This window comes from Streptococcus mitis, assembly GCF_047459985.1.
Taxonomy (GTDB): Bacteria; Bacillota; Bacilli; order Lactobacillales; family Streptococcaceae; genus Streptococcus; species Streptococcus mitis_DZ.
On sequence record NZ_JASHHD010000013.1, the window covers coordinates 1 to 52,821 of the forward strand.

The following is a 52,821-nucleotide window of genomic DNA, read 5'->3' on the forward strand; positions in this document are numbered from 1 at the left end:
CCCATTCAAACGTCTCACACTAACTTCCACCATAGCGGAACTTAATCTGAAACGCTTTCAGATGAGAGGATTTTGTGCGCTCTTTTTTTCGATTCCTTTCGGCTACAAAAGCTATAAAACCAAGCATGATTAAAACCAGTGGAACTTACCTTGACACGGATTGCCACTGGTTTTTAGGGTTTTTATCAGACTAACTTCCACTTGAATTAGCGATGGAACTTAGTTTGGGAATTTAGCTTATTCAAAGAGTTGATAATAATCAGAGATTTTCATCTTAGCTTTTTCTTCATTATTGAGGTCTTGGATTATCCGTCCTTCTTTCATGACAATTAAACGATTACCATATTTGAGAGCATCTTCCATATGGTGGGTAATCATAAGCGCTGTCAGCTGGTCTTTCTTGACAAATTCATCTGTCAATTCCATCAAGGCCACACTGGTCTTTGGATCAAGGGCTGCAGTATGCTCATCTAACAGGAGTAATTCAGGTCGCTTCAAGGTTGCCATTAAGAGACTCAAAGCCTGTCTTTGCCCACCTGATAAGAACTCAATAGGCGTATTCAAGTGTTTCTCAAGACCATTTCCTACTTTCTCAATGGTCGCCTGAAACTCATCCTTATAACTTGTCAAGCGTCGTGGAAAGAGTCCACGCTTTTCACCACGAAACTTTGCAATCAGGAGATTTTCAGCAACCGTCATACGAGGAGCTGTTCCCATCTTTGGATCTTGGAAGACACGAGACAGATACTTTGCTCGCTTCTCTGGTGAAAATTTAGTAACATCTTCACCTAAAATACGGATAGTACCACTGGTTAGTGATAAGGTTCCTGCTATAGTGTTAAAGAGGGTTGATTTACCAGCACCATTTCCACCCAAAATCGTGATAAAGTCCTGTTCAAAAATTTCTAAGGAAACATCATTTAAAATAATCTTTTCTTCATCAAAGCCATTTTTAACGACTTTGGTTGCATTTTTTAATTCTACAATTGCTGTCATTTGCTTAATTTGGCTCCTTTCAAGATTGTTTGCTTAAATGTTGGAATCATGAGGCAGACTGCCAAAATCAAGGCACTGTATAAACGAAGGTAACTTGTATTAAAGCCAAGGGCGATAACTGCCCACACTAAGAATTGATAGGCGATAGAACCCACAACGATTGCAACCAGACGCTCTGCCAAACTCAAACTCTTGAAAATAACTTCCCCAATAATCAAACTTGCAAGACCCACAACGATAACCCCAATTCCTCGAGATACATCGGCATAACCTTCTTGCTGGGCAATAAGAGCTCCCGCAAGGGCAATCACACCATTTGACAAGACCAGACCCATAAGCTCCATACGTCCAGTATGAATTCCAAAACTTCTAGCCATATCAGGATTGTCACCTGTAGCAATATAAGCTTGTCCGAGTTTAGTGTCCAAGAAAAAGAGCATGAGAGCAATAACAATACTGACAAAGATGAGACCTGTAAAAAGTTGATTTAAATCCGAGTCAAAAGGCAAGGCATCCTGAATTTGCTTGGTTCCAAGCAAGCCTAAATTTGCACGTCCCATAATCAAGAGCATGATAGAGTGACAAGAAGTCATCACCAAAATCCCTGAGAGTAAGGTTGGAATCTTCCCTTTTGTATAAAGAAGTCCTGCTGCCATTCCAGCCAAACAACCAGATCCAACAGCAATCAGAGTTGCTAAAAATGGGTTCACACCTTTCGTTATCAAAGTGACAGCAACAGCACCCCCAAGAGGGAAGGAACCTTCTGTCGTCATATCTGGAAAGTTCAAAATCCTAAATGTCATAAAGATTCCCAGACCTAAAATCGCCCAGACAAATCCTTGAGAAATAATAGATAGTATCATCCGTTTCTTAACCTTTTCTATATGATGTTTATTGTAAAAAATTGGAGGAGATGTCCCCAACTCCTCCATTACAGATTATTCGATTACTTGCCCTGCTTCCTTTAGAACAGATTCAGGAATCGTAATACCTAGCTCTTGTGCCAATTTTTTGTTGATAACTGACTTTCCAGTTGAAAATACATTAACTGGGGTATCAGCTGGTTTTGCACCTTTCAAGACTTGCGCAATCATTTTACCAGTTGCCACACCAAGGTCATGTTGGTCAACTACAACTGATGCCAAACCACCTGCTTCTACCATGGCAGTTGCGCTTGGGTAGATTGGTTTTTTAGCTGTTTGGTTACTTGATACAACTGTTGAGAAGGCTGAAGCAATGGTGTTATCGATTGGAACCCAGATAGCATCAACCTTGCTAGTCATAACGTTAACTGTTGAAGCAATTTCATTTGTTGAAGGAACTGCAAATGTTTCGACTGTCAAACCTGCTTTTTCAGCATATGTCTTAAATTCTTCGACCTGTGTTTTGGAATTGTCTTCGCTACTTGAGTAAAGAGCACCGATTGTTTTCACATTTGGTGTCAGAGCCTTGATGAGTTCAACTTGTTGTTGAGCTGGATTGTGGTCAGATACCCCTGTAATGTTGCCACCTGGTTTTTTCAAATCTTTAACCAAGTTGGCACCAATTGGGTCTGTAATCGCAGCCATGATAACTGGTAGGTCTTTTGTGGCACTAGCCAATCCTTGAGCAGCTGGTGTTGCGATACCAACCACAAGGTCATTCCCATTTGCAACCAATTGTTTACTCATTGTCGCAACCTTACTTTGGTCACCTTCTGAGTTCATAAAGTCGATTTTAATTTGATCATCTTTATAGCCTTCTTCTGCAAGTCCATCTTGAATTCCTTTATAAATCAAGTCAAGAGATGGATGGCTCACAAACTGAAGAACACCAACTTTGGCAACTTTTTTCTCATTCTTAGCTTCTGGTTTATTCATTGAAGAGTAAATCAAGCTTCCTGCTACTAAGACTGCTAAGGCAGCGATAATTCCAATTAAACGTTTATTTTTCATTCTATTTCTCCTTTTTTATTCCTTTAAAATACTTCACTTATCTGTACAAGCGACGCCATCGTTTTCTTTCCATACAAACCTCCGATAAAAAAGTCCTCACACAAAAAACTTGTGTGAGGACGTCGATGCGCGGTACCACCTCAATTACAGGGAATTTCCCTATCGCTCAGTCTCGCAATAACGAGATGCACTGTAAGGTGTGCTCACCGAATTTTTATGATTTCAAATTCTAAATAACATTCAGCCCAATTTTCATCATCATTACTTATCTGTTTTCAGCTACCACAGACTCTCTAAAAAGTTTGTATGATTACTTTTCTGAATGGTTAAATTATATCATTTTTCAAGTACTTGTCAAGACTCTTTTAGTATTTTTTTGAACTATTCAAAAACTTCCCCTATAGAACAGAGGAAGTTTGAAAGGGATCAACCCGAATTACGCAATCCTGTCGCAATTCCGTTGATGGTTGTATGGATTAATTTTTCTTGATCGCTTGATAATTCTCCTCGACGTTGACGTTTAATCAGCTCCAACTGGATATAGTTGAGGATATTAAAGTAAGGCATACGGTAATCTAAACTTGCTTTTAGATATGGATTTTCAGCCAAGAGTTCGTCATAACCTTCGATAGCCAAGATAACTTCCTTGGTAACTTGCCACTCATTTAAAATAGTCTCATAGATTGCTTTTACTTGATCATCCTCACACAGTTTAGCATATTCAAAAGCAATGTTCATATTTGATTTTGACAAGACCATATCAACATTTGAAAGAAGAGATTGGAAGAAAGGCCAATTTTGGTACATATCTCGTAAGATAGCAATATTCTCTGGATTCTTATCAATAAATTCTTTGAAGCTTGAACCAACTCCATACCAGCCAGGGAACATGACACGACTTTGCGACCATGAGAATACCCAAGGGATAGCACGTAAACCACCGATTTCAGTAATAGTCTTACGAGCGGCTGGACGAGAACCAATGTTAAAGCTTGAAATAGCCTTGATTGGACTTGACTCGAAGAAATAATCATAGAAATAGTCATTACCAAAAACCAAATCACGGTAGATATCGTAACTACGGTCCACGACTTGATCCATAATAGCTTCATAACGATTTGAGGTATTGGTATCGCTCTTCTTCTGAGTAATCATACGGTTAATGGCTGCAGATACTAGCATTTCAAGGTTATAATAGGCTGCGTCTTTATTACCATATTTATTGCCAATTACTTCACCTTGCTCCGTCAAACGGATACGATCCTTGATAGACTTGAGCGGTTGAGATGTAATGGCTTCATAGGTTGGTCCACCACCACGACCGACAGTACCACCACGCCCATGGAAGAAAGTGACCTTAACGCCAAATTCATCTCCGATAGCAGTCAGTTGTTGTTGAGCCTTGTAGAGGGTCCAACATGATGATAAGTAACCACCATCTTTATTACTGTCAGAGTAACCTAGCATGATTTCTTGGTAGTTATTACGTGAAGCTATCCATTTCTTGGCAAGGGCAAGAGAAAGGTATTCTCTCATGGTTTCTTCTGAGTGGTCCAAGTCCTCAATTGTTTCAAAGAGAGGGACAATTTGGACACGGGCTCTCTCTTTATCAACTAAACCTACTTCTTTTAGCAAGATAGCCAATTCCAGCATGTCTGATACGCTAGTTGCATGTGAAATAATAGTCTGGCGAATGACATCATCACCCAACTTATCTTTCAACTTACGAGCAACTTTAAAGATGGCCAATTCTTTTTCAAGTAACTCTGATTTTTCAACGTGAGTGGCAGAAAGAATACGTGGATCTTCTTCTAATTCTCTCAAAAGAAGCTTGCATTTTTCTTCTTCACTTAGTTCGCTATAATGCGAATGAATGCCTGCTGATTTCAAGAGTTCGGCTACACAGGCCTCATGAACACTAGAATCTTGACGCATATCAATAGATGCCAAATAGAAACCAAAAATTTCAACTGCTTGAATCAACTCAACAAAATCACCAGAAATCAGTGCTTCACCCTTGTTTTCCAAGAGGGAATCGCGAATGGTAATTAAATCCTTATAAAAATCATTAGCTGTGTCATAGCGAGCTCCAACTTCCTTATCCTCAATCAGATAGGTTTTTGTGGCTTGGATTTTTGATTGAATATCAAATAAGGCACGACGATAAAGCTCTTTTTCACGGTAAATAGAATTATCCTTAGATTGACGAGCCATTTCTCTGACTTGCTTGCTCACATTAACAATACTAGTTGAGAGAGAGAATTCACGATAAAGTTGGTAAATCTTTTCATCATAGTAGTTCATGATGACTTCACACTGGGTCATAGCAGATTGTTTCAAGGTATCTGCTGTAACAAAAGGATTACCATCACGGTCTCCACCAATCCACATGCCCATGGTAATTGGTTTTGGATGTTTCAACTCCAAGCCGTGTTTTTTAGCCAGACGCTTGTACTCAGCAGTCAAATGAGGAACTGCCTTCAGGAATGAACTATTGTAGTATTCCATAACATTCGTGATTTCATTGGTTACTTTCAATTTCTTTTCACGAATCATATCTGTCTGCATGATAATCTCAATGTAACGACGGAGATCATTATGCCATTTTTCCTTATTAATCAAGCCTAATTTCACATCACGGTACTTACGTAAGAGGGTATGGATATGGTTAGTCAAATCCAGCATACTCTTACGTTGCACTTGTGTTGGATGGGCTGTCAAAACAGGGACAACATTCAAGTGTTCAAGAATTTCAACCGCATTTTCTTTTTCTGCAACCATTTTGATCGTTGCAGATAATTTTCCTAGATAATCTTGATCGATATTATTTTGGTGGTTGATTTCATAGGCCAAATCCACGTCTTCTGAAATATTAATCAAGAGAGGCAAGATAGAGAAATAGCGTGAAATATAAGCCATTTCATCATTTGTCAGACTAGTAACCAATTGATTCAAACCTTGATAATCTTCTTGAGTTGATAATTCTTTCAACTCCATGATTTTTACAAAAGTCTCTGGGGCAAGCATGTTTTTAGTAATATCTTCTAACAATTCTGTTAAAATCAATACTTCTTCTTGCACGACAGCTTTATTACTATAATTTTCTAATTTTTGAAGAGACATAGGTCATCCTTTCCACTATCAACTCTACATATAGTTTGATGAGTGAGCTTCTAACTCCTCATATAATTGAGCCCGTTTTTCACTTGCATCAATATTTAAGACAAAGGCGATGGCTACAGACAAGACTAGGAGACTATTTCCTCCTTGTGATAGGAAGGGGAAGGTTACTCCTGTCGAAGGAATAATACCAGAAATTCCACCGATATTGACAAAAACCTGTACCAACATCATTCCCCCAACCCCAATCGCCATCATGGAATTAAAGGGATTCTTAGCACGAATACCGACTAGGATAATTCGCAAAATCAGGAAAAAGACAAGTGCCAAAATCAAGCTGGCTCCCACAAATCCAAACTCTTCAATGACAATTGAAAATACAAAGTCTGTATGGGCCTCTGGTAAATAGCCACGTTTTTCAATTGAATTTCCTAAGCCTAGACCAAACCAACCACCATTTACCATGGCAAAGTAGGAATTTGCAAGTTGATGGCCTGCTCCTGCCAAATCAGCAAAGGGATTAAAGTAGGCGCTGAATCGCTTGGCAACGTAACCAAATACTGGAACTTTTGAAAACTTATCAACCCCGATCATAGAGATAGCTGATAAGGATAGGGCTGAAACTCCAAACAATACACCGATAAAGGCTATAAACCAACGATGAGCAATCCCACTAACTGTATACATAATCAAGGCGACCAGAGCTAGGATGGTAGCATTCCCCAAATCTGGGAAAATAGCCAAACTTCCTATCATGACTAGTAGGACAAAGCGCCAATCATTAAACGCACGAGGAATCCATTGGTTTTGGGTCAAGACTTGAAAATCGTAAATAGCGATTTCTTCTTGCTGTTTAGAAAAACGATGAGCCAAGTACCAAATAATAATAATTTTGAGATACTCTGCTGGTTGAATTGTTACAGGTCCTACAGAAATCCAACCGTAGGCACCATTAACTGGCGTACCAATTAAGCGAGCCAGAGCTAAGAGAATCAGCTCCACAAACATAACAATAAATAACAGTCGTTCTTTTCTTAAAAAATTCAGTTTCAGCTTATATATCAAGGCAATCAATATTAAACTAAAGCCCCAAAACATTCCCTGACTTCGAACCAATTGGAGGGCACTTTTACCTTCTTCGATAAGAATGGCACTAGTTGTAGAATAGACTACAATCAAGCCCAAAATAGATAAAAGTAAGTAAGGAACTAGGATAGAATAGTTTAATAGGTGTCTCTTACTAATCTTCATAGTATCACCAATCTAATGAGAACAAAAGAAATTATTCCCAAATTCCGTTTATTTTCTAGTTTTGATTGCTATTATACCATTTTTTCCGAAAGAAAAAAACTCTTACCCTTAAGATAATAGATTTTCTCATAAGAAAAAGAGCACTGGGCTCTTTTCTGTTTTATTCTTTTGAAGAACTGCTTGAGCTTGAATCTCCACCACCGATATATTGGGTAAAGATATTTTGGAAGGCTTGATCTTTAACCTTAATGTTGGCTGCTTGCAATTCTTTTCCGATAATGCTCTGCACAAATGATGCGTCGTTTTGTTTTTGAGTTAAGATAACAGTTTTTAATTTTTCTTTGTAGTCATCAATATTAGATGATTTTTCCGTTTTCTTAGTGAGTTTTACAATATAATATTGACTGCTGTAGGCTTGTGTGCCAGTAGCTGTAATGACATCAGAAATTCCGTTAACATCCAAGGCAAAAGCTGCTTTCTTAACTTGATCTGGTACTTCTGTTGAAGCTGAATCAAAGGTGATTTCTCCACCGTTCGCTTTCGTTTTCTCATCTGTTGAGTTATCTTTGGCTAATTGAGCAAAGTCTGCATCACTAGCTTTAGCTTTTTCAAGAATTTCTTTGGCTTTATCCTCATTATTAAGACGAATGATTTGAGCCGTTACATCTGGAGTGTATTCATCAAAGGCCTTCTTATAAGCATCATCTGTTAATTCAGCTTCTGCTGCCTTCTTAACTGCCAACTCAACCAATTTACTTGTTCGAATCTGAGCCTTACGTGATTCAAGAGTCATTCCTGCTTGTGACAAGACACGTTGGTAGTTCTCACCATATTGTTTTTCTTCTTCGGCAATAGTGTCATTGACTTCTTTGTCATCTACTTCAGAACCGTATTGCTTCTCAAATACTTTTTGGATAGTCATATTTAATAAGACTTGTTGAGCTGAAGGATTACTTTTCACTTGCTCATAAAATTGATGTTCAGTGATGACATCCCCTTTCATGCTGATAAGGTCTGCCCCTTCTGAACCTTTTGAACAAGCTGCTAAAGTTGCTACTGATAATAGTGTAATGGCACCTGCCAATAGTTTTTTCTTCATGTCTACTCCTTTGAGATAAGTGTTACCTTATCTATTTTACTATATTTTCTTAAATTATTCTGAAAATCATTCGCTGTCAGGCAATTGAACATCTGCTACATTTTTACGAAGCATAAGAATGCCGTCCCCTAAAGGTACTAATGTTGCAGTGAGCCCTGGATTGTCTAAGGTTGCATCAAATAGTCTTTGAAGGCCTCTGTATATAGTCCGTTGACCTCGACGGACTTCCATAATATCCTTGGCAACATCACCACCTTGGAAAATATCATCCAAGACAATCACACCACCAACTTCCAAATGTTTGAGGATTTCTGGCAGAAAGATGATGTATTTAGACTTAGCAGAATCCATAAAGACGAAATCATAGGACTCTGTCAGTGTAGATAAGACATCTACAGCATCTCCTTCTAAGAGTGTGATTTGTTTACGACTGTCAAACTGGGCAAAATTTTCCTTGGCAAAACCAATCATTTCTGGATTGCGGTCAATGGTTGTAATCTTAGCATTTGGCGCATGTTCTGCCATCAAGAGAGCTGAAAACCCGATAGCTGTCCCAATTTCTAGAATGTTTTTTGGTTGCATAGTTTCCATGAGAAAACGGAAATAAGCAACCGTTTCATGGGGAATGATGGGAATATTTTCCTTACGAGCAAAGTCTTCCAATTCTTTCAAAGAGCCTGTGACTTGTTTTTGACGCTGACGCATTAAGTCTACAATTTCTTCCTTGACGACAGGACGACGCATGTTATGGTTGGCATTCTTACTATATGATTCAACCATCTTATGCCAATCCTAATTTTTCAACAAGGGCTTCAAACTCATTCAAACGACGTTCAAAGACTGCAAAGGCATCGTTGAGATAGTCTTCCTTCTCCATATCAACACCAGCTTTTCTCATGACATTAAGTGGATAATCAGATTTACCTGCCTTGAGATAGTCGATATAGCGGTCACGATCTTCTTGACTACCGTGGACAATCTTCTCAGCCAAGGCTGAAGCTGCTGCAAAGCCAGTTGAATATTGATATACATAGTAGTTATAGTAGAAGTGTGGAATGCGAGCCCACTCGTATTGGATTTCAGGATTGTCTTCCTTACTCAAACCATAATACTCTTGGTTCAAGTCTGCGTAGAGTTTATTTAGGAAATCGCTTGTCAAAACTTCACCATTTTGGTCCGCTTGGTGGATAGCATGTTCAAACTCGGCAAATTGAGTTTGGCGGAAAACTGTTCCACGGAAACCATCTAGGAAGTTATTAAGAATAGCAAAGCGCGTTGCGTCATCTTCCACTTCTTCCAATAATTTCTCCGTCAAGATATTTTCATTGGTCGTTGAGGCAATCTCAGCCAAGAAGATAGAGTAATCTCCGTAAACATAAGGCTGAGTTTCACGAGTATAGCTTGAATGCATACTGTGACCTGTTTCATGGACGAGGGTAAAGAGATTGTCTAGATTGTCCTGCCAGTTAAGAAGCATAAAGGCATTGGTATCGTAAGAACCACCAGAATAGGCCCCTGAACGCTTACCTTGGTTTTCGTAAACATCAATCCAACGCTCTCTAAAGGCACGTTTAACACGGCTCAAGTAATCCTCACCCAAGACTGCCAAGGCTTCTTCGGCTTTTTTCAAGGCCTCTTGGTATGTAAAGCTATAATCTACCGACGAAAGCGGTGTGTAAATATCATACATCTTGAGGTCTGAAATTCCCAAGATTTTTGAACGAAGCTCAAGGTAACGATGTAAGAGCGGCAAATGCTTGCGAACTGCTGCTACCAGATTGTCATAAACACTTTCTGGAACAAAATTCGCCGCTAGGGCTGCATGACGAGCACTCTTGTAATTGCGAACTTTGGCACGATAGTTTTGGACCTTAACATTGGTTTGCAAGGTTTTGGCATAGGTATGTTGGAATTGTTCATAAGTCGCATAAAGAGCTTGATAAGCACCACGACGCACCTCACGGTTTTTAGACTCCATCAAGCGCATATAAACGCCATGTGATAATTGTACTTCGTTACCATCTTCATCTTTAACAAATGGAAAGACGATATCTGCATTATCTAAAATAGCGAAGGTTTCACTTGCAGAACCAAAGATTTCTCCAGCTCCAGCCAATAATTCTTCTTCACGTTGTGATAGAACGTGTTCCTTGCCTTGCAAAAGCTTGTCAAAATAGTGTTGATAAACCTGCAATTTTGGTTGATCTTCTAAAAAGTCAGCATACTGCTCTTCACTAATCTCCATAAATTCAGGCTCATAGAATGAAAAGGCTTGGTCTAGCTGGCTGTAGAGAGTCATGGCCTTGGCATAGTACTCTTGATACTTGGCTTCACGTGTGTCCTGATCATTCTTCATATGAGCATAAACGTAAAGCTTCTCCATTTGGCGTTCCATTTCAAGAGAAAATTCAGTGATTTCGAGTAGGTTATCCGCACTATCCAAGAGATGGCCTTCATACTGGGCTACTGTCTCCAATTGGTCTGTTAAATCTTTTAAGGCTTCTTCCCAAGCCTGGTCAGTTGGGTAGATCGTTGATAGATCCCATGTATCTTTTTCATTTATTTCATTTCTTTGTAATACCATTAGATTCCTCCATCCTTTCTATTCTACCATATTTTTCAAGAAATATTGCTGATAAAAGGCTGGTGGGTAAAGCTTTTGCCAATCATTTTGAGGATTTTTTTGGTAATAGGTTTGAAAATGCTGATAATAGCTGGTCAAATCTTGCTTTATTTGGCAAAAATCACCTACTAGTGGTCGAATTTGTGGATACCATTCTTTTAACCCATAAGTCAGAATATTTTCTCCCTTTTGATAGGCTTCTGCTTGTTCTTTCATCCAAATAGGATTTTGATAATACAGTTGTTGCCGAATATAGCGACAGATATCCTTGTCTTGAGAAACACTAAAACTAGAAATTTGTTGTTTCTTATAGGGGAAACGCAATATTTCCAATAAACTAGCTTGACCATAGGGAAATTCCTTGATTTGATAATGGAGTTTACCTCGGAGATCCTGGTGAATCAGGTATTTGAGTCTTAAAAGCTTTTTTTCCTTATCTACTTCCCAAACATAAAAGCCCATGTTTTGACTGAAATAAAGGAAACCTTGTTGCAAACGGGTCAACCGCTCCTTGAGCCAAAGCTTTTCGCCCAGCAACCACAGCACTTGGTAACCTTGACTACGATAGCCCTCGCTACGCTCTTTAAGAACTGTTTGAGGCATTGGACTACACTGAACTTCTAGAGCTAGATTCCCATTTACAAATACATCCGCAATCTGTTTAAGCTCTGGAAGCGGGTATTCTAATTTCACTTCTGAATCTTTTTTCAACCAGTGATAGAGGGATTCTTTATTTGCCAGGTGTTCCGGACTTTCATTTTCAGAGGAATAATCACAGTCTTTTAGGGATTTATGGGCAAAATGTCTCCGGACACTTAGACCTTGACGCAAACGGAGCTGACCTCCGCAAGCTGGGCAGGTGTAGGCTTGCTTCTCAAGCCTATCCTCTAACACATTTACCAACTGTCCGCTAGCATCTCTCGCAACAAACATGCTTTCCCTCCTTTTCTATATTATTCGTAAAAAAGAAAAAAGATCAGGAAATTTCCAGATCTTTATCATTCTATAATTTTAGAGTTGCAAGCGACTTTCAAGAGCTTGTGTCAACACTTCAGAATAGTTCACTTTCTCACGATCTGCAAGTCTGACTAACCACTCTGGAACTGTAACATTTTTTCGAATCGCCTTATTATTCTTTACGAAAGGTAAGGGATTGACCTGAATCAAAGTCACAAATCCATCAGGAGCTTTCAACTTAGCTATGTCACTAGGAGTAGGCAAAACTAGTCCTTCATCAATATAAGAAGCTAAAACACTCTCAAGCATTTCCCGAGCATTTTTCATTGCAAGTTCAATCGTTGCTCCTTCAGTCCCACCTCCAAACTCCGGAAATTCAATCCAGTATCCAGTACCTTCTTTATGAAAAATAGCAGGATAAGATTTTAGCATAATACACCTCCACAATTTCCAAACCAACTACAATCCCAAATCTTTTAATATTTTCCTCTCTAGACCTTTTCCTAGATCCTCATTACCGTGAACTGGAATCGTGACAAGATAGGGGACTCCTTCTTTTTTTAAATGATGATGACTTCCTCTCTTACGTACTTCAATCCATCCATTTGCAAGAGCTAATTTTACCATTTCCTTACCTGTTATTGGCATTTATGGTCACCTTTCTAGCTTAAATTATACTTATAATGCGTATTTTTGTCAATTCTTCTATCTTATCTATTCGTAAAAAAGAAAAAAGATCAGGAAATTTCCAGATCTTTATTCTTATTTACTTTATTTTCTTAGCTAACATGGTCGCAAAGCGCAGTTGAATACGATTGCCATTCTCATCGCGACGGTGGAGATGCCCTGGATTCTCATTGTACTTAACCAATTCCCAATCCTTGTAATAGTCTGCCAATTCTCCTTCTTTAAATGTGAATGGGAAGTTCACTGAACAAGGATAATCCTCCGTGTCCATGGCGCAGACGATAAGATTGTAGCCACCAACAGTGGTTTTCTCCTGCATATTTCGAATAATAGCAGGAATGTGGTCTGCTTGTAAAAACATGAGAACAACAGTCGATAGGATAAAATCGTAAGTTTGTCCGATGCTAGCTGAATTGATGTCGTAAAGACCAAGAGGTATTTCTAAATCTTCTTGCTCTACAATACTTTGTAAGATCTCAAGAGAAAGTTCATTTTGATCCACGGCTGTCACATCAAAACCTTGCTGGGCTAAGAAGAGAGAGTTACGGCCTTGACCACAACCTAAATCCAAGGCTTTCCCAGGTTTTACCGTCTGCATAGCTTCTAAAACTTCCGAATGAACTGGATTAGTATTGTATTTTTTAGGGAAATAATCCTCAGGTTTACAATAAAATTCCAAGTACCATTCCACATCATCTGTAGCAGCCTCTACTCGGTGCCAGGCTTGTGGTTGCGCCATGGGATTGTCAGCTCCTGCTTCAAAGAGGTGTTCAGCTATAACCTCACCATCCTCTGTCAATTCAATAAACTTGAGAGTTCCTTTTAAAATAGTAATCTTGCCCCAGGTTCCAACCTTAGTATTGTGTTTTCTTTGAACAGCTTCTGGCATGGTGTCTTTATTCCAGACCGGCATGCGTTTATAGGCAACTAGTTTTTCCATTTTATAACATCCTTCTATCGATGGTTAACAGCTTTCATGACACGCGCAATATCGCGATTCTGCTCACGTCGCTTGATTGACTCCCGTTTGTCATAGTCATGTTTCCCTTTGGCAAGTCCTAAAAGAAGCTTGGCATAGCCATCTTTGATATAGACTTTAAGGGGAACCAGGGTCATACCTGTTCCTTTGGTTTCTTGCTCTAATTTTTGAATTTGTTTCTTATGGAGCAGGAGTTTGCGCCGACGTTCTGGTTCTTGATTCCAGATATTGCCCTCTTCGTAAGGAGCGATATGAACATTGCTCAACCAAACCTCCCCATTTTTTACTTGGGCAAAGCCATCCTTGAGATTGATTCGAGCAGCTCGTACACTCTTGATTTCAGTTCCAGTCAGGACCATCCCTGCCTCTAGCGTATCTACGATTGTATAGTCGTGGCGCGCCTTTTTATTTTGTGCGACGACCTTTCCCTCGCCCTTTGCCATGCTTGGCTCCTTTCTTAGCTACTTCCTTATAAAAAGGTTTCTTTCCTTTTTTCTTCTTGTCTTTTTGTGAATGCTTGCGCTTATCATTTGAACGTCCTGATTTTCTCTTATCTTCCTTCTTATCTGAACGACGACTTGAACCACGCCCTCTGTCACTGCTATTAGACTGTTTTAAACCTTTTTCAATCACATCAAACTCACTTGGGATGTAAGAGAAGTCAATTTCACCCGTCATCTTGTCGGCTCTTTCAACTCGGATACGAATCTGTTGACCTACACGGAATGTTGTTCCTGATTTCTCCCCACGCAGAGTCAAATCACGTTCGTTGAAATGATAAAATTCAGGTAGATTTGTGATGTGAATCAAGCCTTCAACCGTGTTTGGCAATTCAACAAAGAGACCGAATTTAACGATGCTTGAAACAACTGCATCGTACTCTTCTCCGACATATTCTTCCATGTACTCAGCCTTTTTCATAGCTTCAACTTCACGTTCAGCCTCAATAGCACGGCGTTCACGGTTGGAAGACTGGGTCGCAATCTCTGGAATTACTTGCTCAAAATGCTCGGCTATTTCCTTAGAACGGCCGTAATCACGAATCATACGGTGAACAAGAAGGTCTGGATAACGTCGAATCGGACTGGTAAAGTGAGTATAATAGTCAGCCGCTAATCCATAGTGGCCGTGATTATGCTCCGAATAGCGAGCCTGCTGCATGGAGCGGAGAAGCATCATGGACAATACATCCGCATAAGGCTCTCCCTCAACAGCACGCATGATGTCTTGAAGAGCTTCCTGACTAATCTCACTAGCAGTCCCATAAATTCTCAAGCCAAAACTTGAAGCATAATCAATAAACTTTTGAACTTTCTCAGCTTTAGGTTCCTCATGAATACGATAGATAAAAGGTAGGTCCAGCTTGCTAAAGTGCTCGGCAACCGTTTCGTTAGCAATCAACATAAAGGACTCAATCATACGTTCAGCGACACCACGATGACGAAGAACAATATCAACTGGCTTGCCTTTTTTATCGACTAAAATCTTAGCTTCATTGGTATCAAAATTTAAAGCACCACGCTTGATTCGCATACTTTCCAAAGTCTCATGGAGCTTAGCCATTAACTCGATACTAGGAACAATTTTCTTATACTCTAGTCTCTTTTCCTCGTCACCTGCTAGGATGTCATTGACATCACTATAGGTCATACGGAAACTAGTCTTGATAACAGTCTGAGTAATAGTGTAATTACGAACACGACCATGTTTATCAATCTCCATAATAGCAGACTGCGTCAAGCGGTCAACTTGAGGATTGAGAGAGCAAATGCCGTTTGAAAGGCGTTCTGGAAGCATTGGGACCACACGGTCTGTCACATAAACAGAAGTCGCACGGTTAAGAGCTTCCTTGTCAAGGGCAGACCCCTCAGTTACATAGTAAGAAACATCTGCTATATGAACTCCGAGTTCCAGATTGCCATTTTTCAAGACCTTGATATGCACCGCATCGTCCAAGTCCTTGGCATCAGCACCGTCAATGGTAAAGGTAATCTCATCTCTCAAGTCCAAACGGCCTTCCATATCCTGTTGAGACGGAGCATCAGGCACACTTTCCGCTTCCTTGACGACAGCCTCTGGAAACTCTGAGACAATGTCCATAGACTCCAAAACCTCAAGAACATCAATTCCGACATCCGTTGAATGCCCCACCACATCGAGGACACTAGCGACAAAGAAATCATGTTTCTTGCTTGGATATTTATCGATAAAGACCTTAAGCACCTCTGTTCCCTCGAGTTTTAGGGCAGGTTTCTTAACATAAATCGGTTGACTGATTTTCTGATTTTTCGAACGGATGTAGCCGGCATACTTGGGCTTTTCCTGATCTAGAACGATTTGACCGACAACGGTTGTCAAACTGTGTTCTAGAATATCGATAATTTTGGCTTCTGCTGCTGTTCCCTTATTGCGGTCAGCGACTTTCTTGATCACGACCTCAACGGTATCACCATCAATAGCATAATTGACATCATTTTTCCCTACAAAAAGGTCGTCCTCCTCGCCTTCCAGACTGACAAAGCCAAAACCATTTTTATGAGCATGAAAAATCCCCTTGAGAGTAATCTCATGTTTTTTCTTGACTTCCAGGGTCAAACTGCCATCTTCTTCAAAGCGAATCTGGTGCTTTCTTTCCATTAGGGACAAGGTTTTAATCAACTCACGAAAATCCTTGGATCCATCTTTTCCCAAAGCCTGAGCCAAATCATTGACAGTCACCTTTCCCTTGTCTTGCAAATATTCTTTTATTCTATCTTTCATATTTTCTTTCTAGATTTTTTTAATTTTCTCTTACTGTAAAACCTTCTCAAACATCATTTAAAAATAAAAAGAGGCAAAGACCTAGTCCTGCCCATTATTTTCTTATCTACTTGATAATACCGTCAATGCTAAGGCAATGGCTAGCCAGAAAAAGACTAAAATCCCTGTCAAACGCTGCATTACAGCTTCAAAACCGCGTGCTTTACTGCGTTCAAACAAATCACCTGAGCTGGCATCAAATACATTGCTGGATTGGTTTTTAGTTGGTTGCATGAAAATCGCAATCACAATCACAACAGATAATACTAATAAAATGGTTAATAATAGGTTATACATATCAAACTCCTTAAAATCCCTATTATTTTACCATAAAATCTACTTAGATTCAAGATGTAGGGTTACTTTTCTTTCCTTGGGACAATACTTTAAAACCTCAATCTTGTCTGGATGGGTTTTAGAATTTTTACTGGTTAGGTAATTGATACTGCCACAAGAGGAGCATTTGAGATTAATTTTTACTCGCACTAGATTTCCTTTACTTTTAATAATGTTCGAAATTGAAGCAGGTTAAAGAGACAACTAAAGGCAACACAAAGACTTGTCGCATAGAAGACTGCATGGTAGCCCAAATATCCTGCAACTGCGGATCCCGCCATGGGGCCAATCACTCCACCGAGGTAAAAAAAGACTTGGTTGAAGGCAAAAATCCTTGAAATTCCGGATTTTGGAGTCATTTTGCTAAGAAGGGCATTAACCCCTGGTATCAAGGCACCGGTTCCCAAGCCAAAGAGGAATCGATATAGTCCTAGTTGAAGGGGACTAGAGGCATTGGCACAGAGGAGATAGATGATGACTGAATAAAGCTGGGCTACAACCAAGAGGCGATGATTGCCTACCTTGTCACCTAGCTTTCCCATAACTCCTGCACTCATCATACTGGAAAAGCCCATACTGGATACAATCAAACCAGAGACAAAAAGAAGATTCTCTGTTTGGCCTAAGTCGCGTACATACAGAGCTAGGATAGGGCCGATTGATTGGGCTGAAAATTGGATGACAAAACTGGTCAGAAAGAGGTTGACCAAAAGATAGGGATATTTAACTGATGTAAATAATTCCTTTGTTGGGATGGCCTTTTCCTTGGCTACTGGTTGAAAATCTTCCTTGATAAAGCAAATAGACAAAATAGCAGCTAAAAACAGAAAACTACCAACCATTAAGAAAACTGTACGAATACCAAATAATTCTGCGATAAGCCACCAATAAAAGGACCAGTTAGAGTACCTGCAACTACGCCTGTAGACAAAGTACCTAAGGCAGAGCCTGATTTCTCCTTGGGAACCTGACTGGCTATCAAGGCCGTTGCATTGGGAACAAAACCCGCAAATACACCATTCAGTAAACGAAGAAAGATTAACCAATAGATATTTGGCACAAAGGCCAAGCCTCCCATAGTGATAGTCATGGCCAGACCAGCACGAATCATCATGGGTTTTCGACCGTATTTATCAGCAAAAATACCCCAGATAGGAGAAAAGAGCGCCGCAGAAATAGCAGAGACAGAAATAGCTAAGCCTGCATAAAAAGCGACTTGCTCACTCCCTACACCTAGATTTTCCACAAAGATAGGCATAAAAGGCACAACCAAAGAAATACTGGCTCCTGTCAGAAAATTACCAAACCAGGCAATGCGCAGATTATCCTTCCAGTTAATCTCTGTCATCTTGCTTACCTCCCTCAAGCAGGGAGAACACCTGAGTAAGAAGCTGATCACGACTGCCATTGTTATCTAGAACATGGCTGGCCAAATCTTTCTTTTTCTCTAAAGGCCACTGGGCTGCCAGACGAAATTCAGCTTCATCTTTGGACAAGTGGTCCCTTTTCATTAAGCGTTCTACTTGGACATCTCGGTCCACATAGACCAACCAAGTCTCATCAAACCAAGAGACGTAGTCCTGCTCAAAAAGTAGGGGAATATCCATGAAGAAAATCTCTTCTGTCTGAGCCAATTGGTCTCTTAATGTAGCTAGTTCCTCACGGATAATCTCTCCTTGGATTTGCTTAGACCATTCTCGTTCTTCAGGATTTGAAAAGATAAGACTAGCTAGGAGAGGGCGATTGAGTTCTCCATTTTCACGGATGATTTCTTTCCCAAAGTGCTGTACTAGAGCTTCAAACAGACGACCACCAGGTTTCTGTAGTTGGTGGACGACTGCGTCGGCATCCACTACTTGAAAGCCTTGCTTTCTTAGAAAATTTGTCACGGTTGACTTACCAGAGGCAATTCCCCCAGTGATTCCAATGATTTTTCCCATCAATTCCTCCTTTGGCACTGAGGACAAAAATGGGTGCCTCGTCCACCTAGTTGGATTTTCTCAATGATGGTGCCACAACGTGAACATTCTTGACCAGCCTTGTCATAGACTTGGTGAAAATCCTGCATGGTTCCATCTTCTCCAAAGGCATTGGTATAAGTTCGGATGGTGGAACCACCTTTTTCAACAGCCTGTCCCAATACAGCAATGGTCTGGTCATGAATAGCTGTCGCTTCTACTGCTGTCAAAGTCTGGGAAGGTCTAGCCGGATGAACCTGAGCTCGCCAGAGAACCTCATCCACATAGATATTGCCAAGTCCAGCTACCAAGGTTTGGTCTAGGAGATGGGATTTGATAGGCTTTTTAGACTTAGCTAGAGCAACTTGAAAGACCGGCAAATCAAAGTCTTGTTCGCTTGGTTCAGGCCCTAGTTTTTTAGAAATAAAGTAGGCTTCCAAAAGGTCAGGAACCAAGAGTTCCATAGTACCAAACTTGCGAACATCCTCATAAACAAGCGTGCCACCATCTTCAAACTGAGAGAAAACATGGGCATGCTTGCGTTCAGGTACTTGGTCTGGATAGTAAAAATACTTTCCCTCCATCCGCAAATGGGAAATCAAGATCTTATCTGTCAGGTAGAAAAGTAAATATTTGCCACGACGTCCCATTGACTCAACAATCTGACCAGGCACCTCCTTTTGAAACTCGTCCAAATCTGTCTTAATCATCTTGGGATAGCGAATTTCTACACTCGAAATCTTCTTTCCCAAAATCAATTTTTCCAAGCCACGTCGAACGGTTTCAACCTCAGGTAATTCCGGCATAAGTCCTCCTTCTGTAAAAACAAGAAGCAGGCATGAGCCCACCTCTACTTAGTATTCTTTTTCATTATAGCCAAAGTCAGCCAAATCTAGCTTTTTATCGCGCCAGTTTTTCTTGACCTTGACCCAGGTTTCTAGGAAGACCTTATCTCCTAGCATAAGTTCAATATCACGACGGGCCATGCTACCAATTTTCTTAAGCATAGCGCCACCTTTACCGATGATAATCCCTTTTTGGCTGTCACGTTCGACCATAATAGTTGCTCGGATATGAACCTTGTCTGTATCCTCGTCTCTTTTCATAGAGTCCACCACTACTGCAACTGAGTGTGGAATTTCTTCACGAGTTAAGTGTAGGACCTTTTCACGAATCATCTCAGAAACCAAGAAACGCTCTGGATGGTCTGTGATTTGATCGGCTGGGAAATATTGGAAACCTTCTTCCAAATTTTCACTGAGAATATCGATTAGACGAGAAACATTATTTCCCTGAAGGGCTGAAATCGGAACAATTTCCTTGAAATCCATCTGATTACGGAAATCATCAATTTGAGCCAAGAGCTGGTCTGGATGAACCTTGTCAATCTTATTGACCACCAAAATTACAGGAACTTTAGCAGCTTTAAGACGCTCGATAATCATATCATCACCCTTACCTCGAGCCTCATCTGCTGGCACCATGAAAAGTACGGTGTCCACTTCACGAAGGGTGCTATAGGCAGACTCTACCATAAAATCTCCGAGCGCTGTCTTAGGCTTGTGAATCCCTGGAGTGTCGATAAAGACAATCTGCTCCTTATCGGTTGTATAAATTCCCATGATTTTATTGCGCGTTGTCTGCGCCTTATCACTCATAATGGCAATCTTTTGTCCCATTACGTGATTCAAAAAAGTTGACTTCCCAACATTGGGACGTCCTAAAATGGCTACAAAGCCTGATTTAAATGTCATAATTTCCTCTTATCTGTTTAAAATAGTAGATCCCAGATTCGTGGGAGAAAAATCAATGCGCCTGTTAAGGCCGCGAAAAGAGAGACCACTAATACCGCGCCAGCTGCCATATCCTTGGCATTTTTAGCCAGCATAGAAAAGTGATAGTGACTGGCCAAATCCACCACATTTTCGATAGCAGAGTTAATAATTTCAAAGGCTACTACCAAGAAAATGCTCAATAGGAGAAAGAGCCATTCGATTCGTGACACTTGAAAAACAAAACCTGCAAGGATGACTACTAGAGCCGTCACTGCATGTTTTCGCATATTGCGTTCTTCCTTGATGGCAGTAAAAATTCCTGTGAGAGCAAATTCTAAACTAGATATCAGGTCACGATTTTTCCATTTTCGTTTATTGTCTTGTGAGTCCATAGGCTGTCAAAATTTCTTCTTGTAAACCGAACATCTCCGCTTCTTCTTCTGGAGTGTAGTGATCATAGCCATTGATATGTAAAAAGCCGTGTACTGCCAAGAAGCCCATCTCACGCTCAAAGCTGTGGCCATATTCCTCGGCCTGCTCATGAGCCTTATCAATAGAAATGAACAGTTCCCCAATATAGGCATCAAACTCAGACATCATCTCTGCCAATTCTGGATTTTCAAGTAAATCTTCCTCGTCAAAGGCAATTTCCAACTCTGGCTTATATTCAAGGCTGATGACATCTGTCGGGCGGTCTGTATCACGGTACTCCAGATTGAGTTCATGGCTACGCTCATTGGTCACAAAGGTAACTGCCATCTCCTTGTCTTCTTTGCCTAATTTTTGGGCTGCAAATTCCAAAATTTCTTGGGTTTGTTGCAACATTTCTTTTGAAACTTGGCCAGTTTCATCTACCATTTCAATATACATGTGCTTCTCGTTTCTCTTTACTTGGCTTTATTATACCACATTTCCATGATTTTATTCTACCTTTTTGATATAATACTATGGAATACAATCACAAGGAGAGAACGATGTCATTTGACGGATTTTTTTTACACCACATGGTTGAGGAATTGCGAAGAGAGTTAGTGAATGGGCGCATTCAGAAAATCAATCAACCTTTTGAACAAGAATTGGTCTTGCAAATTCGCAGCAATCGCCAAAGCCATCGCCTGCTCCTTTCTGCCCATCCAGTTTTTGGACGCATTCAGCTGACCCAAACAACTTTTGAAAACCCAGCCCAGCCTTCTACCTTTATCATGGTTTTGAGAAAGTATTTGCAGGGGGCCCTGATTGAATCGATCGAGCAGATTGAAAATGACCGTATTGTGGAAATCACAGTTTCCAATAAAAACGAGATTGGGGATCATATTCAGGCTACCTTGATTATCGAAATCATGGGTAAACACAGCAATATTCTACTAGTCGATAAAAGTAGCCATAAAATCCTCGAAGTCATTAAACACGTCGGTTTTTCACAAAATAGTTACCGCACCTTGCTTCCTGGATCGACCTACATCGCTCCACCAAGTACGGAATCTCTCAATCCTTTTACTATCAAGGATGAAAAACTCTTTGAAATCCTACAAACACAAGAAACCACAGCTAAAAACCTTCAAAACCTTTTTCAAGGTCTGGGACGTGATACGGCAAATGAATTGGAAAACATTCTGGTTAGTGATAAACTATCCACTTTCCGTACCTTTTTCAATCAAGAAACCAATCCTTGCTTGACTGAGACTTCCTTCAGTCCAGTTCCTTTTGCAAATCAAGTGGGAGAGCCATTTGCCAGTCTTTCTGATTTGTTGGACACCTACTATAATGATAAGGCTGAACGTGACCGCGTCAAACAGCAAGCCAGTGAACTCATTCGCCGTGTTGAAAATGAACTTCAGAAAAACCGACATAAGCTGAAAAAACAAGAAAAAGAGTTACTAGCGACAGACAATGCTGAAGAATTTCGCCAAAAAGGAGAATTGCTGACAACCTTCCTCCATCAAGTGCCTAACGACCAAGACCAGGTTATCCTAGACAACTACTACACCAACCAACCTATCACCATTGCGCTTGATAAGGCCTTGACTCCCAACCAGAATGCCCAACGCTATTTTAAACGTTATCAGAAACTAAAAGAAGCTGTCAAATACTTGACTGATCTGATTGAAGAAACCAAGGCAACCATTCTCTATCTGGAAAGTGTGGAGACCGTCCTCAACCAAGCTGGACTAGAAGAAATCGCTGAAATCCGTGAAGAATTGATCCAAACAGGTTTTATCCGCAGAAGACAGCGAGAAAAAATCCAGAAACGTAAAAAACCAGAACAGTATCTAGCTAGTGATGGCAAAACCATCATCTATGTCGGACGCAATAACCTGCAAAATGAAGAACTAACCTTTAAAATGGCTCGCAAGGAAGAACTTTGGTTCCATGCCAAGGACATTCCTGGAAGCCATGTTGTCATCTCAGGCAATCTTGACCCATCTGATGAAGTCAAGACAGACGCAGCAGAGTTGGCCGCCTACTTCTCTCAAGGTCGCCTGTCAAATCTGGTTCAAGTAGATATGATTGAAGTCAAAAAACTCAACAAACCAACTGGTGGAAAGCCGGGTTTTGTGACCTATACAGGACAAAAGACCCTCCGTGTCACACCAGATCCAGAAAAAATCGCATCCATGAAAAAATCCTGATTTACTTGAAATCAGGATTTTTATAGTAGATTGCAATAAGATATAAACAAATCAATTAGGAAAGTCAAATTAATTTCTAGAAATGTTTTAGCAGTCACAGCGTACTATTCTAGATTCAATCAACTATAACTTACTTCCTTGACAACTTTGTTCATCAAGCACAGATTAATTGCAGTTTATCTCAGAGACTCTTTTACTTCCTTGCGTAGATTTTCTAGACTGCTGATGCCATATTTATCCATAACCTTTAGTAGATTTTCGATGATATCAGGACAGGCATATGGATTGGTAAAGTTGGCTGTTCCAACTCCAATAGCCGATGCTCCAGCCAGATACATTTCTAGGGCAGCTTCAGCCGAATCCACTCCTCCCATTCCAATGATAGGCAGATCTGTTGTTTGAGCTACTTGGCGGATGAGTTTGAGGGCTACTGGAAAGACTGCTGGACCAGACATTCCACCTGTTCCATTGGCCAAGATTGGTTTTCTAGTTTTGAGGTCAAAGCGCATTCCAACTAGAGTATTAATCATAGTCAAACCACTTGCTCCTGCATCCTCTGCTGCCTTTGCGACAGTAACGATATCGGTCACACTAGGAGTTAGTTTGACATAAACTGGTACATCAGAGGCTTCCACAGCTGCTTTCACCACATCATAAGCCAGATCAGGGTCTTGACCAATCAAGAGTCCATGATTACAGTGATCTACGTTAGGGCAAGAAATATTGAGCTCGATAGCCTTCACATTAGCTGCCTTGGAAATACCACTAGAAACAACTGCATACTCTTGTTTTGAAAAACCAGCTACATTGGCGATAATAGGAAGATTTGGATACTCTCTTTCCAACCAAGGTAGCTTTTCGGCCAAAACAACTTCCAAACCAGGATTTTGCAAACCGATTGCATTGAGCATGCCAGCAGGTGTTTCTGCCACCCTTGGAGTTGGATTGCCAAAGCGTGGTTCAAGGGTTGTCGCTTTGATCATAATAGAACCTAAAAGGTCTAAATCATAGTACTTGGCATACTCTTGACCAAAACCAAAACAGCCTGATGCTGGAATAATCGGATTTTTCAAATCCAAGCCAGGTATAGAAACTTGTAAACGATTTGTAGTCATGATTTTCTCCTTATAATACAACTGTTCCTGTGAGGAAAACAGGGCCATCTTCACAGACGCGTTGGCTGACCGTCTCGCTTTCTGGTACTTTTAGGACACAGGCATAGCAAGCCCCCATCCCACAAGCCATACGAGATTCCAGAGATAAATAGGCTCTTGGGTGGTCATAAAAGGTTTGATTGATATACTTCATCATTCCAGGCGCCCCACATGAGTAAACAGCATCAAATTGATTGTCTAAATCCTTGATAACAACGGAAACATTTCCCTTTATACCATAAGAACCATCATCTGTCGTTACAAAGACTTGACCATATTGAGCTAATTCCGTCTCTAAAATAACAGCATCCTTAGTCGCAAAACCGAGAACTATCACTACTTTCACACCACGCGCATGCAATTCCTTGGCTACTTCAAGCAAGGGCGGAACACCAATCCCCCCACCAACAAGGAGAACCTGGCTCTGCTCATCTAGGGCAGACAAGTCAAAACCATTTCCCTGAGGTCCCATCACATCAAGAGTATCTCCCTGACTTAATGTTGAAAAAATAGCGGTCCCAGCTCCCTCAATCCGATAAATGAGATGACACTGCTTGTTAACTTTATCAATCGATGAAATTGAAATAGGACGACGCAAAAGATGGGCGTCATCAGGCACACGCAAATGGAGAAATTGGCCTGCTCGCATAGCTTCAACCATTTCTCCTTCTAGGACTAATTCAAAAATTGCTGGTGCGATTTCCTCCTGTGCTACCACCTTCATGGTTTCCAATCGAATTGCACCCAAACGTTTCTTACATGTGGGATTCATGACTTTTCCTCCTTAAATTTTAAGGGGACCAGACAAAGAAAAGACCTTGCTAGTGCAAGGCCTCAGTTAAAATCGTACAACACAAGAGAGCACACTCAAAAAGTCTCCTCTAGAAAATTGCACTATTCTTTTATCTGACACCTTGTGAGTCTCTCTGGACTCCCCTTAAAGGTTAAATTTTTATTAGTATACTCTTTCAGCTAAAAAAAGTCAAGTAGAAAACGAACATTCTACTTGACTTCACGAGATTATTTTTCACGAATGACTTCGACCTTGTAGCCATCAGGGTCTTTGACAAAGTAATAGTTAGGTGCAGTTCCTGGTAGACCATTTGGCTCAGTCACTTCATAGCCTTTTGCACTGTGCTCTTGATGAAGCGCCTCAAGATCAGGTGTACTGAGGGCGATATGGGCAAACCCATCTCCAACCACATAAGGACCGTGATCGTAGTTATAAGTCAACTCCAACTCATAATCGTCACCTTCAAGTCCTAAATAGACAATCGTGAAGGCATGGTCTGGAAAATCTCTGCGACGCAATTCTTTAAATCCAAAAGCATCTTGATAAAATGCGATTGATTTTTCAAGATTTTCTACTCGCAAGCAAGTGTGTAGCATTTTTGAAGCCATTTTTTTCTCCTTTATTTTTAAAAAGACTGGGACAATCCTGTTCCAGTCTTATCTGTTATTATTTACCAAGTTTTGCTTTAGCTGCATCTGCAAGAGCTGTGAAAGCTGCTGCATCGTTAACAGCCAAGTCAGCAAGCATTTTACGGTTAACTTCGATCTCAGCCAATTTCAAACCATGCATCAATTGTGAGTATGAAAGTCCGTTCATACGAGCTGCCGCGTTGATACGAGTGATCCACAATTTGCGGAAGTCACGTTTTTTCTGACGACGGTCACGGTATGCATAGTAGTAAGAGTTCATTACTTGTTCTTTTGCAGTACGGAACAAGATGTGTTTAGCTCCATAGTAACCTTTTGCTAATTTAAGAATACGTTTACGACGTTTGCGTGATACAACGCCACCTTTAACACGTGCCATGTTTTATTTCCTCCAAATATTTCCTAGAATTGTTTACTTACAGTCAAGCTATTATTTTAAGCGAGTAAGCATTGCTTTGATACGTTTGTAATCTCCTGCATGCACCATAGATGCTTTACGAAGATGACGACGTTGTTTCTTAGTTTTTCCGTGGAAACGGTGAGAAGTGTAAGCACGGAAACGTTTAAGTCCACCAGAACCTGTACGTTTGAAACGTTTAGCTGATGCGCGGTGTGTTTTTTGTTTTGGCATGATTTTTTCTCCTTTATTTAACTTTCTGACAATTATTTTTTGTCAGTCGCTGGCGCCAATTGCATGAACATTTGACGTCCATCCATTTTAGCACGTTGTTCGATGATTGCAATATCTTGAGTTGCTTCAGCAAACTCGGCTAAAACTTTTGCACCAATCTCTTTATGGGTAATCATACGACCCTTAAAGCGAATAGATACCTTAACTTTATTTCCTTTTTCAAGGAATTTGCGTGCATTGCGAAGTTTTGTATCAAAGTCACCCTTGTCAATCGTTGGACTTAGACGAACTTCTTTCACAGTAACAACACTTTGTTTTTTTCGTTGTTCTTTTTGCTTCTTCTGGTACTCAAATTTGAACTTACCGTAGTCCATAATTTTTGCAACAGGCGGTTTGGCTTGGGGTTGAATCAATACTAGGTCAACATTAGCGTTATCAGCCAAAGCTTGCGCTTCACTGAGTGGCTTGATGCCTAGCTGTTCTCCTTCAAGACCAATCAAGCGAACTTCACGTACACGAATCTCATCATTGATGAATAAGTCTTGCTTTGCTATGGTTTTCACCTCTTTTGTTTTATTAGAGAAAAACAATAGCGGACTCGTAAATATACAAGCCCGCACGTTATGATAGCGTTTCTTAGAAACTTTTCATCCGTAGGGCCAGGCAACTTAATGTCACAAGGCGAGAAGCTCTCACTTCTGCTTTTCTCAACTTTTATATAATACCAAGTTTTCTAGCCCTTGTCAAGATAAAAAGTTATTTTTTGAAAAGTTTGTGTTTGTATTTTGTCTTGGTTTCCGCATCAAAAAGAGAGAACCAAGGTGATTCCCTCTCTATGTTAGTTTTTACTTATTTTCCCTATAGGAAAGCTAGGATCTATTAAAAACTTCTTTTTTCTGTGAACTTCCCCATCTTTCGATAAATAGAATCCCCACTAACAAAAGGATAATCAGGCAAGGAAGTAAGACCATTCCCATGCTCCAATTCAGATTGACATTATCAATCTGTTTAGGTAATCTTCCAGATAAAATCTCTACTGAACGCAAGTAAGTAAAGGGAATCAGATGTGCAATCCTTTGAAGAGGCTGAATCGTTTGGATACCAAACAACAAGCCAACAATTCCAATGAGTGAAAGAAAGAGGACAGGCATTTTTTGCTTGAAAAAGTAAGCAATCAAGTAGACGACTTCCACAATGACGATAAAGGATAAGAAAGCTAATAACAAGCCAGGAAATAATACATCTTGTATCTTTCCAATAGTTACCTCTTGATTCGTTAAGCTATATATCGGGTAGGGATAATCTAACTGTCCAAAACCACTTATCAGGCTTCCCACTAGGAAAGAAAAACCACAGATTCCAATAAACAGCACCGTTACATAGCTCACCCCAACTCCAAGAGAGGACATGGCAAATGTCACTTTTGAAAAAGGATATAACTGAGCTGTGTCCAGATGATTTTGATATCTTTCTGCAAAAAGTTGTGTTAGCATAAAAATAATAGCAACTACAAACAAGGTTGGGATGATAGCCTCTAAAATCCAGACAATCTGATCAATTCCGTGGGTCGGAAACTCCAAAGTATGTGCTTTTATGTTCAAGGGATACAGGGCTTGGTAAATCTTCCGTTCGCGGTCAACCCCCATTTTTAATTCAGAGTTAGAGTTCGGGTCATTTGATACAAATTCATAATTCTTCTCTTCATCTTGCCACTGCAAATAGTAGGCTTCTTTCCAGCGCCCTTCTTTTAACAAAGCCAGAATTTCTTTCTTTTGCGTCAAAAGATTTTTTTGCAATTCTAAATCATTTTTAGCAATCTGGTATTCCTCCGAGCTGGTGTCAGACATTTGGGAGAGCTTCTCTTCATTTTCATTGATAGCTCTCTCGTTGGCTGTAATAGGACTTTCCAACCTGCTCTCCAAGCTGTGTGAGTTTGCAGTCTGACTATTTAAATAAAAGGTGACACCGAGTACAGATACAAATAAAGCTAAGATAATCCAGTTTAAACGACTTTTGAAAACTTTCTTTAATAAAAATAGGCTAATATCTTTCATAACGGAACCTCATCTATCTGACCTTGATGAATGGTTACGATGCTATCGCAAATCTCCACTAACTCCTCTTTGTAGTGGGAACTCAAAAGAACCAGCTGTTCTTTTCTATCGATTTGTGCCAGCCTATCAAAAAACTTCTGTCGATAATACTCATCTAAGCCATTTGTTATCTCATCCATGAGCCAACATTTCGCCTGACTGAGAAAATACATGGCAATCACCAAGCGTTGCTTCATGCCTAAGGAATACTTGCGAATGGGAAGGCTGATATAATCAGACATTTCCCAGTAAGCTATTTCATCCCTTAGGTTCAGGTCTGATTTCCAGATGTTCTTTATGAGACGAAGGTAGTCCATCCCACTTAAGTTTCCATCCAGCCATTCAACACTTTCATAATAAAATAAAGAAGGAGGGGCTGCGATATGTCCACTACTTATGGGAATTAAGTTGCTAATAGCTCGGAACAGGGTCGTCTTTCCAGATCCATTGATAGCAAGAACTCCATAAATCCTGCCTTTTTTAAAGGTGAAATCTACATCTTGTAAGATGACTTGTCGCGTTTTTAAGGTAACATGAGTAAGCCTTAACATATCAAACTCTCCTTCTTCTAAATGTTTAACTATTAATATCCTCCAGTATAGTAGTTTATGACCTCATAACGATCGTAATTCCAGCCAGAACCAACTTTATATTCACTGTAGCTGTCATAACGAGACCATGACGGAATCCAAGCATATTGATGGTCGTGATAGTTGGTACTATATTCCCAAACAGTGTTCCAATCATACCGATAACTCTTAGTGACTGTCACAGCAGATACACTGGACTGAAAAAGACCAATAGATCATAAACTAACTAATTAAACGGTTTTTGCTAATTTTTAATGGTTTTATATTATCAATATCGAATACGCTTTCATTATATCGTTTTTATCATTATTATGCAACAGATTTTTAGTTTTTCTCACTAATATATGACACTTTTCTTCCTAACGAACACTTTCGATTTTCCAACTTTTCCAACCTTTAAATCGTATAGCTCCTTGCTGGTCAGTTCGATAAACTTTACTATTGATACTTTCCAGTCGTGTCAAGGTTTCCTGATGGGGGAGTTTCGTTCGATTGCTCTTTCCAACTGAGATGAGAGTGATCTCTGGTTTGAGCTGTTCTAGAAAGGATGAACTTGTTGAATTTTTAGAACCATGTTGGCCAGCTTTCAAAACATCCACCTCTAGATCTGGGTACCGCTTCAGCAAATCCTTCTCTCCTTTGTCCTCCATATTTCCTGTAAAAAGAAAGTTCTTATCCAGTAGTTTTCCATACAGAACTAGGGAGTCTTCATGATCTCCATCTCCAATTTTCCTTGGAAATAGGACTTCTAACTGACTTCCGAAAATTGGCAAGTTCTCTCCTACTGTCACACTACGCACCTTGGTTTGAGTCGCCTGTAGTTCTGCCACAAATTCCTTCTGTTTCAAACTGCCTTTTGATACTAAAATCTCTCCGACATGAAAAGCCTTGGTCACCTCCAACAAATCTCCAACATGTTCCTTGTCCGTATTGGTTAAAATCAGCTGATCAATCTTAGCTATTCCACGACTTTTTAGATAGGGGACCAAGGTTCGCTGGGCATTGCTGGTCGTCGACTTTTTTTGCCATTTTTCTATTTTCTTATCAGATTCTGCCTTGCCACCGACATCTATGAGAATGGTTTTACCAGTTACATCCCTTAGGAAAATACTTTCGCCTTGCCCCACATCCAGCATGGTAATTTCATTTTCCAGTGGATGCTTAGTCAGGAAAAAGAGACCTGTAATCAATAAGCTCAATACCATTAGCTTTTTAATGTTTTTCCTCAAATCATAGACTAAAGCCAAGGAAATTAACAATAAAATTAAAAACCACGCATTAGGTTGTCCAAAGACCAGAGGTCTACTTGCCAGCTGTGATACTAAGCGAATAATCCCTTCCAACCACTCAAAGAGAAAATTAAGCTGAATAACTGGATAGAGAAAGGAAAGGGCAAATAGGATAGACAAGAGCGGTAAGAAAACCAAGTCAAATAGAAAGGAAAAGACAAAGGTCAAAAGGATGGACCAAGGTTGAAATTCCGCAAAATAGAAGGATAGAATGGGCAATATTCCCAAGGAGATGACTAGACTTTCTCTGGCAACAGACTTGAGCCCCTCCCCTTCTTTGCTGGTCATGGTCAAGATAAAAGCATAAGCGCAGGACAAGACTCCTCCTGCAGTCAGGAAAAAGTTGGGCATGATGATAAAGAGTACAAGCACCGTCAAGGCAAAATTATCCAAGCCCTTAACCCCATGTTGAGTCAGTAACTTTTGCAAGAGACTGCGAATAACCGATGCTGAAAAACCTGTCAGACCTGCATAGATAAGGGAAAAGAGATAAGCTAGCCATTTCCACTTTTCTTGGGTCAAACCCAATCGTAAGAGAAGTTTCTTAAAGCCTTCCATGAAAAAGCCTACCTGCATACCCGACAAGGCAAAAAGGTGGATAATTCCTAGACTAGAATAAAGCTCATTCATCTCCTCAAAGTCAGTGTCCAGATGTCCTAGCAAGAGCCCTGTCATGTAATTGCGCATAGGGTCTGGAAAATGCGTCTTAATCCAAACCACAGCCTTTCGACGTAAACTGGACAGATTTTCTCCTATATCCCAACTGCTAACCTGTTTAAGTGACTGTATTCTTTTTATATTGAGAGTCTGGTAAATCCCCTGAGTCTTCAGATAAGCTTGATAGTCAAATCCACCAAAATTCCTCTGCCCTTCTGGCTCCGAAAGCTTCCCTTCTAGTTCCAAGTCATGAAGGTCTGTTAAGGCTTGAAAGGATTCTTTTTCCTCCTCGGACTGGAGTTTATAATAGACTTGAAAAATACGTCCATCAGACTTGCCACGAAAGGATAGACTATCACCATTGATCTTAATAGTGTCAGGCAAAATCCGTACCCTTTCGACAGAATCCACCAGATTTTGACTAGCTTGACTCTGTTGCAAATTTTGAAACAGAAACCAAAATCCAAAGATTCCACAAACTGCTAGAACTTTTCCAACAGATTTCCACGGAAATTGGATAAAGAGACAGACTAACAGAAAAACGAAGCCCAACAAAGCAAGATAAGATGCTGAGAAAATGGCGTAGTAAAGCCAGAGCAATAGAAAACTCAGATAGATTAGGGGAAAAGGGAACTTCTTAATCCACTGTAACATAGTCTTTTAACTTTTCTATTGTTTTGGCACCAATACCAGAGACCTTCTTGAGCTCGTCTACTGACTTGAACTTGCCATTTGTTTCACGATGGTCGATAATATCCTGAGCTCGTTTACCACCCAGTCCCTTGACTTGCTTGAGTTCTTCCAGACTAGCCTTGTTGAGATTGACCTTCTTTTCCTTGCTTGTTGAAGAAGCTGTTCCCGAACCAGTCTGTTGACTAGCTGACTCTTCTCCCTTAGTTGGAACGTAAACCAGAGCCTCATCACTGACTTTCTGAGCTAGATTGAGCGACTTGCTGTCTGCTTGCTCTGTCAAGCCACCAGCCTTCTGAACGGCATCATTGACCCGACTACCTACAGGCAAATCATAAATCCCTGGCGATTTAACTGCACCCTTCACATCTACTGTGATTAGGTCTTGTTCAAGGGGCTCTGCCTTTTCTTCCTTCTTCACTTCCTTTTCGGTTAATGAATCCTTGGAAACAGCTGCGACTTCTGCCTGCAAATTCGTTTCCTTGACAGGTGTTGATGGAGCTGGCTTTAGCAGGAAAAATCCGCCTAAGGCCAGACCCAAACTCGCACAGATGACAATGATTTTATACTCTTTGATTTTCTCGATAATTGCTTCCATATTTTCTCCTCTCTTATGTTATTCGTAAGAGGAAGAAAAAAACAGTCGAAAATTTCTTTTCAACTGCTTATTTATTTGCAAAATAGACTTCCTTAGTCAAGACATAATGAACTCTTGTCACGATTCGGCCTTCTTCATGCTGGTCCATACAAGCATATGGTTCTTCGTGGGAAAAACGCATTCCTGATTTCTCCATGACCTTTCCTGACGCGGGATTAGCCTTATCGTATAAAGCAACTAACTTATTCATTCCTATCTTCTCAAAAGCTAGCTCAATCACAGCACGATTGGCTTCTGTCGTCAAACCTTGATTCCAATATTTTTTATTGATAATGTAACCAATAGCTGCCTTCTTAAGAGCAGGAACAATCTTGTGCAAATCAATGGTTCCGATAAATTTGCCATTGCTTTTTAATTCTATTCCCCAGCGTCCCAAGGGATTGGCCAAGTAGAACTGGGCAATGTTATTCTTGGTTTCTTCCAAGCTTTGATTGGTTGGAAAAGTGTAGCGCGTATTTTCTCTGTCCGAGGCATACTCAAACATTGCTTCTGCATCATCAAGTGTTACTGGTCTAAGAACTAATCGTTCTGTTTCAATAATTGGATGTTTAGCTAGTTTGATAAATAGTGATTCCATCTTTTTACCTCCCAAAATAAGTTGCTAAAAGAATAACATAAAAGAAATAGGTTTACAAGTTTTTCTTGCAATTTAAAACGGTTTCATATACAATAAAATCATCACAAAAAAACACTAAAGAATTATGTGATACAACAATTGAAACAGCTTAATAGAAAGTGAGTCATCCTATGTTAATTGGAATTCCAAAAGAAATTAAGAATAATGAAAACCGTGTCGCCGTCACACCTGCTGGTGTCCACAGCTTAGTCGGTCGTGGTCATCGCGTCCTTATCGAAACAAATGCTGGTCTCGGTTCTGGCTTTACTGATGCTGACTATCAAAAGCAAGGAGCTGAGATTGTCGCTACTGCTAGTGAAGCTTGGGCTGCAGAGTTAGTCGTGAAAGTAAAAGAACCATTAGCTTCTGAATATGGGTACTTGCGTGACGACCTGCTTCTCTTTACCTACTTACACATGGCCGCTGCTCCTGAATTAGCAGATGCTATGCTAGCAGCAAAAACAACAGGGATTGCCTATGAAACTGTTCATGATTCCCAAGGTCAGTTACCACTCCTCGTACCTATGAGTGAGGTTGCAGGCCGTATGGCAGTCCAAATCGGTGCTCATTTCCTAACTAAGCAAGCAGGAGGTTCTGGCGTTCTACTGGCTGGTGTACCGGGTGTACCTAAAGGGAAAGTAACCATCATCGGTGGCGGTGTCGTAGGGACCCATGCTGCCCGCATCGCTCTTGGTTTAGGAGCTCAAGTCACTATTCTTGATATCAGCGCTAAGCGCCTCTCTGTACTTGAAGATGTCTTTGGTCACCAAATCCAAACACTCATGTCTAACCCATTTAATATCGAAGCAAGTGTGAGAGATGCAGATGTGGTGATTGGAGCGGTTCTCATCCCTGGTGCCAAAGCACCGAAATTGGTGACAGATGAGATGGTCAAACAAATGCGTCCAGGTTCTGTCATCGTTGACGTTGCTGTTGACCAAGGCGGCGTTATCGAAACAGCTGACCGTGTGACAACGCACGATGAGCCAGTTTATGAAAAACACGGTGTTCTCCACTATGCCGTTGCCAATATCCCAGGTGCGGTTGCTCGTACCTCTACCATTGCCCTAACAAACGTTACACTTCCTTATATCGAAGCTTTGGCTGGCAAAGGATTCGCACAAGCAATCTCTGAAGATGAGGGCTTGCGTCAAGGTGTGACAACTTATCAAGGTTGTCTAACTAGCCTCCCAGTTGCAGAAGGCCTCGATATAAAACATACTCCAATTGATGAACTAGTCTAAGAAATCTAATTATCAGATAAAAGAAAGAGCAAGTCCACCTGACCTGCTCTTTTTTGCTATTCTGTTTCTTCTTGGTTTTCTTCACTCTCTTCTTTTTTAACTGGTGCTGGTTCATAAGCTCGAATAATCTGAGCGACAACTGGATGGCGAACCACATCCTTAGCTGAAAAGTGAACAAAGTCAATCTGATGAATATTCTTGAGCTTTTCTTGGGCATCAATCAAGCCTGACTTGACATTACTTGGCAGATCAATCTGACTGATATCTCCATTAACAATCATCTTAGAATTAAAACCTAAACGCGTTAAGAACATCTTCATCTGCATGATGGTCGTATTTTGCGCCTCATCGAGAATGACAAAGGCATCATCCAAAGTCCGTCCACGCATGTAGGCAAGGGGCGCAATCTCGATAATTTCACGCTCCATGAGACGAGTTGTTTGGTCTTTCCCCAGAATCTGATACAAGGCATCGTAAACAGGTCGAAGGTAAGGATCCACCTTCTCTTTAAGATCACCCGGAAGAAATCCAAGACTCTCTCCTGCCTCAACTGCTGGACGAGTTAGAATAATCCGCTTGACCTGACCACGTTTAAGAGCCGTCACAGCTAAGGTCACAGCGAGAAATGTCTTCCCTGTCCCTGCAGGTCCAATCCCAAAAGTCACATCATGCTGTTTGACACTATCCACATAAAGCTTTTGACCCAAGGTTTTAACACGGATGGGCTTACCAGTATTATCCTTGATAATCTCTTCTTCATAGAGGGCGACAAACTTATCGATTTCATTATTCTTAACCATGGTAATGGCTGTCACCACATCCGGAGTTCCAACAGTCATTCCACGATTAACCAAGACCATTAAGGCTTGGATAACTTGGCGGGCTTCCTCACAGGCAGTCTCTTCGCCCAAAACCTGTACAATCTCCGTACGGGCATGAATCACCACATCAAGCTCTTCTTCCATCAAACGAAGATGGCGTTCATTGGAACCAAAAAGATGAAACAGGTCATCTGGATGACTCAGTTGAATGTCAATTGAATGTTCCTTCAAATAAAGAACCTCTCTAATCCTTTTATTTCTTTTTATTATAGCAAAGGGATGGAGAAATTACTAGCCCAAACCCAGTGAATAAATGCTAGTGTTCTAAGTATTCTTGCCAGATAGCGTCAAAGTCTCCTAGGTTGAAAGAGAAACTGGCATGTTCCTCCAAAAAGCGACTCACCTCATCAAAATCATCTGTGTGTTTTGGAAAGGCTGATTCTTCAAAAGCGAGGTCTGCCAAGATGGCCTTGGGACTGTTACTTTTAGGATTGCGCTCAGTCATGAGCCAAGTGTAAAATGATTTTCTCATATGCCACCCTATATCAACTCTGTCCCAAACTGGTCTTGCTTGATTTTACCAGCCTTCATCAAACCACCGAGGGCTTTCTTGAACTGACCTTTAGAAATGCCAAAAGTTGCCTTGATATCGTCTGGGGATGACTTATCATTTAAGGCCATGAAACCACCATTGCTTTCCAAGTAGGTCAAAATCATCTGAGCATCATTTTCCAACATCTCAAAAGAACGTGGTTTGAGGGATAGGTTCAACGTACGGTCCACTTCGCGGAAACCAATGACACGCGCATCCAACACTTGCCCCAAACGTGGCTCTGCATAGCGCTCACTAGGATGGATAAAGCCAAGCATGTTATTTTCTGGCAGGTAAACAAAAGTTCCTGACAGCTTGAGACGGTATACAATGGCTGGCCAGTTTTGGTTCTGCATGTTGTTATATGCAGGTCGAGCCAGACGTTGGAAGTCTTCCTGATAAGCCAAGAGGCCCCAGATACGATCTTTCTTGTCTACTTCAAGACGGATGTAGAGTTGGTCACCCTTCTTAGGCCAGAGTTCCTTAAGTTCAGGGAGAATATCGAGTGACACAACGATTTCCTTGTCAGGAAGACCTGTATCCACAAAGACACCCAAGTCCTTACGAACCTCTGTGACACGGCCCCAACCAAACTGGTCCTGAGTGGCAGTCACTTCTAGAGTGGTCAAGCGAAGTTTTTGCTTCATATCTGTATAGGCAAAACCTTTGACCGTATCACCTACCGTATGCTGACCTTCTTCCTTAGCAAGAGCATAGGTTTGGCCATCCTTTTGCACAAAGTAGAAACGGTCATTTTCATCGATGATGAGTCCAACGATAAAACTTGCAAGATTTGTATTCATATTTCCTTCTTTCGAATAAAACTCAGCCAGCAATGCCAACTGAGTTTTTCTGTTTATTTTTAGACTTCCAAAAGTTCTTTCTCTTTGTTGGCAGTCATGTCGTCGATGTGTTTGACAGCATCGTCTGTTACTTTTTGAATGTCTTTTTCAAGAGTCTTCAATTCGTCTTCAGTGATTTCTTTTGCTTTTTCTTGTTTCTTGGCTTCATCCATAGCATCACGACGGATATTACGAACAGCCACTTTCGCATTCTCACCGACCTTCTTCACTTCTTTAGCAAGATCACGACGAGTTTCTTCTGTTAGAGCTGGGATAACCAAACGAATAACAGAACCGTCGTTAGCTGGTGTGATACCAAGATCAGAAGCGTTCAAGGCGCGTTCGATGTCTTTCAATGAAGACTTGTCAAATGGTGTGACCAACAAAACACGCGCTTCTGGAATCGTAATTGAAGCGATTTGGTTAAGAGGAGTTTCAACTCCATAGTATTCTACATATACACGGTCAAGCAAGCTTGCATTGGCACGACCAGCACGGATACCACCAAATTCACGAGCAAGTGATTGATGAGACTGGGTCATTCTCTCTTTAGCTTTTTCAATAATTGCGTTAGCCATAATCTTTCTTATTCCTTTTCTTCGATATTATTTGAAACAGTTGTTCCGATATTTTCACCAAATACGACACGTTTGATGTTGCCTGGTTGGTTCATGTTGAAGACAACCAAGTCAATGTCGTTATCCATTGAGAGGGTTGAAGCTGTTGAGTCCATGATACGAAGACCTTTGTTAATCACATCACGGTGGGTCAATTCTTCAAACTTAACGGCTGTCTTGTCTTTCTTAGGATCGGCATTGTAAACACCATCTACACCATTTTTAGCCATAAGGATAGCATCTGCTTCGATTTCAGCTGCACGAAGGGCTGCTGTTGTATCTGTTGAGAAGTAAGGTGAACCAATTCCAGCACCAAAGATAACGATACGGCCTTTTTCAAGATGACGAAGAGCACGTCCACGGACATAAGGCTCTGCCACTTGTTGCATGGCAATAGCTGTTTGCACACGTGTATCAACCCCTACTTGTTGCAATGAATCTGCCATCACAAGAGCATTCATGACTGTCCCAAGCATTCCAGTGTAATCTGCCTGAACGCGGTCCATTCCTGCTTCTGCAGCAGGTTCTCCACGCCAGAGATTTCCTCCACCAATAACAAGGGCAATTTCGATACCTAAGCTATGAACTTCTTGAATCTCTTTTGCGATTGTTTGAACTGTTTGGATATCAATCCCTACGCCACGTTCACCGGCAAGGGCTTCACCTGATAACTTGATTAAAATACGTTTATACTTGGGATTCGCCATTTTCACTCTCCTTCTTTTATCCTACCTATTTTATCACAATTTCTAAGATTTTTATAGTATCATGAGCAATTCTTTCAAAAAAAATAGACAGTTAAAAATTCTTCTAAGTCGGCAAGGGCACGCTCTGCAATTTTTTCATAACGAGCCTTCTTATCACGAATGCGTTCACCTTCCAACTCCTTGATAATGCCGAAATTGACATTCATTGGTTGGAAATGCTTGCTATCAGCATGGGTGATGTAATGTGCTAAGCTTCCAATCGCTGTTGTTTCTGGGAAGATAGCCTCACTTTCTCCCTTGAAAAGACGAGCCGCGTTAATTCCCGCAACTAATCCTGACGCTGCTGATTCAACATAACCTTCAACACCCGTCATCTGACCAGCAAAGAAAAGATTAGGTTGTTTCTTAGAACGGTAAGTCTGCTCAAGAAGATTTGGCGAATCCATATACGAATTACGATGCATGACACCATAACGGACAAACTCAGCATTTTCTAGTCCTGGAATCATCTGAAAGACACGTTTTTGTTCTCCCCATTTGAGATGAGTTTGGAAACCAACGATGTTATAGAGACTACCTGCAGCATTATCCTGACGAAGCTGCACAACCGCATAAGGTGTTTTAAATTCTCCATCACGAGGGCCTGTGTAGTCGTCTGGATACTCAAGTCCAACTGGCTTCATAGGACCGTAAAGCATGGTTTTAATGCCACGTTTTGCCATGACTTCGATCGGCATACAACCTTCAAAGTACTTTTCTTTTTCAAAAGAATTGAGCGGTGCTTCTTCTGCATTGACCAAAGCTTCATGGAAATCCATAAACTCTTGTTTTGTCATAGGGGCATTGAGGTAGGCCGCTTCTCCCTTATCATAACGTGATTTGAGATAGACCTTGTTCATATCAATGGTATTGACATCGATAATAGGAGCAGCCGCATCGTAGAAATAAAAGCCATCACCGTCATTGAGGGCATGAATCTTTTCAGCAAGGGCATCACTGGTCAAAGGACCAGTCGCCACAACTGTAATAACATCTGTTGGCAATTCTGTAATTTCATCACGTACTACTTCGACTAAGGGATGATTTGCTACTTTTTCGGTCACCATTTGGGAGAAACCATCGCGGTCCACCGCAAGCGCCCCACCTGCAGGAACACGTGTAGCCTCAGCAGATTCCAAAATAACAGAACCCAAGCGACGCATTTCTTCCTTGAGGAGCCCAACAGCATTAGTCAGGGCGTCTCCACGCAAGGAATTAGAACAAACTAATTCAGCAAAATTGTCTGTTTTGTGCTGGGGTGTTGACTTGACACCACGCATTTCATAAAGTTTAACTGGAATACCACGCTCAGCGATTTGGTAGGCTGCTTCTGACCCTGCCAAACCAGCACCGATAACATTGATATAAGATTGAGACATGACACTAATACCTCTTTGGGTGTAACCTAGGTCCATATCAAAAAACACTGAACATTTTGACACCCACAAATCTTTCTATTTTTTTCTTCCTCTAGTATAACAAAAAAAGGGAAGAAGGCAAACTTCCCTGTTTAGTCATTTTCTTCCCAGTCGTGGTAGGCAGCATAGAGCTGGCTTTTATTCCACTGGTAAATCTTAGCCACTTCCTTGATAGCTTGATTTTTCTTCATTCCTTGCTGAATTCGGGCTTGAATTTCCAAGAACAAGTCTTCCTCGTCTTTTTCTTCAATATCCTGACTAGCACCTTCAACAATGAGTAGGCATTCTCCCTTGAGAGGAGTTTCAGCGATGCTTTCCAGCAATTCAGAGATGTTCCCTCTTTGGTATTCTTCATAGATTTTGGTCAATTCCCTGACCAAGACGACCGAGCGGTCACCATAGACTTCTAGCATATTTTCCAACGTATCTGCCACACGGTGAGGCGATTCGTAGAAAATCTGGGTTTCTGGATAGTCTTTTTTCGAGTCGAAAAATTGCTTTTGTTGGCCTGATTTTCTGGGTAAAAAGCCATAAAAGATATGTGGCTGTGGCGCTAAACCACTGGCAATCAAGGCAGAAATCCCTGCAGAGGCTCCTGGAACTGTAACAACAGCAATATCTTCCTCAATGGCTGCCTTAACCAAATCATGACCAGGGTCCGAGATACTGGGCAGACCCGCATCGGATACCTGAGCAATACTTTGCCCTGCTTTCAGAAAGCCAATCAAATCAGGAATTTTTTCCTTGGCATTGTGCTCATGAAAACTGATCTGCTTGGTGGAAATATCAAAATGCTTGAGCAGAAGCCCTGTATTGCGCGTGTCCTCAGCCGCAATCCAGTCCACTTCTTTCAAAGTCTGGATAGCTCGAAAGGTCATATCATCTAAATTACCAATCGGTGTTGCCACTAGATAAAGCTTGCCATAGGGAGACTGCCCCTTAAAACTTTTTTGAATCTGCATGCCTACTCCCTATACAACAACTCGTCACAGAACATACATTCCTCATCCTGCTCTCGACGTTGTCCATAAAAATCATTACAAACGTGAAATCCATCACGGTAAATCCGACGGACACTTTCTCGTACATGCTTAGCCTTGACGGGAGCATCTGCTTCTACCTCACCCAAGCGTTCGCGTAACTTACTATTTTCCAAGCGAAGAGCTGTATTTTCTTCTACTAGGCTCTTGAGATTTTTCTTGATGGCTTCCACATCGGCCAAGGTTACCAATAACTGTTGGGAAAAATCATCCAGCGCGTCAAATAATTCTTTTTTGTCCATAAAACAGCCCTTTCCTTTCTTTATCGTTCATTTTTAATACTCAATGAAAATCAAAGAGCAAACTAGGAAACTAGCCGCAGGTTGCTCAAAGCACTGCTTTGAGGTTGTAGATAAGACTGACGAAGTCAGTTACATATATCTACGGCAAGGCGACGTTGACGTGGTTTGAATTTGATTTTCGAAGAGTATGAGTTCATATTTCTTTCAAGACCATATATTCCATGGCATTTTGAAAGCTGACATTAGCCTGCCACATTTTTCTAGCTTCTAGCAAATCTTGTAAAATCACCCGTACTCTTGCTTGTAGGATATCTTGTCCACAAAGAACTTCAAGAATCCGTAAAACCTGATCTTGTTTTTCCTTGTCATCTGCCAAGCTAACTAGTTTGGCAACTTGCAAATAACTTTCTTTTTTCTTAGCCACTAACCAAGCCAGCAGGCGTTCACTTTCATCGACCAAGATCCAAAAACTTGCCTGATTTGCCAACTTTTCTGCTTCAGCTCGCGATTGACTAAACTGAGCTAAAAGAATCGACTTTTTCTTAACCAGTCCCATTTGTTCTAAGAGCAAGATGAGTTTTTCTTCTTGCTTTTTAAAGTGGAAAATCTGGGTTCGACTGCGTATTGTCGGTAAAATTTTTTCTTCATCGCTGGTCAAGAAGAAAATATAAACCTCACTCTGGGGTTCTTCGATGACCTTGAGCAGAGAATTAGCTGCATTGGGATGCATTTTCTCAGCTTGCTCAATAATAAAGACCTGTTGCTGGCTTTCAATCCCTGCTTGGGAAAACTGACCCACCAATTCTCGAATGCGCTCTGTCTTGATGACCTGATTGACTGGTTTAATCAAAGTGACATCGGGAAATTCTCCCTGTTCAATCAATTTACAATTTCGGCATTTCTCACATGGCAACACGCCTACCTTATCCGTACAAAAGAGGCTCTTTGCTAAAAATTGCGCCATTTCCAAACTTCCAAAGAAACCTGAAAAGAGATAGGCGTGATTGAGTTGATCTTGTTCTAGGATACGGACAAAGCGGTCAAACTGGGCTGGTTGCCAAGCCTTTAGTTGATCTTGTTTCATTTGGCCAAGCCCATTCTGTCAAACAAGACAGCCTTGGTAGTTTCCACAACCTGCTCCAAAGGGAGACTAGCATCAATCTTGACAATGCGATTTCCTTCTTTATCCAGAAGAGAAAGATAGCCTTGACGAACTTTTTTGTGCAAGTCCAAACCTTCCAAGTCCAAACGATTGACCTCGCGATTGCTATTTGCAGCAATGCGAGCCAGTCCTTCTTCCACCTCGATGTCAAAATAGAGTGTCAAATCGGGTTTAAGGCCATCTGTCGCAAACTGATTAAGCCAGTCAATGGCATCAATATCTAAGCCACGACCAAATCCCTGATATGCAACAGAACTATCGATGAAGCGGTCCATCATGACCAACTTACCAGCTTCAAGGGCTGGAAGAACTTTTTCCACCAAGTGCTGCCTGCGACTGGCAATATAGAGAAGGAGCTCTGTTTTAGAATCCATCTGAGTATGACTTGGATCCAAAATCACTTGACGAATCTTCTCCCCAATCAAGACACCGCCAGGTTCACGGGTCGTCAGCACCTCTACCCCTTTTTCCTCTAAAATTGGGAGCAGAGCCTCTAAAACACTGGTCTTTCCTGCTCCCTCTGGTCCCTCAAGAGAGACTAAAAATCCTTTTGACATGTCTAACTCATTTCTTTTTTACTACTTCTATTCTATCAAAAAAATAGGGGTTTGTGACAATCTTTTTGTGTCTTCTCATTTCATACTCAATGAAAATCAAAGAGCAAACTAGGAAACTAGCCGCAGGTTGTTCAAAGAACTGCTTTGAGGTTGTAGATAAGACTGACGAAGTCAGCTCAAAACACTGTTTTGAGGTTGCAGATAGAACTGACGAAGTCAGTATCATATATCTACGGCAAGGCGACGTTGACGTGGTTTGAAGAGATTTTCGAAGAGTATCAGCCACCATAAAAGAGGCAGTCAAAGCCACCTCTTATTTACCTAGTTCTTGTGTTCGCTTGTAGGCTTGATGAACTGCATCCATGACCGTTCCTCGAAAAGCATGCGCTTCTAGGCTTGCTACACCAGCGATGGTAGAACCTCCTGGGCTACAAACTTGGTCTTTCAAGACTCCAGGATGTTGCTGACTTTCAATAACCATTTGTCCAGCTCCTACCACAGTTTGAGCTGCCATTTTCAATGCTGTTTCTCGTGGCAATCCCGTCTGAACACCTGCATCTGCCAAGGCCTCAATAAAGAGATAGACAAAGGCCGGCCCACAACCTGCAAGACCTGTCGCTGCATCTATTAAGCTTTCCCCAAGTTCAACCAAGAGACCAGCCTTGGCTAAAAGCTGACAAAAGAGCTCACTGTCCTCAACACGACAGTTTGCTGATAGGGCATAACTAATTACTCCTTGACCGATAGAAGCTGGAGTGTTGGGCATGATGCGAATAATCCTGTGGTGACTTGGAAGAAGACTAGCAAGTTTTTCCAAGGTCAATCCAGCTGCCATCGAAATCAAAAGAAGACTTTCTCTTTTTTCAATGATAGTCTGGTATTGAAAAAGCAAGTCTGAAAACTGTGCTGGCTTAACTCCTAGAAAAATCACATCTGCTTCTGCGAATATTTCTTCATTACTAGAAGCCTGACCGCCGAAGTTGGCAATGAAAGCATCTACCTTGGCTTGACTACGATTGGCAAGGAGAAGGTCATCACCCGTCTTAGTCTTCAAAACAGCCTTGGCCAAACTAGCACCCATATTCCCCAAACCAATAAATCCAATCTTCATCTCTTACTCCCTTATTTGACCATCACCAGTAACTACGTACTTATAGCTGGTCAATTCCTTCAAGCCCATGGGACCACGCGCATGCAATTTCTGAGTAGAAATCCCCATTTCGCATCCAAGCCCAAATTGACCACCATCGGTGAAACGAGTCGAAGCATTGACATAAACCGCTGCCGAATCCACTTGATCTGTAAAGTAAGCTGCAGCCTCAGCATTTTCAGTCACAATAGCATCCGAATGATGGGTACTATGAGTTTCAATATGCGCAACTGCTTCTTCTAAACTGCTCACAACCTTAACAGCTAGGACATAATCTAAAAATTCGGTGTCAAAGTCTTGATCCTCAGCTGCTTGACCTGAAACAAACTGACTTGCTTTGCTATCTAAGCGGAATTGAATCGGTTCCAACCCAGCTTCTTTTCTATTTTCAACCAGAACTTGCTCCAAGCGAGGAAGGAAATCCGCTGCCTTGTCTTCATGAACCAGCAAAACCTCCATGGCATTGCAGACAGAAGGACGACTGGTCTTAGCATTGTTGATGATAGACAATGCCTTGTCTTCATCGGCATCCTTGTCCACATAGACATGGACAATCCCAGTTCCTGTCTCGATAACTGGCACAATAGCATTTTCAACCACGGCATTAATCAAACCAGCCCCTCCACGAGGAATGAGAAGGTCTAGATAGCCCTTGGCCTTCATCATAGCATAGCTACTTTCACGGCTGGTATCTTCCACCAGTTGAATCACATCCGGGTGAATAGTAGTCGTCTCCAAACCCTTCTTCAAGGCTGTGACAATGGCATGGGCTGTTTGATAGGCGTCCTTACCACTACGAAGAACAACCGCATTTCCACTCTTGAGAGCCAGAGCAGCCGCATCAGACGTCACATTTGGACGGCTTTCGTAGATAATACCAATAACCCCCATAGCTACACGTTTTTTGGTGATAACCAAGCCATTTCCAAGATGAGTGGTTTCTAAAACTTCACCGATTGGATCTGGTAAAGCAACCACTTCACGAATACCAGTTGCCATTGCTTCTATACGACCTGCATCCAAATAAAGACGATCCAGCATGACATCTGAGATTTTATCCTTTGCTGCCTCCATATCGAGGGAATTTGCCGCTAAAATCACCTCAGTAGCTGCTAATAAGTGATCAGCCATGGCTAACAAGGCTTGGTTTTTTACCTCTTCACTAGCTGTATTGATCGATTTTTTAACAGCTTGTACCTGTTCAAACTGTTCTTGTGTACTTACCATAGTTTACCTCTAAAATTCTGTAAAGAGTAGTTGGATTTCAGGAGTAATGGAAATCCAATCGTCACGATGAATCAAAACACCCTTGGCTTTTTGAGAACGCAACATGTCCTCCAAAGCAGAGGCACCAAATTGAACGCGTCCCTTTCCGAGTGATTTTCCACTTTCCTTGTCAAATACTGTCACGATATCTCCGTAAGAAAAGGCTCCTTCTGCGTCAACAACACCTGATAAAAGTAGACTTTTACCATGTTGAGAGAGAGCTTCTGCAGCACCTTTATCAACCCAAATAGCCCCCTGACTTTTTGCATAAAAAGCCAACCATTGTTTCTGGGTACGAAGTCCCTTCTCTTGAGCAACAAAGTAGGAACCATCCTTGGTCTCCTCAGCCGCCTCAATCATGGCATCCGCCTTCAAGGATGAGCAGATATAAACCGGCACTCCTGACTCCGTTGCAATTGTGGCTGCTTTGATTTTTGTCAGCATACCACCAGTTCCGTTTGAAGATCCTGCTCCACCTGCCATATCGATAATTTCACGATTGATGTTCTCAATTCTCTCCAGACGTTTAGCACTTGGATCCGAGTTAGGATTTCCAGTATAAAGACCGTCTACATCCGTTAAGAGGACCAAAAGATCTGCCTGTACCATTGCTGCAACCTGGGCACTGAGTGTATCATTATCTCCGACCTTAAGTTCGTCAATTACGACACTGTCATTCTCATTGATGATAGGAATTGCACCACGATTGAGAAGAACTGACAAAGCTTGATGGGCATTTTTATAGCGTCTCTTATCCACAAAATCATCCTGAGTTAACAAGATTTGCGCTGAAACAATCTGTCTTAAGAGCAAATTGGTTGTGTATTCTTCTAAGAGTAAACCTTGCCCAACCGCCGCTGAAGCCTGCTTATCTGCAATTTTTGTCGGTCGTTTCTTAAATCCCAATGCTCCAAAACCTGCTGCAACAGCCCCCGAAGATACTAAAATTAGCTCATGACCAGCTTCATGTAGCATTGCAAGCTGCTGTGTGATTGCTTTTACTTTACTGCGAGACAAACTCCCATCCTCATTCGTCAGAGAAGAAGTCCCCACCTTAAAGACAATCCGTTTGTATTTCATAGTCTCACTCCGATTCTTCATATTTATCCATTATAACATGAATAACAGGAAATAGAAAAGAGTTGATAGGAAAAAGAAGGCTCTAAACCTTCTTTTTTACTACTATTCTGATTCCGATTTATTTGCACTCGTTTCAGAGCTTGGTGAAGTTGATGAAGTCAAATCTTGACTAGTTGAAGAATTTGTAACACTTTCATGTTGACTCGTTTCTTTATTTTCAAGATCCTTTTTCACTACTTCTTTGGATTCTTTTATTTCTGAATTACTTGTAGCTCTAGTTGTAGCAGATTTCTCGATCGGAACATCCACTAACCAGGCACCACTTGAATCAACAGTATAACCTTCTGGTGTCTTACTATTCACAAGTAATTGACCATTTTCTTTCAAGAAGTACCATTTATCCTTGTCTTTGATCCAACCCACAGCTCGTGAACCGTCTGCCTTGTAGAAGTACCAATCATTTGCCTTTTTATGCCAACCTTGCTTCATAGCTCCTGATTCTTCTAAATAGTAATGATGACCAGCAATTTCTATCTCACCTGTCTTCATGATACCAGTAGAATCCATATAGTACCAGGTTTCTTTATCTTTTACCCAACCCGTTTTCATTTCCCCTGATTGAGCAAAGTAATACCATTGACCATCAATCTTACGCCATCCTGTTACCATATTCCCATCATTTGATAGATAATAGGTCTGTCCTCCAGTACTAAGCCAACCAATCTCCATCTGATTTTCTTTGTTGAAATAATACCAGATTCCAGCGATTTTCTTCCAATTTTTAGCAGAAGCACCAGAGTCTGTTAAATAGAACCAACGATTGTTCCATTTTTTCCATTGATTCTGTAACAAGATACCCGTTTGGTTAAAGTAATACCAGTCACCCTTAATTTCATTCCAACCGACAGCATACTCTCCTGTAGAATCAGGCGCTTGATACCACCAATTCCCATATGAACTCTTATGCCAACCAGCTTGAAAACTTGGAATCGGCTTGTAGGAAGTTGAAATGTTTACTAAACCGTCTTGTCGAATATCAAAAACTGTCGCATCATAGTCTTTGCTGGCTGCGTTGATTCTCTCAATTCCTCGTTCTTTGAGCCAATTGACATACTCACTATCAACACCATTTTTCCAAGGTAAACTATCCGAAGTTTGAACAATCAAACTCGGACTCAAATTCCTGATAAAATCCTTGGTATTTGATTTGTTGGTATCATGGTGATGATTAAACTTCATCAAATCAACTTTTCCAATGAGAGGACCATACTTGTCTTCTGCTCCATGAACATTATCTAAGTCGCCCCCAAGGTAAATTTTCTTGCCATTGACTTTCACTACACTAATCAAAGAATTGGAATTATCATCCCAAATTTTCTTTAATTCACCCGATGAGTCTGTTTCATTTTCATAATTATAGAGCTGAATATCCATGTCTCCAAACTGAAAATGAGCATCTCCTTGTGTGATGTTTTGAATAACTGAAACACCTTTTTCGGCGGCAGTCTGTAAAACCTTATCATAGCCATACAGATTATCCCATAAACGTTCAGAATTAGTAATACGATTATCACTATATTTTTTAAGATAGACTCGGTCAACTGGATAGGTGGACAGTATTTCATCAACATTTCCAATATGATCACTGTGGGTATGGGTCACTAAAATAAAATCAAGTTTTTGGACACCCAATTCCTTCAAATGACGCAAAACACGGTCTGTCAGAATATGCTTATAAGACGTTTCAGTTCCTTCTCTCCATGGATAACGAGAATCACTTCCATCTGGGAAATCATAATCTTCTCCTGTATCCACCATAGCAAAATGTCCATTACTTTCAAGAATAATCGCATCACTGCCACCTTCTTGAACATTTATAAAGTGGATTTTATTTCCTGAACTTTCTTGAGCTTGAACATTCCCATACCATGACAAACCGAAAAAAACGCCTGCAAGTGCTAAACTAATCAATTTCTTTTTCATTATTGCTTTCTCAATCTCTCTAAGGTTTCCTTAAAAATATCTGGGATATCTGCTGTGAATTCCAAGGTCTCACCTGTTCTCGGATGGGTAAAACCTAGCGTCTTGGCATGGAGAAATTGTCCATGTCCTTTCAGAGTCTTACGTGGACCATAGACTTCATCACCAGCAACTGGATGGCCGATATAAGCCATGTGAACACGAATCTGATGGGTACGCCCTGTCTCCAGTTGCAGCTCCACTAAGCTATAATCACCAAAGCGTTCCAAAACGTGAAAACGGGTCACCGCAGGCTTACCTTTAGCAGTCACCGCCTGTTTCTTACGGTCTTTTTCACTACGGCCAATAGGTGCTTCAATCACACCCCGATCATTGGGAAGATTTCCATGAACAATCGCCCAATATTTGCGGAGAGACTTTTTATCCTTGAGTTCTTGGGCAAGTGCTAGATGAGCCTCATCATTTTTAGCAATCATGAGAAGACCTGATGTATCCTTATCAATACGGTGAACAATTCCTGGACGCAGAACCCCATTGATACCCGACAAATCCTTGATATGGTACATAAGGGCATTGACTAGGGTTCCACTGGTATGACCAGCACTTGGGTGGACAACCATTCCCTGAGGCTTGTTAACGACGGCCACATCCTCATCTTGATAGATAATTTCAAGAGGAATTTCCTCTGCTACATACTCCAAAACCTCTGGCTCTGGTACATGGTAGGTGACGATGTCACCTTCTTGGACAGTGTATTTAGCTTTCTTGACTTGGCCATTGACCAAGACCTGCCCTGATTTGATTTGTTCATTCGCGAGACTGCGTGATAATTCTGTCAAATCTGACAAAGCCTTATCTAAACGCAGGCCACCAGTTTCAATTTTAATTTCCATTTGTTTCCTCTTTTAACATTGCAATCAATAAAATAATCACTCCAACCGTCAGATAGCTATCTGCCACATTGAAAATTGCAAAATTGATAAAGTCAAGGTGGAACATATCCACAACAAAGCCCTGACTGATCCTGTCAATAAAGTTTCCAAGACCACCTGCAATAATCAAGGTCAAACCCATGACCATCCAAAGTGAGTCCTCCATGTGTTTATGTAGATACCAAATGGCACCCACCATAACGACCAGTGTAATGATAGCAAATAACCACTGCTGGTCTTGTAGCATCGAAAAGGCAGCCCCTCTATTTTGCAGGTAGGTCAAGCTAACAAAATTGGGAATCCAAGAGCGAACTTCACCCAGTGGAATCTGCTGGACGATATAGGATTTGACTAACTGGTCCAGCGCAATCAAAAGCAGTACAATGACTACCACTATTCCTCTTTTTTTCATGATTTCCTCTTCTGATCAAAATATTCTTGCATGACTTCTACGAAAAGAGTCCCAGCTTGACTAAGCTCCACTTCCTCACGTTTGACATAAACCATGCGGTTATCTAAATTATCCTTGAGACGAATAACGGTAATGCCATTAACACTGTCACTATCTAAAAATCCAGAACCTGTCGCATAGGCGTCCGTCCGCTCCAAAATACCATTCAAGGTAGCACGGTCTGTCACATTAAACATCTGTGAGCTCGCACTGGTATCGACAAAATTCTCCGAATAATAAAGGTACTCGTCTTTCTCTTGAGTGAAACGAACCGTTGGTAGATCCGCTAAATCCTCCATGACCAGTTCCTCTTTCTGAGCCAAAGGATGCCCTTCACGGAGATAAATGTGGGTATGGAAGGGAATTAATTCAATGACCTCTAGCCCTAGCTTTTCAACCCGCTGCATGATACCTTTTTTATTTTGATTATTGAGGTAGATAATCCCAATCTCACTATGCCCTTGGGCCACTTCGTCTAAAATTTGAACAGTAGTTGATTCAAAAATACGAAAGTTCTTATAATCAGGATAGCGCTCTGAAAAGGCCGTAATAGTTGGTGGCAAGAAGTCATAGTGCTGACTAGCAATGGAAAATTCATCCTTTTCTTCCTCAGGATTGGCATACTGATTTTGAAAAATATCAAATCCTTTAACCAATTCTTGCGCTTTTTCATAGAATTCCATACCACGACGAGTCAAGAAAGTCCCTGAGCTGGTCCGACGGAAAATCTTAAAGCCCAACTCTTTTTCCAAATCACGAACAGAAATGGACAAACTCGGCTGACTGACATACATCTTTTCAGCAGCTTCACGGAAAGTACCACTATTGGCAATGGCAACAACATAGCGTAATTGTTGAATGTTCATCTTCTACCCCCAACTTCTTTATCTTTTCATTATACCATATTTTGGAAGTTTTCCAAAAAGGAAAAAAGTCAGGAAACTTTCAAATCTAAACGCGTAACTTCTCAAAGTAACTTCCATCTCTCTCCCAAAACTGGAAGTTTGTCTCAGACGAATTTCCACTGATTTCACGCGTTTTTCTCATACTAAAAGCTAGGTTCTGAGAAACTGGAAGTTAGTTTTAGAAGTTACCCAAGGAAATCGCTATATCAAACAGGCTTTGACCATGTCGGGATTAATTGCAGCACATTCTAAGGATCCAGCTTTTTCTTCTTTTTACAATCGAATTTCCCAAAGAGGAAGCAAGATGAAGGCGGTTATTGCTTGTGCTCATAAGATTCTCAGAATCATTTACAAACTACTCTCCACCAAGCAGACTTATCAAAAAGAAAAGGCGCTAGGACTGAGGAAACAGTTCTAACGCCAAAACTAAAAAAATTTCAATTGCAGTATAGCACAGGAAGCGATTTTTTGCGATTTTTTACTGTTTTTTCAAATATAGTCATTTAGTTTTAAAAAAGCACTCTAAACATTCAAAAATATTTGGAACTTCCCTTAATAAATCCATCACTTTCTTTTTCAAAACAGCCCAAGCTTTCTCAATAGGATTCAAATCTGGTGAATAAGGTGGTAGAGGTAAGAAAAAGTGCTTATCTTGAATGCAAAGTTCATCTAAAACGTTCTTGGGATGAAAACTAGCATTGTCCATGATAATAACATGAGGTGTCTTCAAAGCAGGAAGGAGTTGCGTTTTGAACCACTCCACAAAGAAGTTACTCGTCATGCTTTCCTTGTAAATCATGGGAGCTATAAACTCTCCATCTACTTGTCCTGCAACAATTGAAGTCCTCTCAAAACGCCGTCCGCTAATCTTTTCATAGACTTTCTCACCTATATGAGCCCGTGCATAAGGACGATAGAGGTAGCGGTCTATTCCCGAGTTTCCTCACTACTATGGGCTCGGCTGACTTCTCATGATTCGTTGTTACTACGCTTTCAGCGCTCATGAGACCTCACGGGATAAGCCGTACATCTTTCCTCTTTTATACAAGATATGAGGACGTTAAAAGGTTACAGTGAAAAAGATAAATCTTAGTCCCAATTCAATTACTCTCGTGATTTACGCATATAGGTTACGACTACCTTTTTGGACTTTAGAGTTTCAGGCCCCTTTATCCGCTATATACGCCTTAGTATCACGTTTCTGTTCGTAGAGTCACGATTTCGCTATTCCTTCCTCTGCCGATTCTTATTTCCAGCGTCAGACTTAAAACGGTCTATCCCCAGATCGTTTTAATCCGCTACCTCACGATAGTCGGGCTTGGGAATCGCTATTGAGTTCACCTGTAGCAGGTGCCCACGGAGGACTTATACTCAATGAAAATCAAAGAGCAAACTAGGAAGCTAGTCGAAGGCTGTACTTGAGTACGGTAAGGCGACGCTGACATGGTTTGAATTTGTTTTTCGAAGAGTATTACACCTCAGATGCACGACATGCCTGTCGTACCTAAAAAGAAAGGACGAAATTTGTCCTTTCTAGATCTTAGCTTTTTTTCAACCCACTACAGTTGACAAAGAGACCAAAAAGAGAGGTCTAAACCTCTCTTTTGGGGATTTCACTTATTTCTAAATGTACTACCTTTTTGGAATATCCATAGGTTAGATATCCTTAAGATAAACCATTATTCTATTAAGATTCATCTTCTTTTTTACGTTTTGCAACCAAACCTAGACCTACTAGACCGAGTACAGCACCAAGAGCAGCAACTCCAGATTTAGAATGTTCACCAGTATTTGGCAACTCACGACCTTTAGGTTTTTCTAGTGTTGATGTTGGCGGTGTTGACGGTGCTGGTGGTGTTGACGGTGCTGGTGGTGTCGGTGGTGTCGGTGGTGTCGGTGGTGTCGGTGGTGTCGGTGGTGTCGGTGGTGTCGGTGGTGTCGGTGGTGTCGGTGGTGTCGGTGGTGTCGGTGGTGTCGGTGGTGTCGGTGGTGTCGGTGGTGTCGGTGGTGTTGGTGGTGTTGGTGGTGTTGGCGGTGTCGGTGGTGTTGGCGGTGTCGGTGGTGTTGGTGGTGTTGGTGGTGTTGGTGGTGTCGGTGGTGTTGGTGGTGTTGGCGGAATAACAGTGTTATTAAACTCTGTATCTTCTGGCAACTGAGTAGTAGCCACTAATACCTTACCATCTTTCTTCACCACGATACCAACGGTCGCAACCATCTTATCGTAAACAACGCTAGAATCTGTACCACGAATTTCTTCTACATGGTAGATGTGAGTTCCTTCTTCACCACGTTTGAATTCAAGTGTAGAGAATTGGATCTTACCAGTCGCATCATTGGTTACGGTTTCGATCACATTTCCTTTTTCGTCCTTAAGAACGAAGCTGAATTCGTTAGCTTTAAGCTCACGACCTTCCAAGCGTTTAGTGAAGTTGAACTCTACTTGTACTGGTACGCTGTTGACACGTTTTTCAGTTGGTTTGCTTGGTTTTTCAACTTTCTTAGTAGTTGGGTTGTAGTAGTTAACTACTTGAGCCGCAGTATTTTCGATATCTACTCCGCCAGGTACATCAGCTTTCACTGTTGTTGGGATGTCGAACTTGTAGTAACGTCCGAAGGCGAACTTAGTTGTATCGATCACTTGAGTGTTTTCTGCATCGCCAAGTGACTTCGTGAAGCCATCTTTAAGGGTTGCAGTAATCACACCGTTGTTCACAGCGATATCGAATTTAGCTGTTACATCATCACCTGTTACTGAATCGTAAGCTTTGATCTTAGTAGAATCAAGGTCCAACTTAGTTTCATCGTAGTCATCTG

The 52,821-nt window shown here is 41.1% G+C and carries 53 protein-coding genes, 3 pseudogenes and 2 other annotated features; of the genes and pseudogenes, 3 read left to right on the plus strand and 53 right to left on the minus strand.

The window, feature by feature from the left end; translation table 11 throughout:
• Positions 1–237: 237 nt before the first annotated feature.
• From QM959_RS07390 to ybeY, 22 genes and pseudogenes are all read right to left on the minus strand, one after another.
• A complete protein-coding gene (locus QM959_RS07390; protein ID WP_247934391.1) occupies positions 238–996 on the minus strand; it encodes an ABC transporter ATP-binding protein in 759 nt (252 codons plus the stop codon).
• Complete coding sequence (locus QM959_RS07395) at positions 993–1,859, minus strand: ABC transporter permease (protein WP_414372427.1); 867 nt, start codon at positions 1,857–1,859, stop codon at positions 993–995. The genes QM959_RS07390 and QM959_RS07395 overlap by 4 nt, the downstream gene beginning before the upstream one ends.
• A 75-nt stretch (positions 1,860–1,934) precedes the next feature.
• A complete protein-coding gene (gene trpX, locus QM959_RS07400; RefSeq protein ID WP_247934393.1) occupies positions 1,935–2,930 on the minus strand; it encodes a tryptophan ABC transporter substrate-binding protein in 996 nt (331 codons plus the stop codon).
• 112 nt (positions 2,931–3,042) lie between these two features.
• Positions 3,043–3,260, minus strand: a binding site (T-box leader).
• A gap of 96 nt (positions 3,261–3,356) precedes the next feature.
• Complete coding sequence (gene ppc, locus QM959_RS07405) at positions 3,357–6,053, minus strand: phosphoenolpyruvate carboxylase (RefSeq protein WP_414372429.1); 2,697 nt, start codon at positions 6,051–6,053, stop codon at positions 3,357–3,359.
• 24 nt (positions 6,054–6,077) lie between these two features.
• Positions 6,078–7,301, minus strand: coding sequence for a cell division peptidoglycan polymerase FtsW (gene ftsW / locus QM959_RS07410; protein ID WP_414372430.1), 1,224 nt, complete (start codon positions 7,299–7,301; stop codon positions 6,078–6,080).
• A gap of 160 nt (positions 7,302–7,461) precedes the next feature.
• The gene (prsA, locus tag QM959_RS07415; protein WP_414372431.1) at positions 7,462–8,400 is read right to left on the minus strand and encodes a peptidylprolyl isomerase PrsA; all 939 of its coding nucleotides are present in this window, start codon (positions 8,398–8,400) and stop codon (positions 7,462–7,464) included.
• A 66-nt stretch (positions 8,401–8,466) separates the two neighbouring features.
• The gene (locus QM959_RS07420; protein WP_414372432.1) at positions 8,467–9,180 is read right to left on the minus strand and encodes an O-methyltransferase; all 714 of its coding nucleotides are present in this window, start codon (positions 9,178–9,180) and stop codon (positions 8,467–8,469) included.
• A gap of 1 nt (position 9,181) precedes the next feature.
• Complete coding sequence (gene pepF, locus QM959_RS07425) at positions 9,182–10,984, minus strand: oligoendopeptidase F (RefSeq protein ID WP_414372434.1); 1,803 nt, start codon at positions 10,982–10,984, stop codon at positions 9,182–9,184.
• An 18-nt stretch (positions 10,985–11,002) separates the two neighbouring features.
• Positions 11,003–11,956: a competence protein CoiA gene (locus QM959_RS07430; RefSeq protein ID WP_414372436.1), complete on the minus strand. Its 954-nt coding sequence runs from the start codon at positions 11,954–11,956 to the stop codon at positions 11,003–11,005.
• A 78-nt stretch (positions 11,957–12,034) separates the two neighbouring features.
• Positions 12,035–12,412 (minus strand): type II toxin-antitoxin system HicB family antitoxin, encoded by a 378-nt coding sequence (locus QM959_RS07435; protein ID WP_414372438.1) that lies wholly within the window; start codon positions 12,410–12,412, stop codon positions 12,035–12,037.
• Positions 12,413–12,439: 27 nt separating this feature from the next.
• Positions 12,440–12,628, minus strand: coding sequence for a type II toxin-antitoxin system HicA family toxin (locus tag QM959_RS07440; RefSeq protein WP_414372440.1), 189 nt, complete (start codon positions 12,626–12,628; stop codon positions 12,440–12,442).
• Positions 12,629–12,746: 118 nt separating this feature from the next.
• Positions 12,747–13,607 (minus strand): SAM-dependent methyltransferase TehB, encoded by an 861-nt coding sequence (gene tehB, locus QM959_RS07445; RefSeq protein WP_414372441.1) that lies wholly within the window; start codon positions 13,605–13,607, stop codon positions 12,747–12,749.
• 14 nt (positions 13,608–13,621) lie between these two features.
• Positions 13,622–14,089, minus strand: a complete 468-nt coding sequence (gene smpB / locus QM959_RS07450) for an SsrA-binding protein SmpB (protein ID WP_414372443.1) — start codon at positions 14,087–14,089, stop codon at positions 13,622–13,624.
• A complete protein-coding gene (rnr, locus tag QM959_RS07455) occupies positions 14,052–16,406 on the minus strand; it encodes a ribonuclease R (protein ID WP_414372445.1) in 2,355 nt (784 codons plus the stop codon). Before rnr ends, smpB begins: the two co-directional genes overlap by 38 nt.
• A 102-nt stretch (positions 16,407–16,508) precedes the next feature.
• Positions 16,509–16,742, minus strand: a complete 234-nt coding sequence (gene secG / locus QM959_RS07460) for a preprotein translocase subunit SecG (protein WP_000282517.1) — start codon at positions 16,740–16,742, stop codon at positions 16,509–16,511.
• 39 nt (positions 16,743–16,781) lie between these two features.
• Entirely contained in the window at positions 16,782–16,931 is a 150-nt protein-coding gene (gene rpmG, locus QM959_RS07465) for a 50S ribosomal protein L33 (RefSeq protein ID WP_001809104.1), read from the minus strand.
• Positions 16,931–18,129 (minus strand): annotated as a pseudogene (locus tag QM959_RS07470) (multidrug efflux MFS transporter). The gene rpmG and the pseudogene QM959_RS07470 overlap by 1 nt, the downstream one beginning before the upstream one ends.
• Positions 18,116–18,721, minus strand: a complete 606-nt coding sequence (coaE, locus tag QM959_RS07475) for a dephospho-CoA kinase (RefSeq protein ID WP_414372447.1) — start codon at positions 18,719–18,721, stop codon at positions 18,116–18,118. Before coaE ends, QM959_RS07470 begins: the two are co-directional and overlap by 14 nt.
• Positions 18,721–19,545 (minus strand): DNA-formamidopyrimidine glycosylase, encoded by an 825-nt coding sequence (mutM, locus tag QM959_RS07480; RefSeq protein WP_414372449.1) that lies wholly within the window; start codon positions 19,543–19,545, stop codon positions 18,721–18,723. Before mutM ends, coaE begins: the two co-directional genes overlap by 1 nt.
• Positions 19,546–19,593: 48 nt before the next feature.
• Positions 19,594–20,493: a GTPase Era gene (gene era / locus QM959_RS07485; protein ID WP_414372451.1), complete on the minus strand. Its 900-nt coding sequence runs from the start codon at positions 20,491–20,493 to the stop codon at positions 19,594–19,596.
• A 17-nt stretch (positions 20,494–20,510) separates the two neighbouring features.
• Positions 20,511–20,906 (minus strand): diacylglycerol kinase family protein, encoded by a 396-nt coding sequence (locus QM959_RS07490; protein ID WP_000378166.1) that lies wholly within the window; start codon positions 20,904–20,906, stop codon positions 20,511–20,513.
• Positions 20,887–21,384: an rRNA maturation RNase YbeY gene (ybeY, locus tag QM959_RS07495; protein WP_000275156.1), complete on the minus strand. Its 498-nt coding sequence runs from the start codon at positions 21,382–21,384 to the stop codon at positions 20,887–20,889. Before ybeY ends, QM959_RS07490 begins: the two co-directional genes overlap by 20 nt.
• A 104-nt stretch (positions 21,385–21,488) precedes the next feature.
• Here ybeY and pavA point away from each other — a divergent pair, with 104 nt between their 5' ends.
• The gene (pavA, locus tag QM959_RS07500) at positions 21,489–23,144 is read left to right on the plus strand and encodes an Rqc2 family fibronectin-binding protein PavA (protein WP_414372453.1); all 1,656 of its coding nucleotides are present in this window, start codon (positions 21,489–21,491) and stop codon (positions 23,142–23,144) included.
• A gap of 176 nt (positions 23,145–23,320) precedes the next feature.
• On the opposite strand, the gene QM959_RS07505 is transcribed toward pavA, so the two are convergent.
• The 12 genes from QM959_RS07505 to QM959_RS07560 form a co-directional block, all read right to left on the minus strand.
• Complete coding sequence (locus QM959_RS07505; RefSeq protein ID WP_414372455.1) at positions 23,321–24,307, minus strand: dihydroorotate dehydrogenase; 987 nt, start codon at positions 24,305–24,307, stop codon at positions 23,321–23,323.
• On the minus strand, positions 24,270–25,070 hold the full coding sequence (locus tag QM959_RS07510; RefSeq protein WP_414372457.1) for a dihydroorotate dehydrogenase electron transfer subunit: 801 nt from the start codon (positions 25,068–25,070) through the stop codon (positions 24,270–24,272). The genes QM959_RS07505 and QM959_RS07510 overlap by 38 nt, the downstream gene beginning before the upstream one ends.
• Before the next feature lie 248 nt (positions 25,071–25,318).
• On the minus strand, positions 25,319–25,699 hold the full coding sequence (locus tag QM959_RS07515; protein ID WP_000157153.1) for a VOC family protein: 381 nt from the start codon (positions 25,697–25,699) through the stop codon (positions 25,319–25,321).
• 58 nt (positions 25,700–25,757) lie between these two features.
• On the minus strand, positions 25,758–26,117 hold the full coding sequence (gene rplT / locus QM959_RS07520; RefSeq protein WP_000124834.1) for a 50S ribosomal protein L20: 360 nt from the start codon (positions 26,115–26,117) through the stop codon (positions 25,758–25,760).
• 51 nt (positions 26,118–26,168) lie between these two features.
• Positions 26,169–26,369: a 50S ribosomal protein L35 gene (gene rpmI / locus QM959_RS07525; protein WP_001125941.1), complete on the minus strand. Its 201-nt coding sequence runs from the start codon at positions 26,367–26,369 to the stop codon at positions 26,169–26,171.
• Between the two features lie 32 nt (positions 26,370–26,401).
• Entirely contained in the window at positions 26,402–26,932 is a 531-nt protein-coding gene (gene infC / locus QM959_RS07530; RefSeq protein WP_000848180.1) for a translation initiation factor IF-3, read from the minus strand.
• Positions 26,933–26,947: 15 nt separating this feature from the next.
• Positions 26,948–27,079, minus strand: a sequence feature (ribosomal protein L20 leader region).
• A 159-nt stretch (positions 27,080–27,238) separates the two neighbouring features.
• Positions 27,239–28,423: a hypothetical protein gene (locus QM959_RS07535; RefSeq protein ID WP_414372459.1), complete on the minus strand. Its 1,185-nt coding sequence runs from the start codon at positions 28,421–28,423 to the stop codon at positions 27,239–27,241.
• Positions 28,420–29,013, minus strand: coding sequence for an ATP-binding cassette domain-containing protein (locus QM959_RS07540; RefSeq protein ID WP_414372460.1), 594 nt, complete (start codon positions 29,011–29,013; stop codon positions 28,420–28,422). The genes QM959_RS07535 and QM959_RS07540 overlap by 4 nt, the downstream gene beginning before the upstream one ends.
• 32 nt (positions 29,014–29,045) lie before the next feature.
• On the minus strand, positions 29,046–29,234 hold the full coding sequence (locus QM959_RS07545) for a hypothetical protein (protein WP_414372462.1): 189 nt from the start codon (positions 29,232–29,234) through the stop codon (positions 29,046–29,048).
• Between the two features lie 177 nt (positions 29,235–29,411).
• Complete coding sequence (locus QM959_RS07550) at positions 29,412–31,652, minus strand: DNA internalization-related competence protein ComEC/Rec2 (protein WP_414372464.1); 2,241 nt, start codon at positions 31,650–31,652, stop codon at positions 29,412–29,414.
• Positions 31,636–32,286 carry a helix-hairpin-helix domain-containing protein gene (locus QM959_RS07555; RefSeq protein WP_414372465.1) on the minus strand — a complete coding sequence of 217 codons (651 nt, stop codon included), beginning with the start codon at positions 32,284–32,286 and terminating at the stop codon, positions 31,636–31,638. The genes QM959_RS07550 and QM959_RS07555 overlap by 17 nt, the downstream gene beginning before the upstream one ends.
• 67 nt (positions 32,287–32,353) lie before the next feature.
• On the minus strand, positions 32,354–32,923 hold the full coding sequence (locus QM959_RS07560; RefSeq protein WP_414372467.1) for a GNAT family N-acetyltransferase: 570 nt from the start codon (positions 32,921–32,923) through the stop codon (positions 32,354–32,356).
• A gap of 170 nt (positions 32,924–33,093) precedes the next feature.
• On the opposite strand from QM959_RS07560, the gene ald reads away from it, so the two are divergent.
• Positions 33,094–34,206, plus strand: coding sequence for an alanine dehydrogenase (ald, locus tag QM959_RS07565; RefSeq protein WP_414372469.1), 1,113 nt, complete (start codon positions 33,094–33,096; stop codon positions 34,204–34,206).
• A 56-nt stretch (positions 34,207–34,262) separates the two neighbouring features.
• Here the strand turns inward: ald and QM959_RS07570 are convergent, their stop codons facing one another.
• From QM959_RS07570 to QM959_RS07650, 17 genes are all read right to left on the minus strand, one after another.
• Complete coding sequence (locus QM959_RS07570) at positions 34,263–35,258, minus strand: PhoH family protein (protein WP_414372470.1); 996 nt, start codon at positions 35,256–35,258, stop codon at positions 34,263–34,265.
• A gap of 85 nt (positions 35,259–35,343) precedes the next feature.
• Positions 35,344–35,559, minus strand: coding sequence for a YozE family protein (locus QM959_RS07575; RefSeq protein WP_001232084.1), 216 nt, complete (start codon positions 35,557–35,559; stop codon positions 35,344–35,346).
• A gap of 8 nt (positions 35,560–35,567) precedes the next feature.
• Entirely contained in the window at positions 35,568–36,422 is an 855-nt protein-coding gene (gene cvfB / locus QM959_RS07580) for an RNA-binding virulence regulatory protein CvfB (protein ID WP_414372472.1), read from the minus strand.
• A gap of 59 nt (positions 36,423–36,481) precedes the next feature.
• On the minus strand, positions 36,482–37,039 hold the full coding sequence (gene frr / locus QM959_RS07585) for a ribosome recycling factor (RefSeq protein WP_001262227.1): 558 nt from the start codon (positions 37,037–37,039) through the stop codon (positions 36,482–36,484).
• Positions 37,040–37,047: 8 nt separating this feature from the next.
• Positions 37,048–37,785 (minus strand): UMP kinase, encoded by a 738-nt coding sequence (pyrH, locus tag QM959_RS07590; protein ID WP_000002996.1) that lies wholly within the window; start codon positions 37,783–37,785, stop codon positions 37,048–37,050.
• A gap of 74 nt (positions 37,786–37,859) precedes the next feature.
• The gene (gene trmFO / locus QM959_RS07595; RefSeq protein WP_414372473.1) at positions 37,860–39,203 is read right to left on the minus strand and encodes a methylenetetrahydrofolate--tRNA-(uracil(54)-C(5))-methyltransferase (FADH(2)-oxidizing) TrmFO; all 1,344 of its coding nucleotides are present in this window, start codon (positions 39,201–39,203) and stop codon (positions 37,860–37,862) included.
• Positions 39,204–39,334: 131 nt separating this feature from the next.
• Positions 39,335–40,204 (minus strand): 16S rRNA (cytidine(1402)-2'-O)-methyltransferase, encoded by an 870-nt coding sequence (rsmI, locus tag QM959_RS07600; RefSeq protein WP_414372475.1) that lies wholly within the window; start codon positions 40,202–40,204, stop codon positions 39,335–39,337.
• A 2-nt stretch (positions 40,205–40,206) separates the two neighbouring features.
• Positions 40,207–40,524 (minus strand): DNA replication initiation control protein YabA, encoded by a 318-nt coding sequence (yabA, locus tag QM959_RS07605; RefSeq protein WP_000358228.1) that lies wholly within the window; start codon positions 40,522–40,524, stop codon positions 40,207–40,209.
• Between the two features lie 193 nt (positions 40,525–40,717).
• On the minus strand, positions 40,718–41,608 hold the full coding sequence (locus tag QM959_RS07610) for a DNA polymerase III subunit delta' (RefSeq protein WP_414372477.1): 891 nt from the start codon (positions 41,606–41,608) through the stop codon (positions 40,718–40,720).
• The gene (gene tmk / locus QM959_RS07615; protein ID WP_414372479.1) at positions 41,605–42,243 is read right to left on the minus strand and encodes a dTMP kinase; all 639 of its coding nucleotides are present in this window, start codon (positions 42,241–42,243) and stop codon (positions 41,605–41,607) included. The genes QM959_RS07610 and tmk overlap by 4 nt, the downstream gene beginning before the upstream one ends.
• Before the next feature lie 313 nt (positions 42,244–42,556).
• Positions 42,557–43,354 carry a pyrroline-5-carboxylate reductase gene (gene proC, locus QM959_RS07620; RefSeq protein WP_414372481.1) on the minus strand — a complete coding sequence of 266 codons (798 nt, stop codon included), beginning with the start codon at positions 43,352–43,354 and terminating at the stop codon, positions 42,557–42,559.
• 3 nt (positions 43,355–43,357) lie between these two features.
• Positions 43,358–44,620, minus strand: a complete 1,263-nt coding sequence (locus QM959_RS07625; protein WP_414372483.1) for a glutamate-5-semialdehyde dehydrogenase — start codon at positions 44,618–44,620, stop codon at positions 43,358–43,360.
• 9 nt (positions 44,621–44,629) lie between these two features.
• A complete protein-coding gene (gene proB, locus QM959_RS07630) occupies positions 44,630–45,739 on the minus strand; it encodes a glutamate 5-kinase (RefSeq protein ID WP_247934423.1) in 1,110 nt (369 codons plus the stop codon).
• 102 nt (positions 45,740–45,841) lie between these two features.
• Complete coding sequence (gene cbpE, locus QM959_RS07635; protein ID WP_414372484.1) at positions 45,842–47,722, minus strand: phosphorylcholine esterase CbpE; 1,881 nt, start codon at positions 47,720–47,722, stop codon at positions 45,842–45,844.
• The gene (locus QM959_RS07640) at positions 47,722–48,612 is read right to left on the minus strand and encodes an RluA family pseudouridine synthase (protein WP_414372486.1); all 891 of its coding nucleotides are present in this window, start codon (positions 48,610–48,612) and stop codon (positions 47,722–47,724) included. The genes cbpE and QM959_RS07640 overlap by 1 nt, the downstream gene beginning before the upstream one ends.
• The gene (gene lspA, locus QM959_RS07645; RefSeq protein WP_414372488.1) at positions 48,602–49,063 is read right to left on the minus strand and encodes a signal peptidase II; all 462 of its coding nucleotides are present in this window, start codon (positions 49,061–49,063) and stop codon (positions 48,602–48,604) included. Before lspA ends, QM959_RS07640 begins: the two co-directional genes overlap by 11 nt.
• Entirely contained in the window at positions 49,060–49,968 is a 909-nt protein-coding gene (locus QM959_RS07650; RefSeq protein WP_001025693.1) for a LysR family transcriptional regulator, read from the minus strand. Before QM959_RS07650 ends, lspA begins: the two co-directional genes overlap by 4 nt.
• Here QM959_RS07650 and QM959_RS07655 point away from each other — a divergent pair.
• Positions 49,961–50,035, plus strand: a pseudogene (locus QM959_RS07655) (AraC family transcriptional regulator); the annotation flags it as partial. The gene QM959_RS07650 and the pseudogene QM959_RS07655 sit on opposite strands and share 8 nt — an antisense overlap.
• Before the next feature lie 471 nt (positions 50,036–50,506).
• Here QM959_RS07655 and QM959_RS07660 read toward each other — a convergent pair.
• Together QM959_RS07660 and QM959_RS07665 are read right to left on the minus strand one after the other, a co-directional pair.
• Positions 50,507–50,944: pseudogene (locus QM959_RS07660) on the minus strand (transposase); the annotation flags it as partial.
• Between the two features lie 750 nt (positions 50,945–51,694).
• Positions 51,695–52,821: SspB-related isopeptide-forming adhesin (locus QM959_RS07665; RefSeq protein ID WP_414372490.1), on the minus strand; the 1,127-nt coding region annotated here is incomplete at its 5' end.

Excerpts from the sequence above, each read along its gene's own strand:
- QM959_RS07390 (WP_247934391.1), bottom strand. The coding sequence starts at position 996 with ATGACAGCAATTGTAGAATTAAAAAATGCAACCAAAGTCGTTAAAAAT.
- QM959_RS07395 (WP_414372427.1), bottom strand. The coding sequence starts at position 1,859 with ATGATACTATCTATTATTTCTCAAGGATTTGTCTGGGCGATTTTAGGT.
- trpX (WP_247934393.1), bottom strand. The coding sequence starts at position 2,930 with ATGAAAAATAAACGTTTAATTGGAATTATCGCTGCCTTAGCAGTCTTA.
- ppc (WP_414372429.1), bottom strand. The coding sequence starts at position 6,053 with ATGTCTCTTCAAAAATTAGAAAATTATAGTAATAAAGCTGTCGTGCAA.
- ftsW (WP_414372430.1), bottom strand. The coding sequence starts at position 7,301 with ATGAAGATTAGTAAGAGACACCTATTAAACTATTCTATCCTAGTTCCT.
- prsA (WP_414372431.1), bottom strand. The coding sequence starts at position 8,400 with ATGAAGAAAAAACTATTGGCAGGTGCCATTACACTATTATCAGTAGCA.
- QM959_RS07420 (WP_414372432.1), bottom strand. The coding sequence starts at position 9,180 with ATGGTTGAATCATATAGTAAGAATGCCAACCATAACATGCGTCGTCCT.
- pepF (WP_414372434.1), bottom strand. The coding sequence starts at position 10,984 with ATGGTATTACAAAGAAATGAAATAAATGAAAAAGATACATGGGATCTA.
- QM959_RS07430 (WP_414372436.1), bottom strand. The coding sequence starts at position 11,956 with ATGTTTGTTGCGAGAGATGCTAGCGGACAGTTGGTAAATGTGTTAGAG.
- QM959_RS07435 (WP_414372438.1), bottom strand. The coding sequence starts at position 12,412 with ATGCTAAAATCTTATCCTGCTATTTTTCATAAAGAAGGTACTGGATAC.
- QM959_RS07440 (WP_414372440.1), bottom strand. The coding sequence starts at position 12,628 with ATGCCAATAACAGGTAAGGAAATGGTAAAATTAGCTCTTGCAAATGGA.
- tehB (WP_414372441.1), bottom strand. The coding sequence starts at position 13,607 with ATGGAAAAACTAGTTGCCTATAAACGCATGCCGGTCTGGAATAAAGAC.
- smpB (WP_414372443.1), bottom strand. The coding sequence starts at position 14,089 with ATGGCAAAGGGCGAGGGAAAGGTCGTCGCACAAAATAAAAAGGCGCGC.
- rnr (WP_414372445.1), bottom strand. The coding sequence starts at position 16,406 with ATGAAAGATAGAATAAAAGAATATTTGCAAGACAAGGGAAAGGTGACT.
- secG (WP_000282517.1), bottom strand. The coding sequence starts at position 16,742 with ATGTATAACCTATTATTAACCATTTTATTAGTATTATCTGTTGTGATT.
- coaE (WP_414372447.1), bottom strand. The coding sequence starts at position 18,721 with ATGGGAAAAATCATTGGAATCACTGGGGGAATTGCCTCTGGTAAGTCA.
- mutM (WP_414372449.1), bottom strand. The coding sequence starts at position 19,545 with ATGCCGGAATTACCTGAGGTTGAAACCGTTCGACGTGGCTTGGAAAAA.
- era (WP_414372451.1), bottom strand. The coding sequence starts at position 20,493 with ATGACATTTAAATCAGGCTTTGTAGCCATTTTAGGACGTCCCAATGTT.
- QM959_RS07490 (WP_000378166.1), bottom strand. The coding sequence starts at position 20,906 with ATGGACTCACAAGACAATAAACGAAAATGGAAAAATCGTGACCTGATA.
- ybeY (WP_000275156.1), bottom strand. The coding sequence starts at position 21,384 with ATGTATATTGAAATGGTAGATGAAACTGGCCAAGTTTCAAAAGAAATG.
- pavA (WP_414372453.1), top strand. The coding sequence starts at position 21,489 with ATGTCATTTGACGGATTTTTTTTACACCACATGGTTGAGGAATTGCGA.
- QM959_RS07505 (WP_414372455.1), bottom strand. The coding sequence starts at position 24,307 with ATGGCCCTGTTTTCCTCACAGGAACAGTTGTATTATAAGGAGAAAATC.
- QM959_RS07510 (WP_414372457.1), bottom strand. The coding sequence starts at position 25,070 with ATGAATCCCACATGTAAGAAACGTTTGGGTGCAATTCGATTGGAAACC.
- QM959_RS07515 (WP_000157153.1), bottom strand. The coding sequence starts at position 25,699 with ATGGCTTCAAAAATGCTACACACTTGCTTGCGAGTAGAAAATCTTGAA.
- rplT (WP_000124834.1), bottom strand. The coding sequence starts at position 26,117 with ATGGCACGTGTTAAAGGTGGCGTTGTATCACGCAAACGTCGTAAACGT.
- rpmI (WP_001125941.1), bottom strand. The coding sequence starts at position 26,369 with ATGCCAAAACAAAAAACACACCGCGCATCAGCTAAACGTTTCAAACGT.
- QM959_RS07535 (WP_414372459.1), bottom strand. The coding sequence starts at position 28,423 with ATGAAAGATATTAGCCTATTTTTATTAAAGAAAGTTTTCAAAAGTCGT.
- QM959_RS07540 (WP_414372460.1), bottom strand. The coding sequence starts at position 29,013 with ATGTTAAGGCTTACTCATGTTACCTTAAAAACGCGACAAGTCATCTTA.
- QM959_RS07550 (WP_414372464.1), bottom strand. The coding sequence starts at position 31,652 with ATGTTACAGTGGATTAAGAAGTTCCCTTTTCCCCTAATCTATCTGAGT.
- QM959_RS07555 (WP_414372465.1), bottom strand. The coding sequence starts at position 32,286 with ATGGAAGCAATTATCGAGAAAATCAAAGAGTATAAAATCATTGTCATC.
- QM959_RS07560 (WP_414372467.1), bottom strand. The coding sequence starts at position 32,923 with ATGGAATCACTATTTATCAAACTAGCTAAACATCCAATTATTGAAACA.
- ald (WP_414372469.1), top strand. The coding sequence starts at position 33,094 with ATGTTAATTGGAATTCCAAAAGAAATTAAGAATAATGAAAACCGTGTC.
- QM959_RS07575 (WP_001232084.1), bottom strand. The coding sequence starts at position 35,559 with ATGAGAAAATCATTTTACACTTGGCTCATGACTGAGCGCAATCCTAAA.
- cvfB (WP_414372472.1), bottom strand. The coding sequence starts at position 36,422 with ATGAATACAAATCTTGCAAGTTTTATCGTTGGACTCATCATCGATGAA.
- frr (WP_001262227.1), bottom strand. The coding sequence starts at position 37,039 with ATGGCTAACGCAATTATTGAAAAAGCTAAAGAGAGAATGACCCAGTCT.
- pyrH (WP_000002996.1), bottom strand. The coding sequence starts at position 37,785 with ATGGCGAATCCCAAGTATAAACGTATTTTAATCAAGTTATCAGGTGAA.
- trmFO (WP_414372473.1), bottom strand. The coding sequence starts at position 39,203 with ATGTCTCAATCTTATATCAATGTTATCGGTGCTGGTTTGGCAGGGTCA.
- rsmI (WP_414372475.1), bottom strand. The coding sequence starts at position 40,204 with ATGCAGATTCAAAAAAGTTTTAAGGGGCAGTCTCCCTATGGCAAGCTT.
- yabA (WP_000358228.1), bottom strand. The coding sequence starts at position 40,524 with ATGGACAAAAAAGAATTATTTGACGCGCTGGATGATTTTTCCCAACAG.
- QM959_RS07610 (WP_414372477.1), bottom strand. The coding sequence starts at position 41,608 with ATGAAACAAGATCAACTAAAGGCTTGGCAACCAGCCCAGTTTGACCGC.
- tmk (WP_414372479.1), bottom strand. The coding sequence starts at position 42,243 with ATGTCAAAAGGATTTTTAGTCTCTCTTGAGGGACCAGAGGGAGCAGGA.
- proC (WP_414372481.1), bottom strand. The coding sequence starts at position 43,354 with ATGAAGATTGGATTTATTGGTTTGGGGAATATGGGTGCTAGTTTGGCC.
- QM959_RS07625 (WP_414372483.1), bottom strand. The coding sequence starts at position 44,620 with ATGGTAAGTACACAAGAACAGTTTGAACAGGTACAAGCTGTTAAAAAA.
- proB (WP_247934423.1), bottom strand. The coding sequence starts at position 45,739 with ATGAAATACAAACGGATTGTCTTTAAGGTGGGGACTTCTTCTCTGACG.
- cbpE (WP_414372484.1), bottom strand. The coding sequence starts at position 47,722 with ATGAAAAAGAAATTGATTAGTTTAGCACTTGCAGGCGTTTTTTTCGGT.
- QM959_RS07640 (WP_414372486.1), bottom strand. The coding sequence starts at position 48,612 with ATGGAAATTAAAATTGAAACTGGTGGCCTGCGTTTAGATAAGGCTTTG.
- lspA (WP_414372488.1), bottom strand. The coding sequence starts at position 49,063 with ATGAAAAAAAGAGGAATAGTGGTAGTCATTGTACTGCTTTTGATTGCG.
- QM959_RS07650 (WP_001025693.1), bottom strand. The coding sequence starts at position 49,968 with ATGAACATTCAACAATTACGCTATGTTGTTGCCATTGCCAATAGTGGT.